Below are 48,973 nucleotides of genomic sequence, written 5' to 3'. Positions count from 1 at the left end.
TCGCCTCAAGGTGTGGAGACACACCCCAAAATAATCCGCCGCTTCTCTCGGTTTTACATACCTAGCCATACCAAGCAGCCATACTGAACATACTGGGCATTATTTTCAGTATAGTCCAGCATATCATTGACTAGAGTCATGCTCCACCCCTGCCTTGGAACAGAAGCCGGGGATTACAGGGTGAGCGGCGCTTCCAAAGTCAGATTAAACGACTGGCCGGGGCGCAGCACCACCACCTGGGGAGCGGTTACATTGCCCACCACCACGCCAGCCACTGCCCCGCCTAGAACATTGCCCGCCGAGACGCCGCCGCTGATGGCTCCCAAAAGGGTGCCTGCGACTGCCCCGATGGCTGCATCCTGGGCGATGGCCTCAGCCGAATACTGGCGGGGATCCTTCTCGTCGTGGAGGATGCCGGAAGAGGCCTGCAGGCTATAGGTGCGACCGCCGAGGACGATGGAGGTGGCAACAAAGCGGGATCCGCCCGGTGCCGGTTCCATTTGCCCAAAAACGCGGCTGCCCGCCGGGATCACCAAACGCCCCTGGTTGTCGAAAATGTTTTGCGTGACGGCCACCTCCAGCGGGTAGATGGTGTCGGGGTAAAAGTATTGCGGCCCTTCGCTGCTGAGGCTGCCGACGGGAATAATCGTCCCCTGCTCAAGGCGGTAGGCACCCAATTGGAAAAGCGGCTGGGCCTCTCCTGGCAAGGGGGCCAGCAGAGGGATCCCTGCCAAACCGATCGCGGCTGCTGCTAAGATAGCTTTCATCCAGAAGTCTCCAATTCTCCGAAGTTCTGCACGTGCCCGCGGCCTTTTCGGGCCGAGGTTTGTCCTTTTGCGGTTTTCTCTACACTTCCAGGTTACCCAATCCCAGTTCCGGTTTCCTTTCCGACTCGAGTAGCTTGGTTTTCAACTTTGGGCAGTTTTGAGCGGCCTAGGTGGCCAGTGAGTTTTTCAGACAGGCTCAAAAGTGCTGGAAGGCCTGCTGGCGGCTGAGGATTTGCCCGTCCTGCAACCGCACCGTCCCCTGCGGATCCCAGCCGGTTACTTCCCCAATCCAGGCGGCTCCTGGCAACTTTTCCAACAGATGCTTGGCCACCGACACCTCGGCACTGAGAAGCAGCTCAAAGTCTTCGCCCCCATAAAGCGCCCACTCCAAAGCTTGGGCCGGGAACGCCTGGCGCAAAGCCACCGAAATCGGGATCCGCTCCGCCGCGATCCGCGCCGCTACCCCACTGCTCTGGCACACCTGCACCAGGGCGTCCGCCAAGCCATCGCTGGTGTCCATGCCGGCCAGGCGCAGAGGACCGGGGAGCGCTTCCAAAAGGGACAGAACATCCAAGCGCGGGCGCGGGTATTGGTGGGCTCTGATCAACTGCTGCCGCTGTGCTGCCGTGGCTGAGGATCCCTGTTCGGGATGGAGCAGCAGCTCCAGGCCGGCCCGCGCGTCGCCGTGGGGCCCTGTGACCACCAGCCAATCGCCCGGCTGAGCCCGTCTGCGCTCAATCGCCCGCCCCGGCTGCACCGATCCCAGGGCCGTGATCGCCACAAACCGCTGCGGCGACCGACACAGATCCCCCCCCACCAATTCTGCTCCCCAACGGGCACAGCAGGCCCGCATCCCTTCGTAGAGCTCCTCTACCCAAGCCACCGGCGTGGATCCCGGCAGGCCCAAGCCCACCACCAACGCCCGCGGACGGGATCCCATCGCTGCCAGATCCGAGAGATTGGCCGCCACCGCCCGCCAGCCCACCGCGTGGGCCGGGGTTGTCACGTCGCTAAAGTGAACCCCCTCCACCAAGACATCGGTGCTCACCACCAACTGCCCCTCAGGAGCGGGCAACACCGCCCCGTCGTCTCCCACCACCTGGGCAGGACAGTAGCGCTGCACGATCTGCAACAGCCCCGCCTCGCCGATGGCCGAGATGGGCGTGGGAGAAGAGCTGCTCTTGGGTTGAGGGAAAAAGTCGGGAAGATCGCTGAACAAAGGAGCCCCTGGCGGATGCACGCAGCCAAAAACCTATGGTTGCAAAATGTTAGGGGCAGTTGGCGCCGGTCAAGCCCAAGCCCCTACTCGTCCAAAGATTGGACATTTTGCACAATTCGAGAGAGCTCGTTCTTCTCATCCACATTGATGCGGGTCGGGGATCCGCTGATAATCCGCTCGTAGCCGCGGAAGGAATCGCGAATTTGAATCCCCGAATCCGAGATGAGGTACTCGCGGATGCCCTTGTCATGCCAGGATCCCCGCATTTTAAAGACGTTGAGCGCCCGTGCCATCTCGCCGCGAATCTCCACATACTGCAGCAGAATGATTGTGTCGGTGATGGTGGAGATGTGCGACTCGGTAATGGAATGGGATCCCATGAATTGATCGGTGGTGTTGGTGAAAAAGCCGGTGATCTCCTCCTGCTTGGCCAGGCCGGTTACGCCGATAACAAACTGTCGAAAAGCATTTTGGCTCACACCCCGCGCCAGCGCCGACAGCGAGTCGATGGCCATGCGGGAGGGCTTGAAGGCCATCATCTCGGTTTTGATCTTCTGCAGGTGGTCTTCCAGGCCGGCGGACTCGGGGTAGGCGCAGATGATCTTAAGGAGGCCTTGCCGCTCAAACTCCTCAAAGTCGATGCCCCAGGAAGAGGCATTGCGGGCAAGCTGGGCCCGCGACTCTTCGTAGGCAAACAGGATGCAGCGCTCCCCATTTAGGCAGCCTCGCTCGAGGAACTTGCTCACCAGCGAGGTCTTGCCTGTGCCGGTGGCGCCGGTAGCCAAGATAATCGAGTCTTTGAAAAAGCCACCGCCGCACATCTCGTCCAGCTTCTCGATGCCGGAAGAGACGCGCACGTTGGAAGAGCGCTGCGTCAGTTGCATCGCTCCCAGCGGGAAGATGTTGATCCCCTCGTTGGTGATGGTGAAGGGATATTCCCCCTTCATGTGGGTGGTGCCCCGCAGCTTCAGGATCTCGATGGTACGCCGCCGCTTCTCCCCCTCCAGGATGTTGCGCAGGATCACCACGTTGTCGGAGACGAACTCCTCCACCCCATAGCGGGCGATGGGGCCGTACTCCTCAGTGCGCTCGGTGGTCATGACCGTGGTGACGTTGGCCTGCTTGAGGCGGGCTGTCAGGCGAAACAGCTCCCGCCGCACCACGCCCGCCGGCTCATACTGCTGAAAGATGGCCGTTACCGAGTCGATGGCCACCCGCTTGGCTTTGTATTTGCGAATGGCATATTGGATGCGCTCGATGAGGGCCGACAAATCGAAATTGCCGCTTACCTCGTAGCCCTCCGGATCCGGCGAAGCATCCAGAATAAAGAGCTGCCCCTTGTCGATGAGGGCCTGCAGATCCCAGCCGAAGCTGGCGGCGTTGCGAATGATGTCGGCAGGGGTCTCCTCAAAAGTAACAAAGATCCCTGGCTCCTGGTACTTGACAATGCCGTTGTAGAGAAACTGCAGGGCAAACAGAGTTTTGCCGGTGCCGGAGGTACCGCTGACCAAGGTGGTGCGGCCCAGGGGCAGCCCGCCGTGGCTGATGTCTTCAAAACCCTCGATACCCGTCTGTTTTTTCGGGATCCCCCGCGGCTCGGGCCCGCCCAGGAAGTAGGTCGATGGGATCCCCTCCGCGGCGTTACCTTGCAGCTTTTCTGACTCAGAAGGTTCCAATGGTTGGTTCATGCCCCTCTCTCCCCTAAAACCTGTCCTAAGCCTCTTCGTCCAATTCTTCGTAGAGCAGATCTAGGCCGATGAGCACCTTCTCTCGGTTGGACAGATCGCCGATAATCTTCCGCACCGGCGGCGGCAGGATTTTGGCCAGGGTCGGTGTTGCCAGGATCTTATCTTCCTCTGCCAGTTGCGGATTTTTCAAGACGTCGATGACTTTCAGGCTGTACACGCCGCGGAACTCTTTTTCCAGAATGTCTTGCAAGGTGCTGAGGGCGCGCAGAGAATTGGGGGTATTGCCCGCCACGTAGAGCTTGAGGACATAGGCTTTGCGAGTGGACATAACCTAGGGATCCCTTGGGGCAGATTTGGGAATGGAGCGGCGGTACATTTCGCTCAGGTGGGCCATCACGTCGATGAGAGTGAGGCGGTAATCCAGCAGGATCTCTTCGCTGCGACCCTCCAGTTTTAGTTGTTTGGCAAAATCCTCCATTAGGTTCATGTGCAGCTCCAACAGTTGGGCGGCGCCGATGTCGGCAAAAAAGGCAAGGGCCACCAGCTCGTCGATGCGGGCATTGACGGTCTCAGGAGATTGAAAATACTCCAGGACAATAGCCTGGTAAAGGTTACGCAGCCGCCGCATGAGGGCCTGCTGCTCGTCGGGGGGCAGGTGGCGGTAGAACAGCTCCGGATCCCGATGGTAGTACACGCCGGCGTAGCCAAGGCGTTCCCGCAGCTTTTCCGCCAGCCGCCGCTGCTGCTGGTGCGTGTAGAGCAGGTAGGGCTGATCCTTGGGGTGAGGGTTTGCTGCAGGCAGGCTGCAGGTGGGGGAAATCTGGAGAAACAGGGCAATGGCTCGGTTGATCAGCAGCTCCAAGGGAGAAGCAGAAGGAGTGGCCTGGGATCCCTTTGGCGGCAACAGCTCTGACGGCGAGACGAGGCGAACCAGAGTGGCGTTGTGGTAGAAAAACCGCTCCCGCTTGAGCAGAGCTCTCGCCCCCGGAGGAACAGGGGGGGAGGACGCTTCGCCGGAGCGGCTGGCGCCGCCTTCCGGTTTGAGCTCTTCCGACACAATGGCCACCACTGTCGGCAGCAACAGTCCCTGCTTGCAAAGCTGACAGCCCAACGCCTCCAGCTTGTCCAGCCGCGTCGCTTCCACCAGCAGCACCAGGCAGTCCGGATGGTTTTCCTCCCCTCGCAGAGCCTCCAGAAAGGCTTCCGGATCCTGGAAGACCTCAGCCACAAAGCGTTCTGGCGACAACAAAGCCTCTGCCGCCAGCGGCTCTCCAGCAGGCGGCTCCCAGTCGAGCAAAAGGCTGATGTGCAGTGGGTGGGTGTCGGGCTTCAATAAGGATAGAAAACGATAAGAACCGCCTTCGATCTTAAATCTTAAATCTTCTTAAACCTGACCGGAATCTGCCTTGGCCTTCAGAGTCAGCCAAGGGAGACTCAAAGAGAGCGTGCCATTGCCGCCTACACTAGGGGTGAAAGGCCTCTGGGAGCCCTATGGTGCCCCTGATCATCGATTGCGACCCCGGCCAAGACGACGCGGTGGCCCTGCTCCTGGCGATGGCTTCGCCGGAGCTAGAGGTGCTGGGCATTACCACGGTGGCCGGCAATGTCTCTGTGGAAAAAACCAGCCGCAACGCCCGGCAGATCTGCGAGCTGGCCGGCTGCCCGCAGATGGCAGTCTATGCCGGCTGTCCCCGCCCGCTGTTGCGCCCGCTGCAGACTGCCGAAGAGGTGCACGGCAAAAGCGGGATCGACGGGGCCAACTTGCCGGAGCCCCAGATGCCGCTGGGATCCCTGCACGCCGTGCAGTACCTGATCGAGACCTTGATGGCGGCGCAGGAGCCGGTTACCCTGGCGCTGCTGGGCCCGATGACCAACTTGGCAGTAGCCCTGGTGCAGCAGCCCCGCATCGTGGAGCGCATCCGACGTCTGGTGTTCATGGGGGGATCTGCCTTTGAGGGAAACACCACCCCGGCCGCCGAGTTCAACATCTTCACCGATCCCCATGCTGCTCAGATCGTGCTCAGCGCCGGGATCCCCGAGGTGGTGATGCTGGGCCTGAACGTTACCCAGCAAGTCCTCAGTACGCCGGAGCGGATCGAGCGGATCCGCGCCCTCGGCACGCGGGTAGGCCAGACGGTGGCCGACATGCTCGCCTTCTACGGCAAGTTCGACATCCGGCGCTACGGCCTGCCGGGGGGGCCGCTGCACGATCCCTGTGTAGTCGCCTACCTGCTGCAGCCGCAGTTGTTCGAGCTCAAGCCCTGCTACGTGGAGGTGGAGACGGCTAGCCCCCTCAATCTGGGCCGGACGGTGGTGGATCGCTGGGGGCTGAGTGGCCGCCCCGCCAATGTGCAGGTAGCTTTTGGGGTGGATGCCGAGGAGTTTTACCGCCTGCTCACCGAGCGCTTAGGCCGCTATCGGTAGTCGAGGTCGTCAAGGAGGTCGAGGTGAACCCTACCAGCCCAGTCCTAGTTCCCAAGCCGGCGTGGCTCAACCTGCCCACCGCCATCACCTTGCTGCGCCTTGGAGGGATCCCTTTGATTCTGCTGGGGCTGGGCCTGGGATCCCCGCTGGGGCAAGGGCTGGCTTTCTGGGCGTTTTTGCTGGCGGCGGCAACTGATTGGCTGGACGGCCACTTGGCCCGCCGCTATGGGCTGGTGACCGATGTGGGCAAGGTTCTGGATCCCCTGGTGGACAAGCTGCTGGTGCTGGCCCCGCTGCTGAGCCTGCTGGAGCTGGGGCGGATCCCCGCTTGGGGAGTGTTTTTGTTGGTGGGGCGAGAGCTGGCCATCGCCGGCTGGCGGGCCAACCAAAGCCAAATCCGCGGCGCCAATCTCTGGGGCAAAGCCAAGACGGTCGCCCAAATCCTGGCCATCGCCCTGCTGATCCTGAACTGGCCTATCGGGATCCCCTGTTTTTGGGTGGCGGTGGCCCTCACTCTGATCTCGGGGTTGACCTATTTGTACACCGACCATGCCACGCCGGACGCCTCTGCCGGCAAGGAGAGACCCCCTGCCTGATCGCGTCAGCGGGACGGAGTCCTCTCGCGTCAGCGGGACGGAGTCCTCAGACCCCACCCCTGAGCAGCGTATCCTCGGCCTCGACCCGGGGTTGGGGACGGTGGGTTTTGGCTGCATCCTGGCAGGTGCCGGCGGACTTCGCCCCCTGGACTACGGAGTCATCAGCACCCCTGGGGAGCAATCAATCCCGGAACGGCTGCAAACCCTCTACGAGGATCTAAAGGAGCTGCTGCGCCAGTTTCAGCCCCATCAGGTGGGGTTGGAAAAGCTCTTCTTCTACAAAATGGGCAACACCATCCCCATCGCCCAGGCGCGGGGGGTGATCCTACTCGTCCTGGCCCAGTATCATCTGGTGCCGGTGGAGTTCACCCCTGCCCAGGTGAAGCAAAGCCTGACGGGCTACGGGCGCGCTGACAAACAGGCCGTGCAAGCCGCCGTGGCCCGCGAGCTCAATCTGCCCAGCCTGCCCCGCCCCGACGATGCTGCCGATGCCCTGGCCATCGCCATCACCCTTTGGCACCACCGCTTTGCTTAGGAATCGGTCGGTGTGGCTCCGTCGAGATCGCTAAACTAGACTCAGTAGCGCAAAAAGCAAAGCCTTATGCCTTCCTCTTCTGTGGACGTACGTGAGCTACCCCTGTTTCCCCTGCCAGAGGTGGTGTTGTTTCCGGGCCGCCCCCTGCCGCTGCACATTTTCGAGTACCGCTATCGCATGATGATCAACACCATCCTGGAGACGGATCGCCGTTTCGGGGTGCTGATGTTCGATCCCCAGACGGGATCCCCGGTGCGGGTGGGCTGTTGTGCCGAGGTGTTGCAGGTACAGCGGTTGCCGGATGACCGCATGGACATTTTGACCTTGGGGCAGCAGCGCTTCCGGGTGTTGAACTACGTGCGGGAAAAGCCCTTCCGGGTGGGGCTGGTAGAGTGGATTGAGGATGAGCCGACCACTGCGGATTTGCAGGGCTTGGTGCAGCAGGTTTCCACCCTACTTCAGGATGTGGTGCGCCTCTCCGGCAAGCTAATGGAGCGGGAGACGGAGCTGCCGGAGCGACTGCCCACTACCCCGATAGAGTTATCCTACTGGGTTGCCAGCCACTTTCACGGGGCTCCCCGGGAGCAGCAAGCGCTGCTGGAAATGGTCAGCACCGAAAATCGCCTGCGGCGGGAAGCCGAGATCCTCGAGTCCACCCGCAAGCACTTGGCCGCCCGCACTGCCCTCAAGGATTTGTTCTCCGAAATCTCCTAAAATTTCTTGGGATCGCTTGAAAGACGCAGGCCACGGGGGAGTTGTCAGCCGTTCTGGCGCTCGCGTTGCCACCCGTCTCAACGGCGGCTGCAAAAGCCGGCTGAGGTTCAGTGATTGTCCAGGGATCCGATGTCCTACCCTCGCCGTTATCTGCGCTTTGCCTCCCGGGTTCTGGGCCGAGAAATGGAGATGCTCCACTTTGGGCATCGCGGCTACCCGCTCATCTGCCTGCCCACCAGCAATGGGCGTTTTTTCGATCTGGAAGATCGCGGCATTATCGCCAGCCTCGGCCATCACTTGGAGCAGGGCTATTTGCAGGCCTTTTGCGTGGAAACCCTCGATTGGGAGACCTTGTTCAACCGCGAGCTGGACGTGCCCCAGCGGCGGGATCGCTGGCTGTTGTTGGAGCAACACTGGGTAGAAGAGCTGATCCCCTACGCCAAAGCAGAAGCGCAAAATGACTTTCTGGTGGTGGCAGGCTTCTCTCTGGGGGCCACCCACGCCGTCAACCTCACCTGCCGGCACCCTGGCCTGGTGCGCCGTTGTCTGGCGCTGGGGGGGCCCTACGATGTGGCGGCCCTCGGCTCCGTCACCGGCTGGGATCCCCAACAGGCGGAACAGGAGCTGTATTTCATCAACCCCTTGGCCTACCTGTCCAACATGAGCCGACAACTCTGGGATCAGCTGGGCGGGCGCAACACCGAGCTAAAACTGCTCACCGCCCACCGCGACCACTGCCTCAACGACAATCTGCGCCTGGCAGAAGTCCTCCGCCGCAACGACATCCCCCATCACCTGGAGGTATGGGAAGGGGATCACGACTGGCCCACCTGGCAAGCGCAAATCCGCGCCTTCGCCTAGGATCCCTTGCAGAGGAGTCAGAGAGCTTTTGATGAGAGAGCCTGGATGATCGAAGACTACTGGGTTGGCAGCCTGCACTTCAGCGAGCCTTTTGGGGACGACACCCTGGCCCGTCTCAACGCCCTTCCCCCCATTCAAGCCCGCAACGGCCAAGCCTACAAGATCCGGGCGGAACATGTCACCATTCACGAGGTGAACCTGGATTACCGCACCAAGTACCGCCTCATCCTAGACCGCTTCAGCTACCTTTACCCCCAGGCCATCGGCCTGTTCATGGGCTTTGCCTTCAGGGGGGTGTACATCATCAACAACCCCTTCAGCTTTTACTACTACCTGCGCAACAAAGATGCCGCCTACATGGTGGTCAAAGAGCTGGGGATCTCCATCCCCAAGACTTACATTCTGCCCCCCAAGGAGGCCCCAGCTTTGAAAGCCGAAGATTTTAAGTATCACAAGTTCTTCGATTGGCAGGGGATGGCAGAAGATCTCGGCTGGCCAATCGTGATCAAGCCGGCAGAGGGACGGGAGGCCATCGGAGTCGAAATCGCCTACAACATGGAGCAGCTTCTCTACTTTTACGACCGCTCCGGATCCCAGGTGATGATGCTCCAGGAGAAGGTTAAAAGTCCTTATCCCTGGCAGATTCGCGCTCTCTGTATTGGCCGAAAGATCATCCCAATTAAATACATCTTTCGCAAGTTCGATGCCAGCGAATATCTGTTCGATCCAGAGTTTCTCACGCCGGAGATGGGCAAAAAAGTTATCGACACCTGCCGGATCATCAATCGGGCGTTGGGCTATGAAATGAACTCGGTGGAGCTGTTTATCGACGAACAAGGGGAGCTACAGGCCATTGACTTTAACAATCCGGTGCCCGATGGCCGCCTCAAGGCTTTGGGAGAAATTTTTTACAACGATTACCAGCAGGCCCTTTGCGATTTGGTCGTAGATATTGTGCGGGAACAGCGTCCTTTCGACTTCTTGCCCCCAGACGTCAACCGCTTTGCCCAGATCGCCCGGCGAGCCGACCTCACCCGTGAGCAGAAGTTTCAGATGGCTCTCGAGCTGGCCAACCGCTACTACGAGCCCAGGGATCCCGAATAAAATAACTTAACAAAAGCACGGTCTAGCGCTGGGAAAGCTTTGGGCTGGGCAAAGAGCAGTTGCCTGGCTTTCGTCTATGGGACCCTTGAGGCGCAGGGATTCCATCCTAGGTTGAGCTTAGAGGGGGGATCCCCTCCCAGCCGCGGCAGGGCAAGTTGGTCTATCCGGACAGGCAAATGTCAACCGGTTTGAAATTGCGCTGGTGCCACGATATTCGCGGGATCCCAGCATCTGCCTGGCAAGCGCTGCAGACGGAGCGCACCTCTCCTTTTTTGGAGTACGAGTGGCTGCACAGCCTAGAAGCCTCCGGCTGTGCCAGCCGCAACACGGGGTGGTTGCCCTGTCACCTGTTGGTGGAGTCGGATGGGCAACTCATCGCCGCTGCCCCCTTGTATTTGAAAAGCCATAGCCAGGGCGAATTTGTCTTCGACCAAGAGTGGGCTGCGGTTGCCAACCAACTGGGAGAACGCTACTACCCCAAGCTGATCGGCATGGCCCCTTTTACGCCGGCCACCGGCTATCGCATTCTCGTCCATCCCGACTACTCGGAAGCAGAGGTGTGGCCGTCGATGCTGGCTGCTATCGATCGCTTCTGCCAGGACAATGATATTTCGCTGTTCAGCCTGCTCTATGTGGACTTAGACTGGCGGGCCCAACTGGAGGCCGATGGATTGACTCCCCGAATTACCCACAACTACCAGTGGCACAATCCCGGCTATCGCTCTTACGAAGACTTTTTGAGCCAGTTCAACGCCAACCAGCGGCGCAACATCAAGCGAGAGCGGGCCGCCATGGAAAAAAGCGGCATAGAACTCAAGATCTACACCGGAGAGGAGATCACGCCGCGCCTTCTCTCTCTCATGTACGACTTTTACAGCAACACCTGCGCCCAATTTTGGAACTGGAGCAAATATCTCAACCGCCGCTTTTTCGAATCTCTCTATCCCAACTACCGGCAGCGGCTGGTGCTGGTGGCCGGGGAACGAAATACAGAAATTGTGGGGATGTCTTTTTGCGTCCGCAAAGGGGATCGCCTCTTTGGGCGCTACTGGGGCTGCCGAGAAGAGGTGAAGTTCTTGCACTTTAATGTGTGCTACTACGAGCCGATTGCCCTAGCCATCCGCGAAGGGATCCGCAACTTTGATCCCGGAGCTGGAGGATCCCACAAGATTCGGCGGGGATTTCCAGCCACTCCCGTGTATAGCTACCACCGTTTCTACCGCCCCAGGCTAAAGCAGGTGCTAATCCCCTATCTGAATCGCGTCAACCCTCTCATGTTGGCTGAGCTGGAGAGGGTAAATCAAAACGAGGTTCCCTTTCGAGAAGATATTCTACCCTCTCTGTCTACTCTTACGCGAGGTTAAATGAACTACCACTGGATAAGCTTTTTCTGAACGGCTGCCATACACATGGCAACGCGAGCGTTGATCTCATCTTCAGAGCCAAAGATATCCAGTTTCTCTTTGAGCCTTTGAATACAGTTTTGTACGGTTTTTTTGCTCGTGTGAATGCGGTCGGCGATGGCCTGGTCGGTGAGGGCCTCTTTGCAGAGCAGGTTCAAGACCTCGATTTCCCGCTCCGTCAGCTTTGTTAAGCCGCGCAACTCTCGCGGCATGCGCAATTCCCCATTGAGGGCACTTTTGGCTCCTTCCAAGAAGACACTGCGCCGCTCCATTTTGTTGACGGCGGCAAATCCGCCCTGGTGCTTGCTGATTAGGCCCACCAGGGGAGTTAGCAGCAGCGGCTCGCTGGAATAAACCATCACGTTCAGGGTGGGGTAGTTCTCGAAAATATGGCGCAAGAACTCTAGGCCCGGCTCGGCAGACTGTTCGCCGCTGGTTTGGCCGTAGAGCAAGTCGGCTACTACCAAGTCCGGCTGTTCCCGCTGCAGGCGCAGGATGGCGTCCATCGGGTTGGAGACTGTGATGCACTGAGCATCGGCTGCAAGCCGTTGCAGCCATTCGCAATTGTTTTGGGCAACCTCGGGATGATCCTCGACAATCAAGAACTTGAGCGGGGCAGTTCGGCTCTCGACCTCAAACATCGATCCACTCCTCCAAATCCAGCGTCGGCTGCGGGGGGACGGCCAAAACCCCTTTGCAGTTTAGGGATCCCACCGACAAACTACCCTAGTGTAGCCCCAAGTTGGGCCTGAGAAGGCGCAGCAGGGTAGGCTAGAGGGTGATGTTAACCGGATCCCGACTGTGGTACCCCTGCAAGATCGCAACCCAACCACCCGCACTGCCTACGTTACCTATGCTTTGGTGCTTATCAACATCCTGGTTTTTGTGTATGAGCTTACCCTATCACCGCAAGAGCTGGCGGCTTTCTTCCGAGAGTGGGCAGTGGTGCCAGCGGAACTGACCGCCAGCTTTCGGGGGGAGGCCACCTCTTCGCTGCGCCCCGAATGGGTAACGCTATTTACCTCGCAATTTTTGCACGGGGGCTTTTTGCATCTTGGCGGCAACATGCTCTTTTTGTGGGTTTTCGGCAACAATGTTGAGGATCGCTTGGGGCATGTGCGCTACCTCATTTTTTACCTAACTTGTGGAGCCTTGGCCGCCCTAACCCAGTGGTTTTTCGATATGGAATCCACCATTCCTTCGCTGGGGGCAAGTGGGGCCATTGCCGGGGTGTTGGGAGCTTATATCTTGCGTTTCCCGCGAGCTGAGATCCTGACTTTGGTACCCCTGGGCATTTTTATCACAACCGTCTACGTTCCCGCCTGGGTGTTTTTGGGTTTTTGGTTTGTACAGCAGGCGTTTTACGGCATCGCCAGCCTGCAGACGCCCACCAACATCGGCATGCAGGGGGGAGGGATCGCCTACTGGGCCCACGCGGGCGGCTTTGTGTTTGGGGCCATCTTGGGGCCGCTGATGGGGTTATTTTCTGGCAAAAGCCCTTATGACCGCCAAGCCGCTTGGCGACAGCCCGACAGGGACCTGTTCTGATTGAACCTCAATCCTTTTTGTGTCAGAGACCAACTTGAGAGGAGGAAATCATGGTTCGTCTGTCTGCCAAGCCCCTAACCCTGGAAGAGTTTCTGCAGCAGCCAGAAGCTCAACCCGCCAGTGAATTCATCGAGGGAGAGATCATCCAGAAGCCCATGCCACAGGGAAAGCACAGCCTACTCCAGGGGGAGCTAACTTCTTTTATCAACGCAAACCTCAAACCCAAACGCCTCGGGTGGGCATTTCCAGAGTTGCGCTGCACTTTTGCCGGCTATGCGATTGTGCCCGATATTTCTGTGATCGCCTGGGATCGGATCCCTGTGGATGAAGATGGCACCATTCAAAATCTCATTCCCTTTTGCCCAGATTGGATGATCGAGATTCTCTCTCCCGATCAAAATCAAATGAAGCTGGTCAAGAAAATTTTGATCGGCTTGGCCCACGGCTGCCAGATGGGGTGGATCGTAGCTCCCGAAGAAAGGCTCGTTTTCGCCTACCCTGCCGGACAGCAGCCAACCGTGCATGAGGATCCGCAAGAGCTGATCCCCGTTCCCGCGTTTGCCCAAGGGATCCAACTGACGGTCGAAACGTTGTTTGGTTGGATGCGGGTTCGAGCTGACGAGAGCGGCAAGCACAGCGGAGATGCACAGGCGGGGCACTCGCCTAACCCCAGCCCTTCCGGTGCCCAGTGAGAAAAAAGCCGAGACCGGCTGGACCAGTGGCACGCCTTGCTGACAAGCTGCCCCAGCCTCCCTCGCCTCCATTTCAGTCGGCGCTGTAGAGAGCAGGAGCTTGGGCAACCGTCGCTCCAATAGAGGAGAGTTCTTGGCGCAGCAGCGCCACCAGGGCATTGGTGGACTGGTCGTAGAGGCTAGTGACCAGCTTGGGATAGAGCCCAATGCCGATGATGGGGATCAGCAGGCAGGCGATGATGAACACCTCCCGCGGCTCGGCATCCACCAGTTCCTCGTGTTCGGTCAGCTCTTTGTTTTCCGGGCCAAAGAAGATCTGCCGCAACATCGACAGCAGGTAGATAGGAGTCAGGATCACCCCAACCGCCGCCAGAAAGACCACCACCAGCCGGAAGGGGAGGGAGTAGGCATCGGTGGTGGCCATGCCGATGAACACCATCAGCTCCGCCACAAAGCCGCTCATCCCCGGCAGAGCCAGAGAGGCCAGCGAGCAAGCGGTGAACATGGAGAAAATCTTGGGCATCTTCAGGCCGACGCCGCCCATTTCCTCCAGCTCCAGCGTGTGGGTGCGGTCGTAGGTGGCCCCCACCAAGAAGAACAGGCTGGCCCCGATCAGCCCGTGGGAGATCATCTGCAGCATGGCGCCGCTCATGCCGATTTCGGTCAGGGATCCGATCCCGATGAGGACAAAGCCCATGTGGCTGATGGAAGAGTAGGCGATCTTGCGCTTGAGGTTGCGCTGGGCAAAGGAGGTAAGGGCGGCAAAGATGATGTTCACCACCCCCAGCACGATCAGCACCGGCGCAAAGTAGAGGTGGGCATCCGGCAGCATGCCCACATTCATGCGCATCAGGGCATAGCCCCCCATCTTAAGCAAGATCCCGGCCAGCAACATGTGAACCGGCGCCGTGGCTTCGCCGTGGGCATCGGGCAGCCAGGTGTGCAAAGGGAAGACGGGCAGCTTCACCCCGTAGGCGATGAGGAAGGCCCCATACAGCAGCAATTGGAAGCTCAGCGGATAGGCCTTGTGGGCCAGATCCGTCATGTCAAAGCTGATGGGATCCCCGTAGAAGGCCATGGCCAGGCCCGCCACCAGGATAAACAGGGAGCTGAGGGCGGTGTAGAGAATGAACTTGGTGGCCGCATAGAGGCGGTTGTACCCCCCCCAAATGGAGAGGAGCAAATACACCGGGATCAGCTCCAGCTCCCACATCAGGAAGAAGAGCAACATGTCCTGCACGGCGAACACCCCGATCTGCCCGCCGTACATGGCCAACATCAGAAAATAAAACAGGCGCGGCTTGAGGGTGACCGGCCAGGCGGCCAAGATGGCAAGCGTGGTCACAAAAGCCGTGAGCAGGATCAGCGGCATGGAAAGGCCATCGGCCCCCACCGACCAGCTCAGCCCCACCTGCGGCACCCAGGTGTAGCGCTCCAGCAGTTGTAAGCTTGTCTGGCTGGGGTCATAGCCGACATAGAAGCCAGCCAGCAAAATGAGCAGGTCGGTAACCGCGATGAAGAGGGCAAACCAGCGAACCCGTTCTGCCAACTTTTGCGCGTAGACCCGGGTAGTGGGATCCCCAGCGGGCGCCGGGATCAAGGGGATGAAGAGGGCGGCCACCACCGGATAGACGATGACCGTGGTCAGCCAGGGAAACTCGTGCAAGCTGGGCAGCGCCATGAAGATAACCTCGTTACGCTAAGTTCATACCACACCCTTCCAGGGGGATTGCCGTCGGCTACAGCCAACAGCCTTTTACCAGAATCGCTCCTGAGTATCTCTGCTCAGCAAACCTCCAGAACTATCTTAAGGCTCTTTACCTAGTTTGCCGGGATCCCTGGCCGGGCTCGACCAGGACTCAAGCATTGACCTGGTCATCAAACCTGGCTATTAGAAACCTCATCACCTGGCCCCCGGCTAGCCGACCCTGCGCAATTGCGCCTGGACAGGACTGCCGCTGTTGGATAACAGTAGAAATAGTACTTAACAACCAAGCCAGGTCCGCCCTTGGCGGGCGGTGAGGGGAGCCTCTGGGGGAAGCTTTGAAGTATGGCACTGCATGCGGAGTTACACCGCCACCTAGGCGGTTCGGTCGTTCCTAGGATTTTGTGGCGCTACCTGCATCGCCAGGGATCCCCTCTGGCAGCACGCTTTCCTGACTACGCCGAGTTTGAGGAGTTCTACACCCGCCCGCGCAACACCCTTGAAGATTACTTGGAGCTGCACACGCTAGTGGAACAGGTGCAAACCCTGGAAAGCTTACCTTATTTCATCTACCGTCTGCTGCGGGGGGCCTATGTTTTTGAGGATTTGGCCTATCTAGAGATTCGCTACACCCCCTATCTGCGCACAGATCCCAGCTTGGACGAGGCGGATCGCCTCAAGCAGATGCGCCAAGTTATCGAAACGGTAGGGCAAGCCAGCCAGCAGCGGGAATATCCCATCGTCACCACCCAGATTGTGTGTTTGCACTCCCGCCTGCCCAGCCATATCAACCGCGCCATGGTGGAGGCCGCCGCCGAGTCCGAATACGTGTCTGCCATCGACCTGGCGGGGGGAGATAAGGCCTACGGCGAACGCATGGACGAGTGGATTGAGCTGTTCAAATATGCCCTGGCCCGTGGCCTCAAAACCACTGCCCATCTCTATGAGACTTTGGATGGCTGTTACCCAGAGCTGCTGCCCTATGTCTCGCGGATTGGCCACGGGATCCAGATCCCTCTCCACTACCCAGAGCTGCTGCCAGAGCTGGCGCGGCGCGGCCAATGCCTGGAGGTCTGTCCCACCACTTACCTGAAGACGGGGACGCTGCCCAGCTTGGAGCCCCTCAAAATCGTCTTCGACCGCTGCTTTGACGCGGGGGTAGATATCGCCATCTGCACCGACAACGCCGGCCTGCACAACGTGCGCCTGCCGTTTGAGTACGAAAACTTGCTCACGCACGACATTATCGATTTCGACCAGCTCAAGCGCTGTCAGGAGGCGGCTTTTCGTCACGCTTTTGCCTGGCCCTATAAGGGGCGTCCGGCCTCATTGTTGTCGGAGTTGCAGCAGGGGGTATCTGCTTCTTTGGTGGCTCTCTGACCGCCTCAGCGGGATGGAGTCCTTGTTTTTCATCCCGACTTCTCGAAAACAGGGAAGGGATCCGTAACAGAGACAGGGGCAGCTTTCGCAAGGGAAATAACCGCTTGGATCCCTTGCCCAGAGCGATGCTGAGCGGCATCCGAGGGTGGATGAAGCCCAACAGAATCCAATGCTGAGTCTACTGAGCCAAGCATGAAGGTCTATATCAGCGCCGATATCGAGGGGATCGCCGGCATCAGCCATTGGGATGAGGCCACCATCGGCCAGCCAGGTTACGAGCCATTCCGAGAGCAGATGACCCGAGCAGTGATCGCGGCTTGTGAGGGATCCCTGGCTGCCGGAGCCACGCAGATCACAGTCAAAGATGCCCATGACTCCGGGCGGAACCTCATCCCCGAACGGTTGCCGGAGCCGGTGCAACTCATCCGCGGCTGGAGCGGCCACCCCTACTGTATGGTGCAAGAGTTGGATCGCAGTTACAATGCCCTGATCTTGATCGGCTATCATGCCCGCGCCGGTTCTGCTGCCAACCCCCTCGCCCACACCTACACCACCGAAGTTAGCCAAATCCGACTGAACGGCCAGGCCATCGCCGAGTTTCACCTGGTCAGCCTCACGGCTGCCTATGAGGGAGTCCCAGTTGTGTTTGTAGCCGGAGATGCGGAGGTGTGTGCCGCAGCGAAAGCTTATGACGCCCACATCGAGACGGTGGTCACCCACAAAGGGATAGGCCAGTCGGTCATTACGCCACATCCGCAGCAAGTTTTGCGGGCCATCCGCCAAGGTGTAGAGGGATCCCTGAGGCGGCTGTCGGCCTACCGTCCTCGCCCACTGCCGGATCACTTTCAATTGGAAGTGGACTACAAGGATCCCGCTCGGGCCTACCGCAAGTCTTTTTATCCCGGCTGCCGGTGGATTGCCGATTCCACGGTTCGGCTGGAAGTTTCCGAGTGGTTTGAGGTGTTGCGGGCTTTGGAGTTTATCGTGCTCACCTAGCCAGGGATCCAAGCGGCATCTGGATGAGGCGAGCAGCAGCTTCCCTGAGGCTGGTCTCGGAAAGGTCAGACAGCTCAATCCGGGCCCGAAGGCGATTGAAGTTTTGCTGCAGCCCGTGTCGATAGGTGGGGTCGTAGTGCTGCTCCAGCAACTCCTGCACAAACTGCGGCCAGTCTTGGGCGTCGATCAGCTCAAACCAACGCTGCAGGCGGGCCTGGCCAAGACGGGACTTCAGAGGCAGCAATTTCCCCTTTAGCGCTTGGGGGTGAGCAATCCAGTGGGGATAATGGGCGATCAGCCCCTTCACCCGCTCCTCTAGAGGCAACTGCACTTCGACACAGTCGGCTTGGGTAAGGGCTTGCCAAAGGGCAGGCGGCAGATGGAGCTGGCCCACTTTGGCACTCTCAGCCTCCACCCAGACTGGCTTGGCGGGATCCCACCGGAGAAAAACCTGCACCAGTTGACTCTCAAAGCTCTTCTGGCTGGGCTGTGGCACCCCCCACTCGGCCCCCAGGAGGGATCCCCGGTGACAGGCCAGCTTTTCCAGATCGAGAACTTGGGATCCCTGTTGGCGCAGATGGTGAAGCAACTGGGTTTTGCCGCTCCCTGTTGGTCCGCAGAGCACTCGGTAGGTAAATTCCTGGGGCAAGATCTGCAGCTGTCGGCGCACCCAGGCCCGGTAGGTTTTGTAGCCACCTTGCAAAACCGTAACCTGCCAGCCCACCTGGGACAACACCAACGCCAAGCTGGCAGAGCGCTGCCCTCCCCGCCAGCAGTAGATTAGGGGCCGGTAATCGCGATCTTTATCGGCAAAATGGGTTTGCAAGTGGCGACTGATGTTCTGGGCCACCAAGCTTGCCCCTCGTTTGCGGGCTGTAAAGGGATCCACCTGCTTGTAGAGCGTGCCCACCTCCGCCCGTTCTGTATCGTAGAGTACAGGCAAGTTGATGGCTCCCGGCCAATGATCCTCTGCGAACTCTGCCGGAGAGCGCACATCGATAATTTCGCTGTAGGTGTGCAGCCAGGGCTCTGCAGTGAAGTGAATCGGAGGAGACACAAACCTGCGGATAGAAATGGTAAGCTGTGTTCTATCTTGGCAGGGTTCTGGCCAAGGCTCACCGCCCCAGCTTTAACTTGGGAGAGCCGAGGTCAAGCGCAGGGTGACCCGAAGGCTTGGGTTGGATATCCCTCTTGATTGGGCTTTTGCTCTTTCTTTGCTCTTTATTGAATTGATTTGCCAGAGGTGCTATGGGATCCTATATTGCGGCAGAACCTTACCCCTATCCCTACAACGGTGACTTACGGCCTGAGAACACCGCCCTGATCGTCATCGATATGCAGACCGATTTCTGCGGGGTAGGTGGCTATGTAGACAAAATGGGCTACGACATTTCCCTCACCCGTGCCCCCATAGAGCCGATCCGACGGGTTTTGGCGGCAATGCGAGCCCTGGGTTTTTTCATCGTGCATACCCGCGAAGGCCATCGCCCCGATCTATCAGATTTGCCGGAAAACAAGCGCTGGCGCAGTCAACGCATTGGGGCAGGCATTGGGGATCCCGGTCCCTGTGGGCGCATCCTGGTGCGAGGAGAACCCGGCTGGGAAATTATCCCGGAACTGGCTCCTCTGCCAGGGGAGGTGATCATCGACAAGCCGGGCAAAGGCGCTTTCTATGCCACCGATCTGGACTTAATCCTGAGGCGCAAAGGCATCCAAAACCTGATCTTGACGGGCATCACCACCGATGTATGCGTCCACACCACCATGCGAGAAGCCAACGACCGGGGCTATGAATGTTTGTTGCTATCCGATTGCACAGGTGCCACAGACTACGGAAATTATCTCGCTGCTCTGAAGATGATCCAGATGCAAGGCGGGGTTTTCGGGGCAGTTGCCGATTCAGGTGCCTTGATAGCAGTACTTCAGGAACTCAAAACCGACTAGACCTCGATTTCTTTACGTGAGACACCCAAACCAGGAGATCTTGACCAACCATGACTACCACTGCCCAAACTGAAATCTCAACAGCACGGAAAGCCCCCCGGAACTGGAGGTCGTCAACCTCACCAAGCGATTTGGATCCCTGTTGGCCCTAGACCACGTCTCGATGAAACTCAAGCCGGGATCCCTTCATGCCTTACTTGGGGAAAACGGAGCCGGGAAAAGCACCCTCGTCAAGTGCGTGATGGGCTTTTATCATGCTGACTCTGGCGATGTTTGCATTGATAAACGAGCTCGTGCCATCCACAGCCCACGGGATGCCTATCACTACGGCATTGGCATGGTGTACCAACATTTCACCTCTGTACCCGCCATGACTGTGGCGGAAAACTTGGTCTTGGCCCGCCCAGATTTGCCTTTGGTGATTGACTGGAAAGAAGAGGAAAAAAAGCTGGCAGATTTTATGGAAACAGCCCCTTTCCAAGTCAACTTGCGGGCTTTTGTTTCCGAACTATCGGCAGGAGAAAAGCAGAAGGTCGAGATCCTCAAGCAGCTTTATTTGAACACCAAGATCCTGATCTTGGACGAGCCTACTTCTGTGCTCACGCCAGAGGAAGCCGACGAAGTCTTGGGCCTTGTGCGTCGTTCGGTGGAAGCTGGCGACCTGAGTGTATTGCTCATTACCCACAAGTTTCGCGAGGTGAATGCCTTTGCCGATGAGGTGACGGTGTTGCGACGTGGGAAGGTGGCCGGCCATGGACAAGTGAAAGATTTATCCACAGCAGAAATGGCCGAAATGATGCTGGGCCGGCAACAGGTGCAGATCCAGTTGGAGAAAGCCTTGGTCAAAGGGGGATCCCCTCTGCTGGAAATTGAAGGGATCCAGGCTGACAAGGACAATGGCTTGCCCGCTGTGCGGGGGGTGACCCTGACTGTTCATGGAGGTGAGATTGTGGGAATTGCCGGCGTTTCCGGCAACGGCCAGCGGGAGTTGATGGAAGTCTTGGCCGGGCAGCGGATGGCTACAGCCGGGCAGATCAAGATCAACGGGCAACTGTACAGGGCCACCCGCGCAGAAATGGTGCGCCACCGGGTTTGCTGTTTGCCGGAGGAACCTCTGAGAAATGCCTCGATCCCCAACATGAGCGTTGGCGAAAACTTGGCCCTGCGTCGTTATGACCGGGATCCTATGGCCAAAGGTTGGATGTTGATCTGGCAAGAGATTTGGCGCTATGCCCGCGCGTTAATCGAGCAATTTAAGGTGAAAACGCCTGCAGCCCAAACTCCCATCAGCCACCTGTCGGGGGGTAATGTCCAGCGAGCCATTTTGGCACGGGAACTCGCCGGAGATCCACAAATTTTGATCGCCGCCAATCCTTGTTTTGGTCTGGACTTTGCGGCAGTAGATTACATTCACTCGCAGATTGTGGATGCTCGTAACCGAGGAGTTGCCGTCTTGCTGATCAGCGAAGATCTGGACGAGCTTCTCAAGCTCTCCGATCGTTTGCTGGTGATGGCGGGCGGTCGGATCGTCTATGAAAGTCCTATCAGCAGCGTGGATCTCAAAGAAGTTGGCCACAAGATGGGCGGACATTAAGCATTAAGTGATTTGGTAAGTAATCAGCAGTGAATATGACATGGCTTCCCCTCAAATGGAGAGGTGAGCCCGAACTTTTTCTTCATCCATCTGGTTGGTCTGCCCCTCCATGATAAGGGATCCATTTTCCATAAGATAAAAGTAATCGGCTAGGCTTTGGGCAAACTCAAAATACTGCTCCACCAGCAACACCGAAACGCCCCGCTCCTTTTGAATACGGGTGATGGCTTCTTCAATCTCGATGATGATGGAGGGTTGGATCCCTTCTGTAGGCTCATCCAGGAGCAAAAGTTTGGGCTCTGCCACCAAAGCTCTGGCGATGGCCAGTTGCTGCTGCTGCCCACCGCTCAAATCCCCACCCAGCCGTTTAAGAAAAGAACGCAGAATTGGGAATAGGTCATAGACAAACTCAGGTATGATCCGTTCTCTGTCCGGTGCCGCTTCTAGCCCCACCAGCAGGTTTTCCTCAACCGTTAGGCGGGGAAATATCTCTCGACCTTGGGGTACATAGCCAATACCGGCGCGGGCTCGCCAATTGGGAGGGTAATGGTTGATAGGACGGCCCTCAAAAGCAATTTTGCCTGTGCAGTCTTTCAGAAGCCCCATCAGGGCTTTAAGCGTGGTGGTTTTGCCCATGCCATTGCGACCCAGAAGGCAGACCGCTTGGCCGGGAAAGATCTTAAAAGAGAGATCCTTCACAATTAAACTCTGACCATAGTAAACCCTCAAGTTGGAGACCTCCAGGAGAGGCCCGGATCCATCTCGGGATAAGTTTTGTGTTGCGGTCGCGTTTTCCGTATTCATAGGCCTGCGCATGAGTCGATTAGATACAGAACTATAGCCTCTTTGCTTAGTTTTTCCCCTTGTGGGATCCGAGATAGACCTCAATCACTCGCGGGTCGTTTTTCACATCCTCAAAGGTACCTTCGCACAGCACCGAGCCTTGGTGTAAAACGGTAACCTTGCGGGCAATTTGTCGGACAAACACCATGTCATGTTCGATCACCAAAATGGTGTGGCTTTGGGCTAAGGATTGAATTAACTCTCCTGTAGCTTCTGTTTCTTTGTCCGTCATCCCGGCCACGCATTCATCCAGCAGCAGCAAATCCGGATCTTGAGCAATCACCATGCCGATCTCCAGCCATTGCTTTTCTCCGTGGGAAAGCAGCCCTGCCGGAACCCGATCCTTACGGCTGAGGCCAATGGTTTCCAAAAGAGCATCCGTTTTTTCTCGCAGATGCTTTTTGCCCAATAGGGTGGAAAAAACCCTTTTGTCAGGGTTGAGGGATAGCTCCAAGTTTTCTCGCACGCTCAAGTTTTGATAGACCCGCGGCGTCTGAAACTTGCGCCCAACACCCAAAATCGAGATCTCATGTTCCTTGAGCTTGGTCAGATCTTTTCCTTTAAACAGCACCCGGCCTCGAGTAGGCTTAACCTTGCCCGTCAGCACATCGAGAAACGTAGTCTTGCCTGCCCCATTGGGGCCGATGACCACCCGCAGCTCCCCTTCCTCCAGAGAGAAGTTCAGCCTGTCCAAAGCCTTGAAGCCATCAAAGCTGACGGTGAGATCCTGAGTTTGTAAAATTTGTCGGGTAGCGGTGGGAGCTGCAGTGAGCATAGGGATCACATCCAAGAACGGAAAGGCCAAAGGTCAAACCGGATTCTCAACCCATCAAATAAACCCATCAAATAGGAGAGGAAACTTGGCATCGCTGGCTCACCCATGGGATCCTCTTACCTTAAACTTATATCTTGCACATAACTGACATCCTCAAGAGAAAGCCAGATTTAGGCTGGAGAAGTATTTGCCAAGCGCCTGCGCCAAAGCTGGACAGTGACCCAAAGCTGCCTGCCTTGGGTGCGCACCCAACCCACCAGTCCATCCGGCAACACCAGCACCACCAGCAGGAACAATCCCCCTTGGAAAAACAACCAAATTTCGGGAAAATTTTCGCTCAGCAAGCTCTTGGCAAAGTTAACCAACAGAGCCCCCAGCACCGCCCCCACCAAACTGGCCCGACCGCCCACCGCCACCCAGATTACCATCTCAATGGAAAAGGGAACGGCCATCGCATTGGGAGAGATGATCCCAGTTTGCAAGGTAAACAAAGCTCCGGCAACACCCGCCAGGGCAGCAGACACGGCAAACACCAGAACTTTAAAGCCGGTGGGATCGTAGCCGGAAAAACGAACCCGCGGCTCGTCATCTCGAATGGCTACCAGGATCCGACCGAATAGGCCGCTGGTCAGCCAACGACAGAGAAGGTAAGCCAAAACCACCGCCAGAACTGTAGTGACATAGACAGCAAAGCGCATTTCGGACGAGTTGACATCTAGGCCAAACAAAGTCTGGAAGTTGGTCAGGCCGTTGGTGCCGTTAATTAAGCGCTGTTGGCCGTTGAAGAAGTTAAAGAAAATGATCGTGGTGGCCTGAGTTAGAATGGAGAAATAAACCCCTCGAATGCGATTTCTCACCACCAAATATCCCAGGGCTGCTGCCACCAAAGCCGGGATCAAGACAACAGCAACAGCCGTAAACGGAAACGAATAAAAGGGATACCAAAACCAGGGCAATTCCGTTACCCCGTAGAGGCTGAAAAACTCTGGTATCTGACCTTCCGGCAATTGCAATTTCAGGTGCATCCCCAGAGCGTAGCCCCCCAAGGCGAAGAACACCCCATGCCCCAGGCTGAGCATGCCGGTATAGCCCCAGATGAGGTCGATCCCCAAAGCTACAATGCTGAGGGCCAGAAACCGCCCCAACAAGTTGAGCCGAAAGCCAGACAGCACAGTTGGGGCCACAAAGATCAAGGCCAGCACCAAAACGATGAGGATCCCGGCCTCCCACAGAAGCTTGCGAGAAGAATTGGGATCCCCACCCGCGGCGGGAGCAGCCACTTCATGATCAGCACGGGGGGAATGAACCAGTTTCATGGGCTTTGTGAGGGAGTAGAAGATGGAGAGTCTGGTCCTAGAGTTTTCGCCAAGCGAGATCATTCCCTAGGCATCCACCATACGACCTTTTTCGGGGAAAAGGCCCCGAGGTCGCACCTGCAAAAAGGCCACGATCAAAGCAAAGACCATCACCTTGGCCATGCTCGTGGTGGCAAAAAAGTTGAGGGTATCGGTCAGGATGGGCACGTTGGGAAAAATCAAAGCCAGCGTCCCTGAGCCGATGACAAAGTTGGCAATCCCGATCCCAAGCGCCGCCACAATACTGCCTAAGAGCTTACCAACACCCCCCACGACGACCACCATAAAGGTATCCACGATGTAGTTCTGGCCGGTGTTCGGCCCAACGGATCCCAGCAGGCTGACCGCCACACCGGCTACTCCCGCCAGACCCGAGCCGACGGCAAAGGTAAGGGCATCCACCTTTTGCGTGGGGATCCCTACACAGGCGCTCATGGCCCGATTCTGGGTAACCGCCCGGATGCGCAGCCCCCAGCGGGTGCGTTGCAAGAAGAAGTACAGCCCCAGGATGCAGAGGATGGTGAGGGCGATGATAAACAGGCGGGTATTGGGCAAAAACAGGTTGCCCACCGGGATCCCACCCCCCAGCCACCGGGGAGCCGTCACGTCTTTGTTCTGGGCGCCGAACCAAGGCTGGGTAACCGCCAAAGCATAGGTTTGCGCCAGCACCCGCCCCCCCACCGATGCAATGGCCGTGGAGAGCACCAACAGCAGCGCCAGCGTCCACCCCTTGAGACGCGGCCAATCCGCCCGCCTGGACAAAAGCCACCAGCCGCCGAAAAAGAGCACCGCGAAGGCCCCCAAGCGGAAAGCCAGCACCCAATTGACGCTGCGCACAAACTGCTGCAGGATCAGGCTCACACCCCAAGTGGCCAGAAGGGTTTCCAGCGGTCGGCCATACAAAAAGCGGATCACCCCCCGCTCCAGGGCTAGTCCCACCAGAGCCGTGACGGCAAAGGCAGCTACCAAAGCTGGAAAGATGTACAGATCCCGCCAGGGATCCCCTAGGGGACGAAAGGCATTTTGAACCACAAAAGTGGTGTAGGCCCCCAACATCATCAGCTCCCCATGGGCCATGTTGATGACCCCCATGAGGCCGAAAACAATGGCCAAGCCCAGAGCGGCTATCAGCAAGACGGTGCCGATGCTAAGGCCGTTAAACAAGCTATCCAAGAGCAAGGTCATCGGCAGGGGATCCTCCTTCCAACTAAACTAGGGAGGCTAACCGAGCATCTAGGCGGGATCCCCGACCCTATCCAAACGGCAAGGGATCCCAGCCCTGGCCAGGACTAGCTGACTTTGTAGCGACCGCCCTTGGCCGGATCTGACCAATCGCAGGCAAAGCCCTTGGTCTCTGCCACAAACTGGTTCCAGGGCTGCGGCTCCACGGCATCCGTAGAAAAGATGACATCAAACAAACCGTCAGAGCGCACCTGGCCGATCCGCACATACTTGGTCAGGTGGTGATTGGTGTTCATGGTTACCAAGCCTTCAGGGGCATCGAAGGTCTGGCCGTAGGCTGCCTGCCGCACGGCGTCGATCTCCACCGTTCCCGCTTTTTCTGCCGCCTGCTTCCAGATGTAAACCATGATGTAGGCGGCTTCCATCGGGTCGTTGGTGACGCGGTTTTGGCCGTATTCTGCCTTGAAAGCTTCCACAAACTTCTTGTTGGCAGGCGTATCCACCGTCATAAAGTAGTTCCAGGCGGCAAAGTGCCCTTCCAAAAATTCGGGGCCGATGGCCTGTACCTCTTCTTCGGCAATGCTGACGGACATGGAAGGATAACGATCCGGCCCCAGCCCTGCCCCTTTCAGTTGTTTGAAAAAGGCCACGTTGCTGTCGCCGTTCAAGCTGTTGTAGATCACACCGCCATTGGGAAGAGCGGCCCGGATCTTGCTGATGATGGGGGTAACTTCTGTGCTGCCCAAAGGCAGATAGTCTTCACCCACCACCTTGCCCCCCAGGGCTTCCAACTGGGCCTTGATGATGGTGTTGGCCGTGCGGGGGAACACGTAGTCGGATCCCACCAGGAAGAACTCTTTGCCCTTGTTCTTGAGCAGCCATTCCACCGAAGGCTCGATCTGCTGGTTGGGGGCAGCGCCGGTGTAGAAGATGTTTTTGGAGCACTCTTGTCCTTCGTACTGCACGGGATACCAGAGCAGGTGCTGCTTGGATTCAAACACCGGCAACACGGCTTTGCGACTGGCCGAAGTCCAGCATCCAAACACCGTTGCCACCTTGTCCACATCGATCAGTTTGGTGGCTTTCTCCGCAAAGGTTGGCCAATCGGAAGCCCCATCCTCGATAATCGGCTCGATCTGCTTGCCCAAAACCCCACCGGCGGCATTGATCTCTTTGATGGCCAGCTTTTCCGCATCCACCACGCTGGTTTCCGAAATGGCCATGGTGCCGCTAAGGGAGTGCAAAATGCCAACGCGGATGGTCTCTCCCTGGGCGTAGGCGGGCACGGATCGCTTCACCCAGATCTGCGGCCCTAGGGCAGCCCCGGCTCCGGCCAGAGCGCCCATTTTCAGCACTTGACGACGATTAAATGATAGAGCCATCGGTGATCTCCGAAACGAAGTGAGTGCAAAGGGTATTAAGAAGTCCAGTTGTTGCAGCAGCCCGGCCAACAGAGGGAAGCACTTAGCTCATCACCTCGCCCATGTGTTAAATTTGCCCAACTGCAGTCGGCTGAGGCTTTCACCGAATGCCTTCCCAACATCAACAGAGGAAAAGGCTAATCCTGCAGTCGAGAAAGCGCCGTGCGTCCCTGTTGCCTTAACGTGTTCCATCAAACCCATTCAGCCCGGAGAGAATTGTATCGCGGGATACCTTTTCCCAGAATCCGAGCCCTTTCCCCACAGGCTGTAGGCAAAGGCAGGGATCCCTTGCTGCCGGCATAATAGGGGTTCTGGGGTCGAGAATTAGTTGAGAGTTAACAGCTTATGGTGCAACAGGCTGGCTATGGATCTTGGCGATCCCCGATTACCGCTGACCTGGTGGTGACGGGATCCCTGCGCTTGGGACAGATGGTTTGGGATCAGGGGGATCTCTACTGGACGGAGGGTCGCCCGCAAGAAAAAGGGCGCAATGTGTTGATGCGGCGCTCTGCCGACGGGATCCTGGTGGAGCTGACACCGGCACCTTTCAATGTGCGGACACGAGTGCATGAGTATGGGGGTGGAGCTTATTGGGTGTCGGCAGGGGTAGTGTATTTTTGCAACTTCGCTGACCAACGGCTCTACCGCCTGCTGCCGGGTTCGGATCCCCAGCCCCTGACGGAAGCAGGCCCCTATCGCTATGCAGATGGGGTGGTGGATCGGGCGCGTGGACGCATCCTCTGTGTGCGGGAGGATCACAGCCGCCAGGGAGAGCCGGAAAACAGCCTTGTCTCGATTGACTTGGAAAGCGGATCCCAGCGCGTTTTGGCCTCTGGGCACAATTTCTATGCCAACCCTCGCCTCAGCCCCGATGGCCAGACCTTGGTATGGCTGACCTGGGATCACCCCCAAATGCCCTGGGACGGCACAGAGCTGTGGCGGTCTGAGGTGAACCCTGACGGCAGCTTGGGAGAACCTCAAAAGCTGGCCGGTGGCCCTGCCGAGTCGATCTTCCAGCCCCAGTGGTCACCGCAAGGGGATCTCTACTTTGTTTCGGATCGCAGCGGCTGGTGGAACCTCTATCGCTGGGATCCCCAGGGCCCCATTCCCCTCTGCCCTATGGAAGCGGAGTTTGGAGAGCCGCAGTGGGTGTTTGGCCTGAGCACCTACGGCTTTGCTGGGGATGGGCGCATTCTGGCCTGCTACCAACAGGGGGGTCTGTGCCATTTGGCCTACCTGGATCCCCAGTCGGGGCAACAGGAAGAGATCCCTTTGCCCTACACCGAGATCCACAATCTGCAGGTAAGTGGGGAAAAAGCCGCTTTCCTGGCCGGATCCCCGACGGAAGCCACTGCCTTGGTCTGCCTATACTTACCCTCCAGCCAAGTGGAGGTGGTGGCCCGTTCTAGCAGCGTGGCGGTAGAGCCGGAGTACTTGTCGATCCCCGAACCCATCGCCTTTCCCACCTCAGGCGGGGCAGTGGCCTACGGTTTCTTCTATCCCCCCAAAAACCGCGACTTCGTGGCCCCTGCCGGCGAAAAACCGCCCCTGCTCGTGAAAAGCCACGGCGGGCCCACAGGGGCGACGGCAGCCGTGCTCGACCTGGGGATCCAATACTGGACCAGTCGGGGGATTGCCGTTTTGGATGTCAACTACCGCGGCAGCAGCGGCTATGGGCGGGCCTACCGGGAGGCCCTCAAGGGCCGCTGGGGCCTTGTGGACGTGGAAGATTGCATCGCTGGGGCCCAATTCTTGGCAGCCCAGGGCAAGGTGGACGGGGAGCGGCTGCTCATTCGCGGCGGCAGCGCCGGCGGCTACACCACCCTGGCGGCCCTGACGTTTCACACCGTCTTCAAGGCCGGCGCCAGCTACTACGGGGTGAGCGATCTAGAGGCCCTAGCCCAGGAGACCCACAAGTTTGAGTCCCACTACTTGGACAGCTTAATTGGCCCCTACCCGGAGCGGCGGGATCTCTACCGGGAGCGCTCTCCCATCCACCACCTGGAGGGTCTCAACTGCCCCGTTATCTTCTTTCAAGGCCTGGAGGACGCCATCGTCCCTCCCAACCAAGCAGAGAGGATGGTGGCTGCCCTGCAGGCCAAGGGGATCCCGGTGGCCTATGTCCCTTTTGCCGGTGAGCAGCACGGCTTTCGCCAGGCAGCCAACCTCAAACGGGCCCTGGAGGCAGAGCTTTATTTCTACGCCCAGATCCTAGGGTTTCCCTTGGCGGAGCTTATCGAGCCGGTTCCCATTGCCAACTGGCCTCCTCCTCGTTGAGGTTACTTGTCCTGGCTCAGCGCCTCCCCATTGGGTATCCTAGTCAAGGACGCTGGGGAAGGGAGGCATGCAGAGCAGAACAAGCCACCGGCAACTCTGGAGGCGATGGCTTGCCGCGACCTTAGCAGCAGGCGGAGTACTGGGCGGCGTCCTGTGGGGCTTTTACGCCTCCTCCTGGGCAGAACCTGTCGAGATGGCGGCGGCGCCTCCAGCACCCCTGAGCTCGACTTCTGGCGCCGCCTTTTTGCGCGCCTACAAAGCCCTGCAGGCCGGCCAAGCGCAAGCGGCCCTGGAGCACCTGCAGGGCTTGGAAGAAAAGCTGCCAGTTCTCACCGACGAGATCTGGAAGCTCAGGGCTCAGGCTTATGAAAAGCTGGGGGATCGAGAAACAGCCCGCCAGATCTGGTGGCCCAAGATCTTGCAGGAGTATCCCCACAGCCCGGTGGCCGCCTACGCCCTCTGGGGAATGGGCCAGGTGGATCAGTTGCGGCGGCAATTTCCCACCCACCCCCTGACGGCCCGCGCCCTCAAGCACCTGCTGGAGCTGGATCCTGACCGGTATGACCTGCTGCGGGATCTGGCCTTGCACCACCCGCAAACCCCTGGGTTAACGCCGCTGCTGGATCGCTGGCGGCAAGCCCAAGAGGGATCCCTCACGGCCTCCGATTGGCAGATCCTGGCCGATGCCTATTGGGAGCAGCGGGAGTACGGCAAAGCCGCCCGCGCCTACGGGCGTGCCCCCACCACCTCTCGCAATCTCTACCGCCAGGGGCGCAGCCACCAGATCTCGCGGGAGTTGCCCCAGGCGAGAGCCGCTTACCAAGCGCTGCTGGCACAGTTTCCCGATGGGCCAGAGGCTTCTCTCACCCGCCGCCGTTTGGCGGAACTGAGCGACCTGCCGACGGCAATCGAGCTGCTTCGCCAGGTGGGATCCGGCTCGGATAGAGAAGCTCCAGAAGCGTTGCTCAGCCTCAGCCAACTGTATGACCGCAACGGCAGCCCGCAATCGGCCCAGGCGGTGCGGCAGACCCTTTGGGAGCGCTTCCCAGTCAGCGAAGCCGCGGCCACCGCCGCCTGGACGGTGGCTTGGCGCCAGGCGCAAACGGGCAATCTCAGCCAAGCCATTGCTCTAGCCCAGCAGATTGGCTTGGCCCAGCGGGATACGGAAATGGGGGCGCAACTGCTCTACTGGGCCGGCAAATGGCGGGAACGGCTGGGGGAGGTGGCTGCGGCGCGGCAAACCTATCAGCAGGTGCTGCGGCAGTTTCCCCACACCTACTACGCCTGGCGGGCGGCGGCGCAACTGGGCTGGCCAGTAGGAGATTTCTCCAGCGGCCGCCAAAGGGTTGAGGTGGATTTTCAGCCCGTTCGCCAACCTTTGCCCGCCGTTTCCGAGGCTACCCAGACCCTGCATCTCATTGGCGCTGGCCAACTGGCCTGGGAGCGCTGGCAGGGGGAAATGGCTCTGCTGCAACGGGATCCCGGCCAGATGAGCGTGGCCGAGCGCTTTGCCAGCGGCATTTTGCGCAACAACGCCGGCGAGCACCTGCGGGGCATCAACCAGGTGGCTGCCCTGCGCTTTAGCGCCGAGCCCGACCCGCTGCTGCCGACCCTGAGACAGCGCCAGGATTTCTGGCAGGCCATCTACCCGCTGCACTACTACGCCAGCCCAGAAAACACCTGGGAAAGGGATCCCTACGCCCAGCCCGGCCTGGCCCGCTGGTCGCGGCAATTTAACCTCAATCCCTTGATGGTGGCGGCCCTGATCCGCCAGGAATCCCGCTTTGAGCCAGAGATCGTCTCGGCCTCGGGAGCGCTGGGCCTGATGCAGGTGATGCCTGCCACCGGCCGCTGGATTGCCCAAAAAATCGGCCTAGCCCAGTACAGCCTCACCAACCCCGCCGACAATCTTCACCTGGGATCCTGGTACTTCGACTACACCCACCGCACCTACCAAGACAACACCCTCCTGGCCCTGGCCAGCTACAACGGCGGCCCCGGCAACGTGGCCAGGTGGCTGAGCCGCTTCGGCTTTGAGGATCCCGATGAATTTGTGGAGCAGATCCCCTTCGCCGAAACCCGTGGCTATGTCAAGTCTGTCTTTGGCAACTACTGGAACTACTGGCAGCTCTACACCCAAGAGGGGCGCACCTTGGTCAGCCAGCGCCTGCAACCGCACCTGTCAAATGATTGACGTTCTCCCCAGCCCCAAGGGGCGGGAATTCTTTCTTGCTCATCGCGAGCTACGCAGACGTACCGGTGAGATTGCCACCGCACGCCTCCTTCTTTCCCCCCCGTATACGGAGGGATGAAAGAGGGCGCGGGGCCTGCGCCGCCAAGGTTTTGGTCAAACTAGTGTCCAACCTGAGCGAGAGGCTGGAGGGTAGCCTCCGGCGCGATCTGTTGGCCAGCAGGCTCACAGCTCTTCTAGAGCTAGCGTCGGGAGGAGGTCAGCCTTTCCCCCAGCAACTGCACCGAGTAGGCCGCCAGCCCCAAGCCCACCATGAAAAACATGAAGGCGATCAGGGAAACGGATCCCACCAGCAGGTAGCGCACCAGAATGCTGATCCCCCGCGCCAGGGATCCGCTTTCCAGGTCGATGGGCGGCAACTTGGCCAGCATCGAGAGCAGCAATTGTAGGAACCCATAGCCCAAACTGGCAGCAAAGGCAGCCCCCAAGAGGGCGCTGAGGGGATGGGGGGAGGACGGCATGGGGCAGCACCGGAAAACTCACCCTTATTGTAGGCTCCAGGTACAATATGAGCGTTTGTCCTGAGAACGAAATGATGGGGAGCGGGTCTGAAGCAGTTTCCCACTACGAAGTGTTGGGGGTTTCGGTGCTGGCGACGGCAGCGGAGATCAAGTCTGCCTATCGCCGTTTGGTCAAGTACCACCATCCCGACAGCCTGCTGGCCAAAAAAGACGGGGCTGCTGCTGAACGCATTCGCCAGATCAACGCCGCCTACGCGGTGCTCAAGGATCCGCAAGCCCGCCGCGAGTACGACCGACAACTGCGCGCTAGCTGGGCCTCGCGCCACCCTCAGCCGACGGGCTCCCCCTCGGAGACGGTCAGCCAGGAGGCTATTGCCCGCGAAGCCTGGATTCGGCAGGTCTACACTCCTCTGAACCGAGTTTTGGGGCCTTTACTGTCTTCTCTCAAGCCGCAGTTAAATGCCTTAGCGGCAGATCCTTTTGATCCCGATTTGCTGGAGGCCTTTGGCCTGTATCTGGAGGAGTGTACGCAGAAACTGGCCCAAGCTCAGCAGATCTTTCGCCGCCTTCCCAATCCCAGCAGCTTGGGGGGAGTGGCTTCTCGCCTCTACTATGCCCTCAACCACTTGGAAGATGCCCTGGAGGAGCTGAGCTATTTCCCGCTGAACTTTGACGATCGCCACCTGCACACTGGGCAAGAGCTGTTTCGGCGGGCGGAAGGGTTGCGTCGAGAAGCCATAGACACCTACGCCCAGAGTTCGCCCTAGCGAGACCCGCCGCCGGGTGGAGAGGGGCGGGAATCGTAGGGGGTGGGAATGTACTGCACGGAAGGACGGCCCATGCTGGCCTGGGGGTACAAGTCCATCAGGGCGTAGATCTGGGGCGGCAACTCGGTGGAGATGGGCAGGCCCAGCTCCCGCGCTTCTTCAGCCGTAATCGGGTAGTCGTGGGTCACCCGCCCGCTGGTCAGGGCCTGGATGAGGGGCTCGATGCGTTCGGGGGCAATTTTGCGCTTGGGCACATCGTCCTTGAGCAGCTCCCGCACAAAGTTCTGCACCTGGTGCATCGCCTTGCGGGCCAGATCTGCCAGGATCAGAGTCTGGTCGTCGATCTCGGCAATGGGCTTTTCCGCCACCACCTGCAGAATACTGGCCGCAGCATAGCCGCCCAACTGGGGATCCACCGGCCCCAGCACCGCATTGGCATCCATGACAATTTCATCGGCGGCCAAGGCCAGCATCGTCCCCCCCGACATGGCGTAGTGGGGCACAAACACCGTCACCTTGGCCGGGTGCCGGATCAGGGCGCGGGCAATTTGCTCGGTGGCCAGCACCAGGCCGCCAGAGGTGTGCAGAATCAAATCAATGGGGGTGTTGGGCGGGGTGAGGCGGATCGCCCGCAAAACCTGCTCCGAGTCCTCGATGCTGATGTAGCGGGAAACCGGGATCCCCAAAAAACTAATCGACTCCTGGCGGTGGATGAGCAAAATCACCCGGCTGCCCCGCTTCTGCTCCAACTCCCGGATCGCCAACAAACGGCGAAACTCCTGGGCGCGACGGTTCAACAGGGGTTGCAACGAGCTGAAGATCAAAAAAATCCAAAATAGGCTGCCCCAGTCCACTTTCGCGCCTCAAGCGGGATCCCTTTGCCTCCAGCATAGAGGATACGGAACCTCTGGTGATCTGCAGGCCTCACGCGTTGGGTTCAGACGCCGCAAAAAAGCGATCCAAGGCCCGCAGCAAATCCGGTACAGAAGTTTGGTTAATCCAGGAGCGAATGTAAGCCCGCTGCTCCGCCAAGTTTTCAAGACGGCCCAGCTTTTGCATGGCCAAAAGGCGGCTTTCTGCCTCGGCGCGGTTGATTTGTAAGTCCAGCCGCTGCTCCGGGGTGAGGGGATGCTCTGTCTGGGCCAACAGGTGATCGGCCACCATCAGGAACACCAGAGGCCCCGCCAGCTCCACCTGAGACTCGGCTTCCGGCTCAGAATCGGCCCCGGCGAGATCCTGGAGATCTTGAAAGAGATCCTGCCCCAGTTGCAGCAGCTCTTCTGCTGAGGCAGCCCGCAGCGCTGTCTCCGCAGCAGCCCGCAGCGGCTCTGGGGAAACCTTGTGGCGAGCGGCCAATTCTGCCAGGGCCTGTTCCCATTGATCCCGTTGGGCTTGCAACACAGCTTTCTCTTGCGGAGAAAAATCCAGCCGCTCCAGCAACACCTGCAAAGCCACAGCCCCCACCAACAGGGGCGGAAAGCGCAACAGGGTAGAGCCGGATCCCGCCTGCTCCAAAAAGGCTTCCAAATCGGGGCCGGATCCCCTGTCCAACAAATCCTGCAGGTAGGCCAGCACCTGCGGCGGCGAAGTCAGCCTCAGGATCCCTCGGGCCTGCGCCCGCAACTCTGCCGGGATCCCAAGGGTTTGCAATTGGGCTTCCGCCCGCGCTTGCGCTTCCGCAATCACCTCTGGCAAATCCGCCGTCGCCTGACCGGCCTGTAAGAGAACCTGGCTGGTGTCCTGCAGCAAGCTGGCCGCCTCCACAAACAGCAGCAACTGAGGGATCCGCAGCGTCGGCAAGACCATGTTAACTAAGCCTCAGATCCGCAGCGGATCCCGCAGATTCTGGATCGGCTGGCGCAGCGGAACGGGTTGGCCCGTTGGGCTTGTGCCAGTGCAGGCCAATCAGCGCGTCGTACAAAAAGCTCCAAAACTCCCCTCTCTCCCAGATCCCCAGCGTTTGCTGGCAGTTACGCGCGTCCAGCTCAGGTTTGGCCGCCCAGTAGGCCGCCTGATACTTGTACCAGGGAACCGAGGGCCAGAGATGGTGGATCAAGTGATAGTTTTGCCCCAGCAGCAGAATATTGGTCAGCCAGCCAGGGTAAACCCTGGCGTTGTACCACCGCTCTTGGGATTGAAAAGGGCGATGGGGCAGATAGTCGAAAAACAGGCCCAACAAGAAGCCCATAATAAAGGCGGGGGGCAGCCAATAGTTCATGATGTAGTCGGTGTAGCCAAAGTGAATGGCCAGCGCAAACGTTAGGATCACCACCAGCCGACTCAGCCCCCATTGCAGCAGATCCCAGCGACCTTTGCGCCAGAGCTGCCGCTTGAAGAAAAACACCTCATGGTAGAAAAAGCGCGGCGCAATTAGCCACAGCGGCCCGCCCGTAGACACATAGTGATCGGGATCGTCTTCGGGATGGTTGACGTGGGCATGGTGTTGCATGTGCACCCGCTTAAAGACCGGATAGACAAAGCCCTGTAACAGGGCAGAGCCATGGCCCAGCGCCTCGTTTAAAAAGCGGTTGCGGTGGGCCGAGCCGTGCGAGGCATCGTGGATCACTGTGCCCAGAACATACAGGGCGACAAAATTCAGCCAAAACACCAGCCAGCGGGGCCAATGCCAGAAGGCGTACCCGCCAAAGCAAGAGGCCGAAAGCGCCACCGCCGCCAAAAACATCAGCAGGGTGGGATTCCAAAATTCTGGCGGCGGCCCCAACAGCTCACGGGGTAACGCAAAAGGCTTGGGATCCGGTTGCGGAGTCGCAGCAGCAGTCATCGGCAGCCATCCTTGGGTGTGCACAGCGCAGACGGTGAGGATGGATTAAGGCAACAAAGCCAGGTCATCACCTCAAAAGCGGGGGAAGAGAACAATTTGTTAACTTTCGTTAGTATACGGCAGAGAGCTGCTCCCCTCGTTGGCCCAGGCCGGATTTTTCTTGCCAACTCCAGCCCGTCTCGACCGTTCCCGGCGAGGGGTAGATCGGCCATGAGGCCAGAAGAAGCCACAGTGTGAGGTTTTGTTGCGGCCTCTGTTGCAATTCATGTGGGGATCCCTTTGGGAGTTGCGGAATGGGGGTAATCTAGGGGGCGGTTAACCTGAGCTGAGGAGGAAAACCATGCTGCCCATTGTTGCGCCGTTGGCTATGACTGCCCAAACCAGCCCTTGGTCTCCCCTGAGCGCGGTGATTATCCTGCTCTGCACAGGGCTGGCCTACCTAAGCTTCAAGTCCTCTTCGGGTGTGGCTTCAGAAACCGGGCCTGTGTTGGGGATGACCTGGCCGGAAGTGCTGGGGGTCGCCAGCTTCGGCCATCTGCTGGGCGTGGGGGTGATCTTGGGCCTCTCCAATATGGGGGTTCTCTGAGGCATTTTCCGTTTACATTTCTTGACCTTAGCGGGAATCTCCGCCCGGCAATGTTAAACTCTCTATCAATCCTGAAAAAGAGCAGTTTCTCCAGCTCCACTTCCTTCTTGTCGAGGTTTGTTGTCATGCCTGCGATGATGCTCCTGGCGGCTTTGCCAGAAGGCTATGAGTTGTTCGATCCCCTGATCGACATTTTGCCGATTATCCCCGTTTTGTTTTTCCTGCTGGCTTTTGTTTGGCAGGCGGCGGTGGGCTTTAAGTGAAGCCCTCGGAATCTGCGATTGGCAACTACGGACTTTGGGACTGCTTTTGCTTACCCCTCTTGTTCTGGCGGGGGGATAGTTTTAGTTGGGGCAGGTTTGGGGCAGGCCGCTGCGCCGCAGGCCTGATTCTCTGCCTTGCAAAGCTGAGACTGGCTGGCTGGGGTTCAGGGCTCGCGGTCGAGGGCGCCGGTAATCCAGAGCACCCCTGCCAAGCAGACGAAGTGGGCAAAGGTAACGTTGATATTGGCAGCCAGCAGCAGCACTCCTGCCGTCTGGGTGCTCAGCGTGCGGGTAAACAGCCGCACCAGCAGCTCTCCCACCTGCGCCTCCATAGCGATGAGGGCCAAGAAAGCGCCGGTCAGGCTGACATAGGTAACCCATTGCAACTGCTTGGGCAGATCCAACTGGCTTGGGGTAGCGGCGGATACTGAGCGGCGCTCCGCCTGGAGCAGGTAGCGCCAGTTAAAGAAGAGACCGGCTGCCAGGGTTAGAAGGGTAAACAGGGTAAACCAGAAGGCGATAAAGGCCCCCGTCGAGTCGTCGCGATAGAGGGTATTCTGGCCAACCAAAAATCCCAGCCAGAGCAGCAGAGCTGTTGCCCCCAGAACCGCCTGAAACCAGAACCCGAAGCGGCGCGTCAGGCGCAAGCGAGACTTCATGCGCTCGACAGCCACCCGTACTGACGGCGACATAGGCTCGTTCATCGCTCTCCCCCCGCTCTCTACGGACGAGCACTGACCTCCGCTTCCAGCCTACCGCTATCTTCCGTCCTCCGTCACATCCAGGCCAAAGCGCTGCAGGGGATCCAAGGGGGGTTAGGGTTTGGGGCTAGGGCTCACGCTGGGATCCCCGCTTTGCAGGCGCAGGATTTCGGCTTCGATGCGATGTCGGAGGGTTTTGCCTTCTTCGGAGCGAATCCACAAGGTAATGCGGTTGTATTCGGGCACGGTCATGCCGTGGCGGGTGATGATCTCGGTGGCGGTGCGAATGAACTCCCGCCGGATTTGATCTTTGCTGGCCGGATCCGCGGTGGCCTGGGAGCGCTGCTGGGCCTGTTGTCGGTGGGGCTCCATCTCCAGGACGATGCGGGCGTACTTGGCGACCTGTTCATCGGTCAAAACCAGAGAGGTGGCCGGGGTTTGGGCTACGGCAAGGGAAATGCCCAAGACAGGGATCCAAGTACAGGCCCAGATCAGGCCCACCAGCCCTTTTTGGGCCAAGTTGGGCATGGAGAATGCTGTCCACCGTCTCCGACTTGCTTGACCTGACACCGCTGCTATCTCCCCACCCGATAACTGGTCTTCAACAGGGTTGCTGGCGCTTTTGGGATCCTCCCTACTTTGGTGTAGCTCTCGCCTTTACCCAGCTTCAACCCACTCCGGGTATAGGCTCTGATGCTATCTGTTTTTCCCGGCAAAAGGCCAGGGATCCCAGAGCCTGCTTTTTATTTGACCGAAAAGCGGCCTTGAGGTTCCTGGTGCGGCCTTTCCATCTCTTTCCTGCCCATCTCGACGGCCCAGGGGGAGTGGCCTCTGGGATAATGGGGGTAGATGCTCGTTGTTGCCTCTATGAACTTGGAACGTCGCCCGGTTTTCCCGTTTACCGCCATTGTCGGCCAGGAGGAGATGAAGTTGGCCCTGCTCCTCAACGTCATCGATCCCCGCATCGGCGGGGTGCTAATCATGGGGGATCGCGGCACGGGCAAGTCCACCACCATCCGCGCCTTGGCCGATCTGCTGCCCCAGATCGAGGTTGTCAAGGGGGATCCGTTCAACAGCCACCCGCGGCAGCGGGATCTGATGAGCGACCAGGTGTGGGAGCGCCTGCAGGCGGGGGAAACCCTGGAAACCACCTGGATCCAGGTGCCGATGGTGGATCTGCCCCTGGGAGCCACGGAAGACCGGGTCTGCGGCACTCTCGACATCGAGCGCGCCTTGTCTCAGGGGGTGAAGGCTTTTGAGCCGGGGCTCTTGGCCAAGGCCAACCGCGGCATCCTCTACGTGGACGAGGTCAACCTCCTGGACGACCACCTGGTGGATGTCTTGCTGGATGCGGCGGCCTCTGGCTGGAACACGGTGGAGCGGGAAGGGATTTCCATTCGCCACCCGGCCCGCTTTGTCCTGGTGGGATCCGGCAACCCTGAAGAGGGAGAATTGCGGCCCCAACTCTTGGATCGCTTCGGCATGTTTGTCCGCATCGAGACGGTGCGGGATCCGGCCCTGCGAGTGCAGATCGTGGAGGAGCGCAGCCAGTTCGACGCCGACCCCCAGGCTTTTCTGGCCAAATACGCCGAGGCCCAGCAGCGCCTGCGGGAGCGCATTGAAAAGGCCCAGCACCTCTTGCCGACTGTGATGGTGGATCCTGAGTTGCGCCTGAAGATCTCCGGCGTGTGTGCGGCGCTGGAGGTGGATGGGCTGCGGGGCGATATCGTCACCAACCGGGCAGCCAAGGCGTTGGCAGCTCTGGAGGGGCGCAGCGAGGTCACCGTTGCCGATATTCGCCGGGTCATCAGCTTGTGTTTGCGCCACCGCCTGCGCAAGGATCCGCTGGAAACCATCGACTCCGGCTACAAGGTCGAGAAGGCCTTTAGCGAGGTGTTTCAGGTGAGCCTGGAGAGCGCCGCTTAGCTCTCACCCCCAGCCCCTCTCCCCCTGGGAGAGGGGAGCTAGGCAAATAGGGCTTCCAGTTTGTCGGCGATGGCGGCAACCCAGGCCCGCTCCTGGCGGCTGAAGCTGCGCGGCCTGTCGCTGCCCAAAATGAGGCATCCCCTCTGGCCGATGGGCTGGCAGAGAACTGCCTGGGATCCGGGGGGCAACAGGCCGTCGAACTCGGCGCGGGCGGGGAAAAATCTCAGATCCCCCAGGTAGAGGGGCTGACGTGTCTCCAATACCTGCTGCAGGGTGCCCTGAAGCTGCAGGGAGGGCAAGTGGCCGGGGCTGGCCAGGATCCCCCGCTGCAGCAGGGTGCGCCCCTCCACCCAGATCACCACGGTGCGGGCGGCGGTGGTGCTGAGCAGGGTGTGGGAAGCCCAGGCCAGCTCCAGTTTTTCCCTCTCGGACAGATCCGGGTGCCAGTCGCAACCTGGACTTCCCTGCAGGGGGGCAGCCTGGGGAGGACGCGGCTGGATCTGCTGCCACAGCAGGCCGGTCAAGATCAAAACAGCGCTGAGGAGGATCCCCAAGGCGTCGGAGCGGGACTGGCTGGCCAGCAACTCCGGCGTAAACAGCAGGCGATTGGCCAGCACAAGGACGCTGCCCAGAAGGCCGGTCACCAAAGGCAGCCGCCTCAGCCAGCGATTGGGATCCCGGGAAGCCGGAGTGGATTTAACCCTCAAAGCAGGCAGACGTCTCTCAGAGTGCCCAGTAAACCCAGTCTAGAGCTATCCAAGGCGTCAGAGGCGGCTCCAGATGCCGAGGCGCTCTTGGCGGGCTCTTTTTTGCAGGCCACCGAAGTAGCTGTCGTATTTGATGTTGTGGCTGTAGGGAGCGATGCGGGCCAGGCCGTTGCGCACCAGCATAGCGTTCATCTGCTGGCCCTCCAGCCAGACGTAGGCCTCCACCAAGCCGGTGGCATCCACATTGCGCAGCAGCTTATCCCCTTCCAGCTTGACGGTGCGGTGCAGGATGCGCTCCCGCATCAGCTCAATTGCTTGCTGGTAAAAGGGATCCTCCTCCGGGCTAAGACCTTGGATCCCGGCCAGGCGGATGAGGCGCAATTTCTGTTCCCCTTCGACCTGCACCACCAGCGTGTCACCGTTGACCACGCTCACCACCACTGCATCCGGGTAGCGATCAAAGTAGTGGTTGTCGAAGTAGAAGGGGGTATCGGGCACAACCCGCCGCTCCCCAAAGCCGTGGCCGGGCAGGGCCAAGAGCCATCCCAACACCGCAGAGCCAACAGCAATACGCCGGAACATGTCTTTCCCCCTTGCGGATAGCGGCTCCCCTCCCCCAGGGAGCGTTTGTCGGCAACACCTAAGGCGTAATGGTAGCGGCAACTGCCTGGAAGACAACCCCTTGCCAGGGATCCGATGGCCGGTTTGGGAGATGGGGATTCCTACTATGGGTGGGGGTTCTGGGCGAGAAACTCCCGATCCAAGGATAGGGGAGCAACCGGCTGGGTGAGCGTAAACTGACCGCTTACAATCCATTGTTTGAGGATCTCAGCAACTTGCATCGAGCGGCGCAGGCTGGCCAGGGGAGCGGTGCGCACCTTGCGGCCGTTGAGGGTGATGTGGCCGGATTTGAGCTGGGCATAGCTCACCAGGCCAAAGGTGGGGCGCACCCGCCGGGGGATGGAAAAGTCGATCACCGGCGCCACCAGCTCCTCATCCCGGATGGCGATGGGCTCCAGATCGGCGGGGGAAAGGATGGGGATGGGGATCCCAACCCCCAACATCAAGCTGGGGCCGTAGTTGCGGAAGTAGCAGCCCCGCACCCATTCGGCTTGCATCTGTTTGGCGTCGCCAATGAGGGCCAAGGTGGCGGCAGGGCCGATGGGGGTTTGGTTGGGCAGCCGTTTTTGCCGCGGGAAGTGTTGGGTGCCTTCCCAGGCGATGTAGCCGATGCCGCCCCCCAGAAAGATGCGGCTGCCGATCCCCACCCGGCGCAGGAGGGGGTCGTTGAGGAGGGGGGAGAGCTCACCTGGATTGGAATAGACGGCATTGCCCAGGTGCGGCTCCAGCAGGCCCAAATAGGTGTACAGGGGCCGATCCCCGCCGTTGACGCCGACAATGAAGTTTTGGTAGGCGTTGCGGGGGTTGAACAGGTAGAACTGGTTGAGCTGATCCCGCGTCAGGGTGGTCTCGTAGTCAGCGCGGGGATAGCAGTCGGTTACCTGGCCAACAGCCCGCAGGTGCACCCGCTTGCCGGCCACCAGATCGGCGATAACGTGGCCGCCCCCGTAGGGGTGATCGGCTTGCTCGCTGGGCTGGGCTGCCCCTAGGTAAAGATCCACGGCGCCAAAGCCGGCATAGGCGGGCACCCCATTTAGCCAAGCCTGGCGAATCTTGATCGGCGGATCCGTATGGCCCAGGTTGAGGATGGCCCCCGACGACTCCATCGGCTCAAAGGTGCCCGTGGTTACCACATCCACCTGCTCAAAGGCCTCCTCAAGGCTGAGGGTGGCCAGCTTGGCCTTGGCTTCCAGGGCCGTCCACACCCGCACCTGGCCTTTGGCAATGCGCCGGTTAATTTCTTCTAGAGTTCTTTCCATCGCCTTCAAAAGATGGCAAGGGTCTGGGCAGATCTCCCTCCCAGAGGGGCCACAGCGCCAATCAATATCAATAGCTTAGAGAGCCCAAAGGCGCTCGAGGGGGGAGGGTTGCCGTCGGCTGAGAGGGGGATCTTTCAGTACCCTTTCAGAGCTAGGTTGGGCATTTGCAGGGCGGCTTCCACCCGTTGCACCTGGGTTTTGAAGCTGCCATCCTGCTCCAGCCATATCTGCCTCAGGGCCGGGGGGATCACGTCCAGGCTAAACCGAGAGCTTTTGGGGCGAAATTGCACACAGGTGGAGGGACAGGCAAAGTAATCGACCCCCTGCCGGCGGCGGTGCAGGTCTTGGTGGATGTGGCCGAAGATCACCAGGCGAATGTGGTCGAACTCGTCCAAAACCTGAAACAGCCGCTCCGGCTGCTGCAGGGCACTCTGATCCAGCCAGTCGGAATCCACCGAGAAGGGGGGGTGATGCAGGGCCAAGAGAACATGGTTCTGGGCAGCCTGGCTGCGCTGCAGCTCCTGGCGGAGCCACAGCAAGGCGCCATCCGTTAGGTAGCCGCTGTCTTTGCCCGGCACCAGAGAGTTCAACAAAATAAAGCTCCAGTTCTCTCGGCTGAAGCTTTTCTCCCGGTGTACTCGCTCGGCGCAGAGCTCTGAGTTCATGTTATGAAGGCGATCGTGGTTTCCCGCCAGCCAATAGGTGTCGATGGGAAGAGCTCGCAGATGCTCCCGCAAACGGGCATAGGCGGCGGCGCTGCCATCCTGGGCGAGATCCCCGGTGAGCAGCAGCAGATCGGGCAAGGGATCCAAGGCGGCAATGGCCTTTTGCACCTGCAGGAAAGAGGTCTCCGTGTCCACCCCCAACAGCCGCTGGTGCGGCTTGGCAAACAGATGCAGGTCGCTGATCTGAACCACGTATACGGTCATAGACCAGACTGAAGGGGGATAGAAGCCCATCTCTGCAGATTTAAAACATTACCGTTTTAGCAGCAGATGTCTCGCCTGGGATCTGAAGAGCCAAATCGATCTCAATTGGTACAACCTTTATATGGATTGGGCATTGATGCGATTTCTGCAATCAGGCCTGCCTTGGCTGAGGCTTCCTAGAGCAGCTAAGATTCTCAAAAAATCTTGGAGAAAAGTCTTAAGAGACATTCAAAGAATGGCCCACATTCCTGAAGGCAGCCTGCACCTGCGGCCAGCGGGATTCTTGGGTGGAGGCAGTCAGAGTATAGAGGCGATGGTGGCGCACGGTTACCGTCACTACCTCGTGGCGGAGCTGGGATCCGATATCGGTTTGGTACTCAAACAGGTAGTAGGGCCGGCCTTGCCGCTCAAAAGCTTCGGCGGCCAACAGCTTGGTCGAGCGACCAGAGCCTTCCGGGGCGATGATCTTCTCCGCCACCAATTGCCCCACCTCGTCCGGGCCACCCAGATCGGCAATCGTCTCTCCCTTATCAAAGGGGGCAATCATCAGGCTGACGTTCTCCGTCTCGTAGACCAAGTCGCGCAGAAGCACCGCTGGCCCTTTCCCTGGCCCCAAGTTCACTGCCACCATGCCGTTGGGATAGGCAAAGGCAAAGGCTCCGCCAGGATCCCTGTAGGCGCGCAAGTTAGAGCCTGCGGAGCAGGCACCGGTGAGCAAGCTGAGGCAAACACAGAGCAGTAACAACACCCCAGAGAGCCGCTGTCCGAATCGGGCAAGATGCCCACCTTGTGCTGCTGACATGCCGGGATCCTCCGCTCAGATTGGTTACCCATCTCAATCATCCTAATATGGGCGCCTCCTCTCGAACCAGCGAAAAAAAGACCCTAGAAGTTCTTCAGCGGGATCCGTTCTGGTAGTGGCGGGAGCGCAACACCAGCACATCCGAGAGCTGGCGCAATTGACTCTGAACTTGGTCGAGCTGTTTTTTGTCCCGCACATCAATACAGAGATCGATCAGAGCCGTACGGTTGGCAAAGGTCTGCACCCTGGCATTGCGCACATTAATGCTCTGATCCGAAAGACGGGAAAGGATGTCCCGCAGCACGCCAACGCGGTCAATGACCTCCAGGCGCAGTTCCACAGGGTAGATCTGGGTGCTCTGCCGTAATTGCTCCTCGTTCCAGCGCACCGGCACCAGCCGCTCCCCCGGAACCTGAGCCACCCGCGGACAATCGCGATGATGAATGGTGATACCCTTGAAGCGGGTAACCACGCCCAGGATGGGATCCCCTGGCAGCGGGTTGCAACATTTGGCCAACTGGTGTTTCAGACCCTCCACCCCCAGGATGGGAGATTGGGATCGGCTGGAACCTCGGCTCCCATTGGCCCGCGGCAGCAGCAGCTTGGCTTCCTCAAGGGATCCCTCCTCTGGCGGGGGAGAGACTGCCGGCTTGCTCACCTCCTGCAGCCGATGGAGCACCTGCGTGGGGGTGACCTCTCCATAGCCCAGCGCCGCCAGCAGGTCGTCCACGCTGGTGTAGTTGAGCTTCTCGGCCACCTTTTGCATCCGCTCCGACTTGAGCAGCGCATCGAACCCCGTTTTGCCCAGCTCCCGCTCCAGCAAGTCCCGGCCCCGGGCGATGTTTTGCTCGCGATTGCAGCGCTTAAACCATTGGCGAATGCGGTTGCGGGCCGAGCTGGTGGCTACAAAATTGATCCAGTCCAGGCTGGGGTGGGCGTTCTTGTGGGTGATGATTTGGACAATGTCGCCATTGCGCAGGCGGGTATTCAAGGGCACGATCTTGTTGTTCACCCGCGCCCCGGCACAGTGATCCCCAATTTCAGAGTGAATGCGATAGGCAAAGTCCACCGGGCAGGATCCCTGGGGCAGGGCCAGCAAGTCTCCTTTGGGCGTAAAGACGTAAACCTCGCTCTCAAATAGGTTCTCGCGAATGGTGTCCAGGTATTCTTTGTCGTCCTTGAGGTCGTTTTGCCACTCCAACAGTTGCCGCAGCCAGGTAAAGCGCTCTTCCTCGGGCTTTACGGGGGTGCTGCCGGCTTCTTTGTACTTCCAGTGGGCGGCAATGCCGTATTCGGCCACGCGGTGCATCTCTTCGGTGCGGATCTGCACCTCCACCGGTCGGCCCTGTAGGCCGATCACAGCCGTATGCAAAGATTGGTAGCGGTTGGCCTTGGGCAAGCCAATGTAGTCTTTGAAACGACCCGGAATGGGGCGAAAACAGTTGTGAACGACCGCCAGCACCCGGTAGCATTCGCTCACGGTTTGCACGATAACCCGCACGGCCAGGAGATCGTAGATCTCGTGAAATTCTTTGCGCTGCTGCTGCATCTTGCGGTAGATGCCGTACAGGTGCTTGGGCCGCCCGCTAATCTCAAAGTGCTCTAGCCCCCCTTGAATGAGGTGCTTCCGCAGCTCTTCAATAAACGCTTGGATCTCTGCCTCTCGCTCGCTACGCTTGGCGTTGACCAGCTCTTGAATCTGGCGATAGGCTTCGTAGTCCAGGTACTTAAAGGCCAAGTCTTCCAGTTCCCACTTGAAATGCCAGATCCCCAGCCGGTTGGCCAAGGGGGCGAAGATCTCCATAGTTTCGGCTGCAATCTGTTTTTGCTTGTGGGGGGGCAGATATTGCAGCGTGCGCATGTTGTGCAAGCGATCCGCCAACTTGACCACAATGACCCGGATATCCTTGGCCATGGCCACAAACATGCGGCGGAAGTTTTCTGCTTGCTGCTCCGTTTTGCTGGAGAAATTAAACTGAGAAAGCTTGGTTACCCCCTCCACCAGCAGGCGAACCTCAGGGCCAAATTCGGCCTCTAGGGCCTCCAGGGTAACTTCCGTATCTTCGACAACATCGTGCAGAAGGCCAGCAGCTACGGTAACGGCGTCACCCCCCAACTCCCGCAACAGGCTGGCCACGGCCACCGGATGGGCGATGTAGGGATCCCCTGATTTCCGCTTTTGGCCCTTGTGCAAACAGTAGGCAAACTCGAAGGCCCGGCGCAGCAAATCTGCCTCTTCCGCCGTGTAGGATCGCAGCCCATCGCCGAGATCTTCAGCGCCAGAAAGCAAAGCACGCAGCCACCGTGGCACCTCAAAATCGAGGTTGTTTAGGTCAAAGCCTCCTTCTAAGCTGGCGGCAACAGCAGGCTGACCCATGGGAATCTAGCAAGGAGGATGGTCTACTCCCTGGAGTTTCTTACAGCCTATCCCCAACTTGACTCGTCCGCAGGCAGGTTAAAGGCAAAAAGCGCTGCGAAAAACTTCAGGGAAAAATCTGGCGCAGTGTTAGTATTCTAGTTCCATCGTATCACTCACTCTGCCGCATCTCGTAGCAACATATACAGACAGATGAAGCTAGCCTCTTGCTGGGGGGCTAGAGGTGGGAGGAAGTTGCAAAGCTAGAGGCCCTAGCCACCCCTTGCGGTAGTCGTTGAGGATTTGCCTTGCCGCTCGCTCGGTATCGCCTTGGTAGCGCCGTTGGGCCAGCTCCTGGACTGCCACGCTGCCAGGGGGGATTGGATCGAGCCAGCCGTAGCGCTGTTGCAGCAGGGCTTGGGCCTGGGGCTGCACCTGCAGCAGTTGATCCACAAAGTAGGCCGCTACGCGCTCGGGGTCGTAGGCGGCAGCGCCAATGTCATCGCAGATGGCTAGCAGCGTGGCTGCCCGCTGATCCGGCAGCGAAGGCGGGAGGATGCCCGGCGAGTCCAGCAAATCCAACTCCCCCCCTAGCCGTACCCACTGCAGTTGCCGGGTTACCCCAGGGCGCGCAGCGCTCTCGACGGCTCGCCGTCCCAAAAGTCGATTCAACAAGGCAGACTTGCCCACATTGGGAAAACCCACCACCACGGCCCGGACAGCCCGCGGCCGCATGCCCCGCCGTTGCCGCCGCTCGTTTACCGCTTGCCCCATCTGTAAGATGGCTTGCTTGAGGCGGGGCACCCCTTCTCCCGATTGACCGTTGGTGGGATAGACCGGGATCCCTTGCTGCGAAAAATGCTCCTGCCACGCTTTGAGATCCCTTGCCGCAATGGAATCGGCTCGGTTAAGCGCCAAGAGGCGAGGTTTTTCCCCCAGCCACTTGTCCAGCTCAGGGTGACGGCTGGCCAGCGGGATCCGCGCGTCCACCACTTCAATTGCCACGTCCACCAGCCGCAATTGTTCCCGCAACTGGCCAATGGCCTTGGCCACATGGCCGGGATACCACTGGATGGGCGGAGAGCTCATGCCGCCAAAACCTTGGAAAAGCTCGACGGCTACGCAAACAAGGACAGGATCTACTTTAGCCTGCCCAGCCCGCTCCTTCCCAATCCCAGGGCGAGTAAAAAATAATACAGTATAGGTGTGACTAGGATCCCTTGCCAGGACAAGCTAACGTTAAGGGATGTAACAACGAAGGAGAGACAATGGTCAAGCGGGTGCGGTTGGATCCCATTGCTCAGGTGTCGGAAGTGGCCACCAACAGCAACTTGCTCTCGGTGCTGTTGCGGGAAGAGCTGAATGTCTTGAAAGAGTGCGGCGGGCGCGGCCTCTGCGCCACCTGTCATGTGTATGTAAAAGAGGGGATGGAATCGCTCTCGGCCATGACCCCCCGGGAGCAGCGCACCTTGGAGGTGATCACCACTCGTAAGACCAATTCCCGCCTAGCTTGTCAAGCGCGGGTTCTGGGGGAAGGGGTGGTGGTGGAGTTGCCGGTGGGGATGTACATCAACGCTTTTAAGGATATCGAGGTGTTGATTGGGCGGCGGGCGGAGCAGCCCCTTTTGCACCCAGTAACTGGCGCCGTTTTGGTGCAAGCGGGCAAGCTGATTACGCGCTCGGTGCTGGAGTCGGTGAAGAATTTGGATCTGGATATCCAAGAGGCCTTGGCCCTCAGCAGCCGAGATTTTTAGCCATTTGAGGGAAGCTCTTCGCGCTAGTTCAGCTAGAAACCGCAGCAGCCCCGCACCGTACCCCCCTCAATCCCCCCGCCCCCCTGCCCCCCGTATACGGGGGGTTGGGGGGAAGGGGGGCGGTCGGAGCCGGGTAGTTTACTCTGCTAGCAAGTCCTTATGAACCCTGTGTTTCTTGGGATCGACCTGGGTACTTCGGGGATGCGGGTGGTGGCCCTCTCGGAGGCAGGCGAGATAGTGGGCAAAAGCGAGCGCTCCTGGGATCCCCCAGAAACCAACCCGGGCCGCTGGCTGCGCACCCTGAAGACGCTGCTGGCACACCTGAAGACCCAACTGGGGGATCGCTACGCCATCGTTGCCCTCAGTGCCTGTAGCACCTCTGGCACGGTTTTGCCGGTAGACGGGCGGGGCATGCCGCTGGATCAGGCCTGGCTGTATTCCGACCTGCGGGGACAGGCCCAGGCCCGGCGCTTGGGGATCCCGGCCAGTTGGGGGCTCAGCCGCTGGCTGTGGTGGGCAGAAGCCCATCCTGATCAATACCGGGACAGCTACCTGGCCCACCCGGCGGACTTTCTCCTGAGCCAACTGGGAGGCCGCCGGCGGGTAACCGATCACACCCATGCCCTAAAAAGCGGCTTCGACCTGGAAACCTACACGTGGCCGCGGGAGTGGCTGTCTCGCCATGGCCTCGACCCCAAGCGCTTTCCTGAGGTGGTGGCGCCAGGAACGGTTCTGGGAACGGTGCGGGCGGAGTGGGAGCTGGGGCCAGAGGTGCTGATTGCTGCCGGGATCACCGATGGCTGCGCCGGACAGTTGGCCGCAGGGGCTACTCGCTTGGGGCAGGTTGCCACCAGCCTGGGCACAACCCTCATCTTCAAGGCCAACAGTGCTGTTCGCGTGAGCGGGACGGAGTCCTATCCCGTGCAAACGCAAAGCCTCTACTCCCATCTGCACCCCGACCGAACCAGTTGGTGGCCAGGAGCAGCCTCCTTCTGCGGCGGCGGGGTCTTGCCCCACTTCTTCCCCGGCGGCAACTTTGCTGCCCTGGATCGGCAGGCGGAAGCCCATCTGCCCACGGGCTTGGTCAGCTATCCCCTCTGCCGACCCGGCGAGCGTTTTCCCATCCTGGATAGTGAATTTGCCGGCTTCTTGCCCCAGGCGGAAGTGGGATCCCCTCGCTTCTATGCAGCTCTCTTGGAAGGGGTGGCAATGGTGGAGCGGCTGGGGCTGGAGACCTTGGCCGCCCACGGGATCCCCATAGAGGGAACGCTGTTGACCACCGGCGGCGGCTGCAAAAGCCCTCTGTGGCTGCGCCTGCGCGCCAGCCTCCTTGCCCGCCCCTTAGCAGTGGTCAAGCACCCCGAGGCCGCCGTAGGGGCAGCTGTCCTGGCCGCCTCGGCCTATTGGTGCTGCTCGGTGCAGCAGGCTGCCGATCGGCTGGTGCAGGTGGAACGCCTCATCCAGCCCGATCCCGAGTGGGTCAAGGCCTATACCGAGATCTACTCGGAGTTCCTTAGCCGCCTTCCTAATTTCTGGAGATTCCCTGAAGGGAGAGCCACTAACCCGCTACTCACTGGGTAGCAGGTTTTCTTTTGTTTCCAATTTCTAGGGATCCTCCCGAAGGGGGAACTTGACCAGTGCCCCCTGCTGGGGAAAGGAGGAACATGGTTTCCAATTTCTAGGGATCCCCCCGAAGGGGGAACCGCCTTCTACTTCACACTGGATGGTGGGGTCATCCGTGGTTTCCAATTTCTAGGGATCCCCCCGAAGGGGGAACAGGTTTGT

At 59.3% G+C, this 48,973-nt stretch carries 47 protein-coding genes and 1 pseudogene; 21 read left to right on the top strand and 27 right to left on the bottom strand.

The annotated features are described in order from the left end of the window. From SYN63AY4M2_RS13665 to SYN63AY4M2_RS11930, 6 genes and pseudogenes are all read right to left on the bottom strand, one after another. Nucleotides 1-69: pseudogene (locus SYN63AY4M2_RS13665) on the bottom strand (IS607 family transposase); the annotation flags it as partial. A gap of 104 nt (nucleotides 70-173) precedes the next feature. Further along, complete coding sequence (locus SYN63AY4M2_RS11950) at nucleotides 174-767, bottom strand: hypothetical protein (protein WP_011430720.1); 594 nt, start codon at nucleotides 765-767, stop codon at nucleotides 174-176. A 196-nt stretch (nucleotides 768-963) separates the two neighbouring features. Continuing rightward, nucleotides 964-1,986, bottom strand: coding sequence for a thiamine-phosphate kinase (gene thiL, locus SYN63AY4M2_RS11945; protein ID WP_011430721.1), 1,023 nt, complete (start codon nucleotides 1,984-1,986; stop codon nucleotides 964-966). An 83-nt stretch (nucleotides 1,987-2,069) separates the two neighbouring features. Continuing rightward, nucleotides 2,070-3,674, bottom strand: coding sequence for a circadian clock protein KaiC (gene kaiC / locus SYN63AY4M2_RS11940; RefSeq protein ID WP_011430722.1), 1,605 nt, complete (start codon nucleotides 3,672-3,674; stop codon nucleotides 2,070-2,072). A 25-nt stretch (nucleotides 3,675-3,699) separates the two neighbouring features. Beyond that, nucleotides 3,700-4,002 (bottom strand): circadian clock protein KaiB, encoded by a 303-nt coding sequence (gene kaiB, locus SYN63AY4M2_RS11935; protein ID WP_011430723.1) that lies wholly within the window; start codon nucleotides 4,000-4,002, stop codon nucleotides 3,700-3,702. Nucleotides 4,003-4,005: 3 nt separating this feature from the next. After that, nucleotides 4,006-5,007, bottom strand: coding sequence for a circadian clock protein KaiA (locus SYN63AY4M2_RS11930; RefSeq protein ID WP_240527350.1), 1,002 nt, complete (start codon nucleotides 5,005-5,007; stop codon nucleotides 4,006-4,008). Nucleotides 5,008-5,165: 158 nt separating this feature from the next. On the opposite strand from SYN63AY4M2_RS11930, the gene SYN63AY4M2_RS11925 reads away from it, so the two are divergent. From SYN63AY4M2_RS11925 to SYN63AY4M2_RS11895, 7 genes are all read left to right on the top strand, one after another. Further along, nucleotides 5,166-6,098 carry a nucleoside hydrolase gene (locus SYN63AY4M2_RS11925; RefSeq protein ID WP_011430725.1) on the top strand — a complete coding sequence of 311 codons (933 nt, stop codon included), beginning with the start codon at nucleotides 5,166-5,168 and terminating at the stop codon, nucleotides 6,096-6,098. 23 nt (nucleotides 6,099-6,121) lie between these two features. Next, entirely contained in the window at nucleotides 6,122-6,694 is a 573-nt protein-coding gene (gene pgsA, locus SYN63AY4M2_RS11920) for a CDP-diacylglycerol--glycerol-3-phosphate 3-phosphatidyltransferase (protein WP_099813062.1), read from the top strand. Next, nucleotides 6,648-7,229: a crossover junction endodeoxyribonuclease RuvC gene (ruvC, locus tag SYN63AY4M2_RS11915; RefSeq protein ID WP_099813061.1), complete on the top strand. Its 582-nt coding sequence runs from the start codon at nucleotides 6,648-6,650 to the stop codon at nucleotides 7,227-7,229. Before pgsA ends, ruvC begins: the two co-directional genes overlap by 47 nt. 66 nt (nucleotides 7,230-7,295) lie before the next feature. Beyond that, entirely contained in the window at nucleotides 7,296-7,943 is a 648-nt protein-coding gene (locus tag SYN63AY4M2_RS11910) for an LON peptidase substrate-binding domain-containing protein (RefSeq protein ID WP_011430728.1), read from the top strand. Nucleotides 7,944-8,072: 129 nt separating this feature from the next. Continuing rightward, nucleotides 8,073-8,804 carry an alpha/beta hydrolase-fold protein gene (locus tag SYN63AY4M2_RS11905; protein WP_011430729.1) on the top strand — a complete coding sequence of 244 codons (732 nt, stop codon included), beginning with the start codon at nucleotides 8,073-8,075 and terminating at the stop codon, nucleotides 8,802-8,804. Nucleotides 8,805-8,849: 45 nt separating this feature from the next. Then, entirely contained in the window at nucleotides 8,850-9,908 is a 1,059-nt protein-coding gene (locus tag SYN63AY4M2_RS11900; protein ID WP_011430730.1) for a hypothetical protein, read from the top strand. A gap of 188 nt (nucleotides 9,909-10,096) precedes the next feature. Beyond that, the gene (locus SYN63AY4M2_RS11895; protein WP_240530541.1) at nucleotides 10,097-11,272 is read left to right on the top strand and encodes a GNAT family N-acetyltransferase; all 1,176 of its coding nucleotides are present in this window, start codon (nucleotides 10,097-10,099) and stop codon (nucleotides 11,270-11,272) included. A 5-nt stretch (nucleotides 11,273-11,277) separates the two neighbouring features. Here SYN63AY4M2_RS11895 and SYN63AY4M2_RS11890 read toward each other — a convergent pair whose 3' ends face one another. Continuing rightward, nucleotides 11,278-11,952 carry a LuxR C-terminal-related transcriptional regulator gene (locus tag SYN63AY4M2_RS11890; RefSeq protein WP_011430732.1) on the bottom strand — a complete coding sequence of 225 codons (675 nt, stop codon included), beginning with the start codon at nucleotides 11,950-11,952 and terminating at the stop codon, nucleotides 11,278-11,280. 160 nt (nucleotides 11,953-12,112) lie between these two features. Here SYN63AY4M2_RS11890 and SYN63AY4M2_RS11885 point away from each other — a divergent pair, with 160 nt between their 5' ends. Both SYN63AY4M2_RS11885 and SYN63AY4M2_RS11880 read left to right on the top strand, forming a co-directional pair. Then, nucleotides 12,113-12,859 carry a rhomboid family intramembrane serine protease gene (locus SYN63AY4M2_RS11885; protein ID WP_011430733.1) on the top strand — a complete coding sequence of 249 codons (747 nt, stop codon included), beginning with the start codon at nucleotides 12,113-12,115 and terminating at the stop codon, nucleotides 12,857-12,859. 50 nt (nucleotides 12,860-12,909) lie between these two features. Next, complete coding sequence (locus tag SYN63AY4M2_RS11880) at nucleotides 12,910-13,551, top strand: Uma2 family endonuclease (RefSeq protein WP_099887405.1); 642 nt, start codon at nucleotides 12,910-12,912, stop codon at nucleotides 13,549-13,551. 73 nt (nucleotides 13,552-13,624) lie between these two features. On the opposite strand, the gene SYN63AY4M2_RS11875 is transcribed toward SYN63AY4M2_RS11880, so the two are convergent. Beyond that, nucleotides 13,625-15,217: an NAD(P)H-quinone oxidoreductase subunit 4 gene (locus tag SYN63AY4M2_RS11875; RefSeq protein ID WP_099813360.1), complete on the bottom strand. Its 1,593-nt coding sequence runs from the start codon at nucleotides 15,215-15,217 to the stop codon at nucleotides 13,625-13,627. A 384-nt stretch (nucleotides 15,218-15,601) separates the two neighbouring features. Here SYN63AY4M2_RS11875 and SYN63AY4M2_RS11870 point away from each other — a divergent pair, with 384 nt between their 5' ends. Together SYN63AY4M2_RS11870 and SYN63AY4M2_RS11865 are read left to right on the top strand one after the other, a co-directional pair. Beyond that, nucleotides 15,602-16,636 (top strand): adenosine deaminase, encoded by a 1,035-nt coding sequence (locus SYN63AY4M2_RS11870; protein ID WP_099883792.1) that lies wholly within the window; start codon nucleotides 15,602-15,604, stop codon nucleotides 16,634-16,636. Between the two features lie 192 nt (nucleotides 16,637-16,828). Next, the gene (locus SYN63AY4M2_RS11865; RefSeq protein ID WP_099887404.1) at nucleotides 16,829-17,632 is read left to right on the top strand and encodes a M55 family metallopeptidase; all 804 of its coding nucleotides are present in this window, start codon (nucleotides 16,829-16,831) and stop codon (nucleotides 17,630-17,632) included. Here SYN63AY4M2_RS11865 and mnmH read toward each other — a convergent pair. Then, nucleotides 17,625-18,689, bottom strand: a complete 1,065-nt coding sequence (gene mnmH / locus SYN63AY4M2_RS11860) for a tRNA 2-selenouridine(34) synthase MnmH (protein ID WP_099887403.1) — start codon at nucleotides 18,687-18,689, stop codon at nucleotides 17,625-17,627. The two genes, SYN63AY4M2_RS11865 and mnmH, sit on opposite strands and share 8 nt — an antisense overlap. Nucleotides 18,690-18,880: 191 nt before the next feature. Between mnmH and SYN63AY4M2_RS11855 the strand changes: the two genes are divergently transcribed. Continuing rightward, nucleotides 18,881-19,576: an isochorismatase family cysteine hydrolase gene (locus SYN63AY4M2_RS11855; RefSeq protein WP_011430738.1), complete on the top strand. Its 696-nt coding sequence runs from the start codon at nucleotides 18,881-18,883 to the stop codon at nucleotides 19,574-19,576. Nucleotides 19,577-19,718: 142 nt separating this feature from the next. Next, a complete protein-coding gene (locus tag SYN63AY4M2_RS11850; protein ID WP_011430739.1) occupies nucleotides 19,719-21,170 on the top strand; it encodes an ABC transporter ATP-binding protein in 1,452 nt (483 codons plus the stop codon). 51 nt (nucleotides 21,171-21,221) lie between these two features. On the opposite strand, the gene urtE is transcribed toward SYN63AY4M2_RS11850, so the two are convergent. The 5 genes from urtE to urtA form a co-directional block, all read right to left on the bottom strand. Next, nucleotides 21,222-21,986, bottom strand: a complete 765-nt coding sequence (gene urtE, locus SYN63AY4M2_RS11845) for an urea ABC transporter ATP-binding subunit UrtE (RefSeq protein ID WP_099835833.1) — start codon at nucleotides 21,984-21,986, stop codon at nucleotides 21,222-21,224. Nucleotides 21,987-22,020: 34 nt separating this feature from the next. Next, a complete protein-coding gene (gene urtD / locus SYN63AY4M2_RS11840) occupies nucleotides 22,021-22,788 on the bottom strand; it encodes an urea ABC transporter ATP-binding protein UrtD (RefSeq protein WP_011433599.1) in 768 nt (255 codons plus the stop codon). 170 nt (nucleotides 22,789-22,958) lie between these two features. Continuing rightward, nucleotides 22,959-24,167, bottom strand: coding sequence for an urea ABC transporter permease subunit UrtC (urtC, locus tag SYN63AY4M2_RS11835; protein WP_011430742.1), 1,209 nt, complete (start codon nucleotides 24,165-24,167; stop codon nucleotides 22,959-22,961). A 3-nt stretch (nucleotides 24,168-24,170) separates the two neighbouring features. Beyond that, nucleotides 24,171-25,328 carry an urea ABC transporter permease subunit UrtB gene (gene urtB / locus SYN63AY4M2_RS11830; RefSeq protein ID WP_011430743.1) on the bottom strand — a complete coding sequence of 386 codons (1,158 nt, stop codon included), beginning with the start codon at nucleotides 25,326-25,328 and terminating at the stop codon, nucleotides 24,171-24,173. Nucleotides 25,329-25,432: 104 nt separating this feature from the next. Beyond that, on the bottom strand, nucleotides 25,433-26,707 hold the full coding sequence (gene urtA / locus SYN63AY4M2_RS11825) for an urea ABC transporter substrate-binding protein (RefSeq protein ID WP_099887402.1): 1,275 nt from the start codon (nucleotides 26,705-26,707) through the stop codon (nucleotides 25,433-25,435). A 384-nt stretch (nucleotides 26,708-27,091) separates the two neighbouring features. On the opposite strand from urtA, the gene SYN63AY4M2_RS11820 reads away from it, so the two are divergent. After that, entirely contained in the window at nucleotides 27,092-29,023 is a 1,932-nt protein-coding gene (locus SYN63AY4M2_RS11820) for a S9 family peptidase (protein WP_099887401.1), read from the top strand. A 67-nt stretch (nucleotides 29,024-29,090) separates the two neighbouring features. Next, the gene (locus tag SYN63AY4M2_RS11815) at nucleotides 29,091-31,217 is read left to right on the top strand and encodes a lytic transglycosylase domain-containing protein (protein WP_099887400.1); all 2,127 of its coding nucleotides are present in this window, start codon (nucleotides 29,091-29,093) and stop codon (nucleotides 31,215-31,217) included. 239 nt (nucleotides 31,218-31,456) lie between these two features. Here SYN63AY4M2_RS11815 and SYN63AY4M2_RS11810 read toward each other — a convergent pair whose 3' ends face one another. After that, the gene (locus SYN63AY4M2_RS11810) at nucleotides 31,457-31,735 is read right to left on the bottom strand and encodes a DUF3082 domain-containing protein (RefSeq protein ID WP_011430747.1); all 279 of its coding nucleotides are present in this window, start codon (nucleotides 31,733-31,735) and stop codon (nucleotides 31,457-31,459) included. Nucleotides 31,736-31,782: 47 nt separating this feature from the next. Between SYN63AY4M2_RS11810 and SYN63AY4M2_RS11805 the strand changes: the two genes are divergently transcribed. Then, entirely contained in the window at nucleotides 31,783-32,502 is a 720-nt protein-coding gene (locus tag SYN63AY4M2_RS11805; protein WP_240527848.1) for a DnaJ domain-containing protein, read from the top strand. On the opposite strand, the gene SYN63AY4M2_RS11800 is transcribed toward SYN63AY4M2_RS11805, so the two are convergent. The 3 genes from SYN63AY4M2_RS11800 to SYN63AY4M2_RS11790 all read right to left on the bottom strand — a co-directional run bounded on the left by SYN63AY4M2_RS11800 (nucleotide 32,499) and on the right by SYN63AY4M2_RS11790 (nucleotide 35,284). Further along, nucleotides 32,499-33,356, bottom strand: a complete 858-nt coding sequence (locus SYN63AY4M2_RS11800) for a hypothetical protein (protein ID WP_099813052.1) — start codon at nucleotides 33,354-33,356, stop codon at nucleotides 32,499-32,501. The two genes, SYN63AY4M2_RS11805 and SYN63AY4M2_RS11800, sit on opposite strands and share 4 nt — an antisense overlap. 70 nt (nucleotides 33,357-33,426) lie before the next feature. Further along, nucleotides 33,427-34,308, bottom strand: a complete 882-nt coding sequence (locus SYN63AY4M2_RS11795; protein ID WP_099813051.1) for a hypothetical protein — start codon at nucleotides 34,306-34,308, stop codon at nucleotides 33,427-33,429. 1 nt (nucleotide 34,309) lies between these two features. Further along, nucleotides 34,310-35,284, bottom strand: coding sequence for a fatty acid desaturase (locus SYN63AY4M2_RS11790; RefSeq protein WP_011430751.1), 975 nt, complete (start codon nucleotides 35,282-35,284; stop codon nucleotides 34,310-34,312). A gap of 340 nt (nucleotides 35,285-35,624) precedes the next feature. On the opposite strand from SYN63AY4M2_RS11790, the gene psaK reads away from it, so the two are divergent. Together psaK and SYN63AY4M2_RS11780 are read left to right on the top strand one after the other, a co-directional pair. Next, nucleotides 35,625-35,870 carry a photosystem I reaction center subunit PsaK gene (gene psaK / locus SYN63AY4M2_RS11785; protein WP_011430752.1) on the top strand — a complete coding sequence of 82 codons (246 nt, stop codon included), beginning with the start codon at nucleotides 35,625-35,627 and terminating at the stop codon, nucleotides 35,868-35,870. Between the two features lie 125 nt (nucleotides 35,871-35,995). Then, nucleotides 35,996-36,133 (top strand): photosystem II reaction center protein K, encoded by a 138-nt coding sequence (locus tag SYN63AY4M2_RS11780; protein ID WP_011430753.1) that lies wholly within the window; start codon nucleotides 35,996-35,998, stop codon nucleotides 36,131-36,133. Between the two features lie 164 nt (nucleotides 36,134-36,297). Here SYN63AY4M2_RS11780 and SYN63AY4M2_RS11775 read toward each other — a convergent pair whose 3' ends face one another. Beyond that, nucleotides 36,298-36,837, bottom strand: coding sequence for a DUF3611 family protein (locus SYN63AY4M2_RS11775; protein ID WP_099813050.1), 540 nt, complete (start codon nucleotides 36,835-36,837; stop codon nucleotides 36,298-36,300). Between the two features lie 111 nt (nucleotides 36,838-36,948). Next, entirely contained in the window at nucleotides 36,949-37,362 is a 414-nt protein-coding gene (locus SYN63AY4M2_RS11770) for a DUF4168 domain-containing protein (RefSeq protein ID WP_011430755.1), read from the bottom strand. A gap of 339 nt (nucleotides 37,363-37,701) precedes the next feature. Between SYN63AY4M2_RS11770 and bchI the strand changes: the two genes are divergently transcribed. Then, nucleotides 37,702-38,760 carry a magnesium chelatase ATPase subunit I gene (gene bchI, locus SYN63AY4M2_RS11765; protein ID WP_011430756.1) on the top strand — a complete coding sequence of 353 codons (1,059 nt, stop codon included), beginning with the start codon at nucleotides 37,702-37,704 and terminating at the stop codon, nucleotides 38,758-38,760. Between the two features lie 38 nt (nucleotides 38,761-38,798). On the opposite strand, the gene SYN63AY4M2_RS11760 is transcribed toward bchI, so the two are convergent. The 7 genes from SYN63AY4M2_RS11760 to ylqF form a co-directional block, all read right to left on the bottom strand. Continuing rightward, on the bottom strand, nucleotides 38,799-39,467 hold the full coding sequence (locus tag SYN63AY4M2_RS11760) for a cofactor assembly of complex C subunit B (protein WP_011430759.1): 669 nt from the start codon (nucleotides 39,465-39,467) through the stop codon (nucleotides 38,799-38,801). Between the two features lie 57 nt (nucleotides 39,468-39,524). Continuing rightward, nucleotides 39,525-40,049, bottom strand: a complete 525-nt coding sequence (locus SYN63AY4M2_RS11755) for a thermonuclease family protein (RefSeq protein ID WP_011430760.1) — start codon at nucleotides 40,047-40,049, stop codon at nucleotides 39,525-39,527. Nucleotides 40,050-40,192: 143 nt separating this feature from the next. Then, nucleotides 40,193-41,347, bottom strand: coding sequence for a homocysteine biosynthesis protein (locus tag SYN63AY4M2_RS11750; protein WP_011430761.1), 1,155 nt, complete (start codon nucleotides 41,345-41,347; stop codon nucleotides 40,193-40,195). Between the two features lie 134 nt (nucleotides 41,348-41,481). Next, on the bottom strand, nucleotides 41,482-42,276 hold the full coding sequence (cpdA, locus tag SYN63AY4M2_RS11745) for a 3',5'-cyclic-AMP phosphodiesterase (RefSeq protein WP_041438436.1): 795 nt from the start codon (nucleotides 42,274-42,276) through the stop codon (nucleotides 41,482-41,484). Nucleotides 42,277-42,493: 217 nt separating this feature from the next. Continuing rightward, nucleotides 42,494-43,078, bottom strand: a complete 585-nt coding sequence (gene psbP, locus SYN63AY4M2_RS11740; protein WP_071813523.1) for a photosystem II reaction center PsbP — start codon at nucleotides 43,076-43,078, stop codon at nucleotides 42,494-42,496. A gap of 94 nt (nucleotides 43,079-43,172) precedes the next feature. Further along, on the bottom strand, nucleotides 43,173-45,455 hold the full coding sequence (locus SYN63AY4M2_RS11735; RefSeq protein WP_099887399.1) for a bifunctional (p)ppGpp synthetase/guanosine-3',5'-bis(diphosphate) 3'-pyrophosphohydrolase: 2,283 nt from the start codon (nucleotides 45,453-45,455) through the stop codon (nucleotides 43,173-43,175). Between the two features lie 198 nt (nucleotides 45,456-45,653). Then, nucleotides 45,654-46,523 carry a ribosome biogenesis GTPase YlqF gene (gene ylqF / locus SYN63AY4M2_RS11730; RefSeq protein WP_099887398.1) on the bottom strand — a complete coding sequence of 290 codons (870 nt, stop codon included), beginning with the start codon at nucleotides 46,521-46,523 and terminating at the stop codon, nucleotides 45,654-45,656. Between the two features lie 179 nt (nucleotides 46,524-46,702). Here ylqF and SYN63AY4M2_RS11725 point away from each other — a divergent pair, with 179 nt between their 5' ends. Together SYN63AY4M2_RS11725 and SYN63AY4M2_RS11720 are read left to right on the top strand one after the other, a co-directional pair. Then, a complete protein-coding gene (locus SYN63AY4M2_RS11725; protein WP_099813046.1) occupies nucleotides 46,703-47,188 on the top strand; it encodes a 2Fe-2S iron-sulfur cluster-binding protein in 486 nt (161 codons plus the stop codon). A 159-nt stretch (nucleotides 47,189-47,347) separates the two neighbouring features. Further along, a complete protein-coding gene (locus tag SYN63AY4M2_RS11720) occupies nucleotides 47,348-48,769 on the top strand; it encodes an FGGY-family carbohydrate kinase (protein WP_099813045.1) in 1,422 nt (473 codons plus the stop codon). The last annotated feature ends 204 nt before the right edge of the window (nucleotides 48,770-48,973 follow it).

Source organism: Synechococcus sp. 63AY4M2 (assembly GCF_002760475.1).
Lineage (GTDB): Bacteria > Cyanobacteriota > Cyanobacteriia > Thermostichales > Thermostichaceae > Thermostichus.
This window is presented reverse-complemented; position numbering and strand designations above follow the sequence as displayed.

What these genes read in the sequence shown, in the direction of transcription:
- SYN63AY4M2_RS11950 (WP_011430720.1), bottom strand. Translation starts at nt 767, where the DNA reads ATGAAAGCTATCTTAGCAGCAGCCGCGATCGGTTTGGCAGGGATCCCT.
- kaiC (WP_011430722.1), bottom strand. Translation starts at nt 3,674, where the DNA reads ATGAACCAACCATTGGAACCTTCTGAGTCAGAAAAGCTGCAAGGTAAC.
- kaiB (WP_011430723.1), bottom strand. Translation starts at nt 4,002, where the DNA reads ATGTCCACTCGCAAAGCCTATGTCCTCAAGCTCTACGTGGCGGGCAAT.
- SYN63AY4M2_RS11925 (WP_011430725.1), top strand. Translation starts at nt 5,166, where the DNA reads ATGGTGCCCCTGATCATCGATTGCGACCCCGGCCAAGACGACGCGGTG.
- ruvC (WP_099813061.1), top strand. Translation starts at nt 6,648, where the DNA reads ATGCCACGCCGGACGCCTCTGCCGGCAAGGAGAGACCCCCTGCCTGAT.
- SYN63AY4M2_RS11910 (WP_011430728.1), top strand. Translation starts at nt 7,296, where the DNA reads ATGCCTTCCTCTTCTGTGGACGTACGTGAGCTACCCCTGTTTCCCCTG.
- SYN63AY4M2_RS11905 (WP_011430729.1), top strand. Translation starts at nt 8,073, where the DNA reads ATGTCCTACCCTCGCCGTTATCTGCGCTTTGCCTCCCGGGTTCTGGGC.
- SYN63AY4M2_RS11900 (WP_011430730.1), top strand. Translation starts at nt 8,850, where the DNA reads ATGATCGAAGACTACTGGGTTGGCAGCCTGCACTTCAGCGAGCCTTTT.
- SYN63AY4M2_RS11890 (WP_011430732.1), bottom strand. Translation starts at nt 11,952, where the DNA reads ATGTTTGAGGTCGAGAGCCGAACTGCCCCGCTCAAGTTCTTGATTGTC.
- SYN63AY4M2_RS11880 (WP_099887405.1), top strand. Translation starts at nt 12,910, where the DNA reads ATGGTTCGTCTGTCTGCCAAGCCCCTAACCCTGGAAGAGTTTCTGCAG.
- SYN63AY4M2_RS11870 (WP_099883792.1), top strand. Translation starts at nt 15,602, where the DNA reads ATGGCACTGCATGCGGAGTTACACCGCCACCTAGGCGGTTCGGTCGTT.
- SYN63AY4M2_RS11865 (WP_099887404.1), top strand. Translation starts at nt 16,829, where the DNA reads ATGAAGGTCTATATCAGCGCCGATATCGAGGGGATCGCCGGCATCAGC.
- SYN63AY4M2_RS11855 (WP_011430738.1), top strand. Translation starts at nt 18,881, where the DNA reads ATGGGATCCTATATTGCGGCAGAACCTTACCCCTATCCCTACAACGGT.
- urtE (WP_099835833.1), bottom strand. Translation starts at nt 21,986, where the DNA reads ATGCGCAGGCCTATGAATACGGAAAACGCGACCGCAACACAAAACTTA.
- urtD (WP_011433599.1), bottom strand. Translation starts at nt 22,788, where the DNA reads ATGCTCACTGCAGCTCCCACCGCTACCCGACAAATTTTACAAACTCAG.
- urtC (WP_011430742.1), bottom strand. Translation starts at nt 24,167, where the DNA reads ATGATCTCGCTTGGCGAAAACTCTAGGACCAGACTCTCCATCTTCTAC.
- urtB (WP_011430743.1), bottom strand. Translation starts at nt 25,328, where the DNA reads ATGACCTTGCTCTTGGATAGCTTGTTTAACGGCCTTAGCATCGGCACC.
- urtA (WP_099887402.1), bottom strand. Translation starts at nt 26,707, where the DNA reads ATGGCTCTATCATTTAATCGTCGTCAAGTGCTGAAAATGGGCGCTCTG.
- SYN63AY4M2_RS11820 (WP_099887401.1), top strand. Translation starts at nt 27,092, where the DNA reads ATGGTGCAACAGGCTGGCTATGGATCTTGGCGATCCCCGATTACCGCT.
- SYN63AY4M2_RS11815 (WP_099887400.1), top strand. Translation starts at nt 29,091, where the DNA reads ATGCAGAGCAGAACAAGCCACCGGCAACTCTGGAGGCGATGGCTTGCC.
- SYN63AY4M2_RS11810 (WP_011430747.1), bottom strand. Translation starts at nt 31,735, where the DNA reads ATGCCGTCCTCCCCCCATCCCCTCAGCGCCCTCTTGGGGGCTGCCTTT.
- SYN63AY4M2_RS11805 (WP_240527848.1), top strand. Translation starts at nt 31,783, where the DNA reads ATGAGCGTTTGTCCTGAGAACGAAATGATGGGGAGCGGGTCTGAAGCA.
- SYN63AY4M2_RS11795 (WP_099813051.1), bottom strand. Translation starts at nt 34,308, where the DNA reads ATGGTCTTGCCGACGCTGCGGATCCCTCAGTTGCTGCTGTTTGTGGAG.
- SYN63AY4M2_RS11790 (WP_011430751.1), bottom strand. Translation starts at nt 35,284, where the DNA reads ATGACTGCTGCTGCGACTCCGCAACCGGATCCCAAGCCTTTTGCGTTA.
- psaK (WP_011430752.1), top strand. Translation starts at nt 35,625, where the DNA reads ATGCTGCCCATTGTTGCGCCGTTGGCTATGACTGCCCAAACCAGCCCT.
- SYN63AY4M2_RS11780 (WP_011430753.1), top strand. Translation starts at nt 35,996, where the DNA reads ATGCCTGCGATGATGCTCCTGGCGGCTTTGCCAGAAGGCTATGAGTTG.
- SYN63AY4M2_RS11775 (WP_099813050.1), bottom strand. Translation starts at nt 36,837, where the DNA reads ATGAACGAGCCTATGTCGCCGTCAGTACGGGTGGCTGTCGAGCGCATG.
- SYN63AY4M2_RS11770 (WP_011430755.1), bottom strand. Translation starts at nt 37,362, where the DNA reads ATGCCCAACTTGGCCCAAAAAGGGCTGGTGGGCCTGATCTGGGCCTGT.
- bchI (WP_011430756.1), top strand. Translation starts at nt 37,702, where the DNA reads ATGAACTTGGAACGTCGCCCGGTTTTCCCGTTTACCGCCATTGTCGGC.
- SYN63AY4M2_RS11755 (WP_011430760.1), bottom strand. Translation starts at nt 40,049, where the DNA reads ATGTTCCGGCGTATTGCTGTTGGCTCTGCGGTGTTGGGATGGCTCTTG.
- SYN63AY4M2_RS11750 (WP_011430761.1), bottom strand. Translation starts at nt 41,347, where the DNA reads ATGGAAAGAACTCTAGAAGAAATTAACCGGCGCATTGCCAAAGGCCAG.
- cpdA (WP_041438436.1), bottom strand. Translation starts at nt 42,276, where the DNA reads ATGACCGTATACGTGGTTCAGATCAGCGACCTGCATCTGTTTGCCAAG.
- psbP (WP_071813523.1), bottom strand. Translation starts at nt 43,078, where the DNA reads ATGTCAGCAGCACAAGGTGGGCATCTTGCCCGATTCGGACAGCGGCTC.
- SYN63AY4M2_RS11735 (WP_099887399.1), bottom strand. Translation starts at nt 45,455, where the DNA reads ATGGGTCAGCCTGCTGTTGCCGCCAGCTTAGAAGGAGGCTTTGACCTA.
- ylqF (WP_099887398.1), bottom strand. Translation starts at nt 46,523, where the DNA reads ATGAGCTCTCCGCCCATCCAGTGGTATCCCGGCCATGTGGCCAAGGCC.
- SYN63AY4M2_RS11725 (WP_099813046.1), top strand. Translation starts at nt 46,703, where the DNA reads ATGGTCAAGCGGGTGCGGTTGGATCCCATTGCTCAGGTGTCGGAAGTG.
- SYN63AY4M2_RS11720 (WP_099813045.1), top strand. Translation starts at nt 47,348, where the DNA reads ATGAACCCTGTGTTTCTTGGGATCGACCTGGGTACTTCGGGGATGCGG.